This window comes from Allobosea sp. 05T439, from assembly GCF_056396005.1.
In genome coordinates this window covers 1-56,575 of sequence record NZ_JBFTKP010000017.1, presented here as the reverse complement: position 1 = coordinate 56,575, position 56,575 = coordinate 1, and the positions used below count along the sequence as shown (strand labels likewise).

Below are 56,575 nucleotides of genomic sequence, written 5' to 3'. Positions count from 1 at the left end.
CTCGACGCGCGTCACGCCGGCAGGCCGAAACGTGTCGCTATAGAAGGCGGCATGCTCCGGTGTCTTCGACAGCGCCGGCATCACATAGGCGAAGGGTCCTAGGACGAGCCCATCGACCGTGACCACGCCACTGGTGAAGCCCATTGCCGCAAAGCCGCGGCGCACCGCTTCCAGAAGCGGAAGCCCGGCCGCGAGAGACATCCTGAAGCGTCGGCCATGCGCTTCGATCCATTGAATGCGCTCAGGCGCAGCGGGACCGGGCTGGATGATCTGCCGCATCACCTTTCGCCCCGCATCCGGGCGAGTTCGCCGCGCGCTTCAAGCTCGTCCTTGACCAGCCGCTTCGGCACCTTGCCGTAACCCGACTTCGGCAGCGCCTCCCAGAACAGGAAGCGCTTCGGCATCTTGTAGCGGGCGATCTTGGTTGAGAGGAACTCGGCGAGTTCGGCCTCGCTGGCCTGCGCCCMCGAACATGCGACGCAGACGGCGATACCGATCTCGCCCCAGACCGGATCGGGCACGCCGACCACGGCCACCTCCGCGATTGCCGGATGGGTCAGGATCTTCTCCTCGATCTCGCGCGGGTAGATGTTCGAGCCGCCGGAAATGTACATATCGGACGCGCGCCCGGTAATGTAGATAAAGCCCTGTTCGTCCATGTGACCGAGGTCACCCGTACGGAACCAGCCGTCACGGAACGATTTCGCATTGGCCTCGGGGTTGTCGTAGTAGCCCGCGAACACGGCCGGGCCGACGACGCAGATTTCGCCCTGCTCCCCTGCCGCGACCTCACGCCCCTCATCATCCTGGATCTGGACCTGCATTCCCGTGCGCTCGAAGCCGCAGGTCCCGATACGCGCATTCGGGCCATCCTCGGGATCATGCAGGGCTGGCGGCAGCACCGTGATATTGCCGGTGACCTCACCGAGCCCGAAATACTGCACGATCACCTTGCCCAGCTTGGCAAGCGCCGCCTTCTGATCCTCGCGATACATAGGCGCGCCGGCATAGATGACATAGCGCAGCGAGGAGTGGTCATGCGTGTCGACGGCCGGATGCTCGACCAGCATCTTCAGGATCGTCGGCACGGTGAAGATATTGGTGATGCGGTGGCGCGCGATCAGGCGATAGGCCTCGTCGACGTCGAAACGCTCCGACGGCAGCAGGATCGTCGGCGCGCCGCGCGCCGAGATGACGAGCTGGTGCACGCCCGCGCCATGCGAGAGAGGCGCGACCACGAGCGATGCATCCGCCTCCGTCGTTCCCGGCAGCAGGTCGCAGAGATGGTTGGTGACGACGAAACCCATCTGGCCATGGGTGAGCACCGCGGCCTTCGAGCGCCCCGTGGTACCCGAGGTAAAGAAGAACCAGCAGGGATCGTCACGCTCGACCGCGGCATTCGCAACGCTTGCACCAGCATGGCGCGCGATCATCTCGCCGACCTCGGCCTCGCCAAAAGCTCCTGCCCCGATACGCCAGGTAAAGCCGAGCGCGGGTTCAGCAGTGGCGACCGCCGCAGCATGCTCCGGAAAATCGCCATGGCACAGGAAGGCCTTCGCACCGGACGCCGTCGCGAGATAGGCGACCTCGTCCGGCAGCAGCCTGAAATTGGTCGGCACCCAGACGGCACCAAGCCGAAAGGCCGCGAACATCGAGAAGAACATCGCCTCGCAGTTCTTCGAATGAACCAGGATGCGGTCCCCCTTGCCGATGCCTCGCGTCGCCAGCGCCGCGGCCAGCGCCGAAACCTGCGCATCGATCTCGGCCCATTTCCACTGCCTGTCCCCCCAGATGAAGCCAGGGCGCTGGCCGAAGCGGCGCGCATTCTGGGTGACGATATGGGCAAGGTTCATCACGCGGCGCGTCACGGGTGCGACGCCGCCGCGCGGGGCGGCCTGGCTGGCAAGGGCTTCGGTCACGTCAGACGCTCCTCGATTTTGTAATTGGGCGTGCCCCCTGCTGCGGGCTGCCGCCTTGGGATGTCTTTCGGACGAACATCTGCGCGAGCAGGCGCTCCATCCTCTCGGCCTCGGTCGAAAGGTGGCGCGCCAACTCGACCTGGCGCGCGGGAACCATGCGGCTGTCGATCGCCGCCAGGCTGAGTGCGCCGGCGACGCGGCCGTCCGGATAGCGGAAGGCGATGCCGACGCCCCAGGAACTGGCCACCAGCCGGCCGGGATTGAGCGAAAAACCACGCTCGCGGGCCAGCGCCAGATCGGCGCGGATCTCGTCAGGCGGAAAACCGGGATACTGCGTCAGCAGCGCTTTCTCGTTCGCCGCCATGACCCGCTCGACCTCGCCGTCCGGCAGCGCTGCCAACATGGCTAGCGAGCCGGCGCCGACCCCGAGCGGGTGCTGCTGGCCAGTCTGCAGCGCGTGGGTCCGGACCGGATAGGTTCCTTCCTCCCGATGCAGGCAGACCGAGTAATTCTCGCGCCGGATCGAAAGAAAGCTCGTATCCATGGTGATCTCCGACAGGCGCCTCAGGCTCTCCATGGCCAGTTCGAGCAGCCCGTGCCGGCGCGCGGCCAGCACGCCCAGCACGAAAGCCTCCTCGCCGAGGCAGTAATGCCGCGACACAGCCTCCTGCTCGACGAGTCCCGCGCGCATCAGGGCGAGCAGCAGCCGCCGCGCCGTCGGCTTGTTGAGCCCGCTTTCGATGACGATATCGCTCAGCGGCAACCCGCCCGCGGGCTCACGACCGATCAAAGCCAGGAGCCGCAAGGCCCGATCGACACTCTGCGAACCCGAGAGATCACCGGCTGATGCAACGAAATGTTCCATCCTGCGGCCTCAGAGACAGTCCATAATATGGACCCTTTGGTTGTTTTCAGTAGCCTAGTTCGGGCTCAGATAGATTGCAACGCAGGCCTGCTCGTGTATTCTTGGCCAAGTCCGCTGGATCATTCATCCACAGTATGGACCGCGCCGGGCCTCAAGAACGTTCACAAGATCGGCGCGCGGGAGGAAGGGCAGATGTTGTCACGGGATTCCGGCTGGCCGGAGGCCAACGCCATGACTGAAGCGGATATCCGCTGCGGTTCCGTTCCGACATGCGCACGCTCCGGCGTTGCCGTGCGGACGCAGGCTTGAGCCCGGGCATGGCACAGCTCAGCGAGAGCATTGTTCCTTCCGAGAACCCGCTGGATACGGATGCAATCCGCACTGGCTCGGCGATCATGCGGCCGATCGAGATGATCAGCGCCGCACTGCTGCTCCTGATCGTCGGGCTGCTGCTGCTCGGCGTCACCACGCGCTATGTCTTCTCCCTGCCGATTGTCTGGATCGACGAAGCCGCCTCGATCTCTTTCCTCTGGCTCGCCATGCTCGGCTCTGCGATCGCGATCGATCGCAACGAGCATCTCAAGCTGACGCTCTTCATCGGCATGATGCCTGAGCGCATGAGCCAGTTCGTGCAGACGCTGGCCCTGGTCGTGGTTGCCGCCTTCCTCGCGGCCATGATCCACCCGGCGATCGACTACACAATCGAGGAATCCTACGTCACCTCGGCCGCGCTMAACATTCCAAACAGCTGGCGCGTGTCGGCCATCGCATGCGGCATCACCATGATGTTCGTGCTGACGGTTCGCCATGCCATCCGCACCGCGAGGCTGCCGGACCTGATCGTCGCCGTCGCGCTCGTGGCCGGGCTCGCCGCCGCCTGCTGGGGGTTGATGCCGGTCTTCAAGGGTCTCGGCTACACCAACATCCTGATCTTCCTCGTCGTCACGGTGGCACTCTGCCTCGCTGCCGGCGTGCCGATCGCCTTCTGCTTCGGTATGGGTACGCTCGCCTTCCTCGCCTTCAGCACCAATGTCCCGATGATCGTGATGATCGGACGCATGGACGAGGGCATGTCGAGCATCATCCTGCTCTCCGTGCCGATCTTCGTGCTGCTCGGCTGCATTCTCGATGCGACCGGCATGGGCAAGGCGATTGTCGACTTCCTCGCCTCGATGCTCGGCCATGTCCGCGCCGGCATGTCCTATGTGCTGCTCGGCTCGCTCTTCCTGGTCTCGGGCATTTCGGGCTCGAAAGTCTCCGACATGGCAACGGTGGCGCCCGCGCTCTTTCCCGAGATGAAGCGCCGCGGCTACCAGCCCAAGGAGCTCATCGCCCTGCTCTCGACCGGCGCGGCCATGGCCGACACGGTGCCCCCGAGCATCGTCCTGATCGTGCTCGGCTCGGTCGCGGGCGTCTCGATCGCCGGATTGTTCAATGCCGGCTTCGGCATTGCCATGGTGCTCCTCGTCGCACTGGCGCTGCTGGCACGCTGGAAAGCCATCGGCGAAGACATGAAGGGCGTGCGGCGCGCGCCCATGGCCGTGATCGGGCGGACCGCTCTGGTCGCGGGTCCGGCTCTCGTCCTGCCCTTCCTGATCCGCGGCGTGGTCGGCGGCGGCATTGCCACCGCGACCGAGGTCTCGACCATTGCGGTGCTCTACGCCTTCGTCATCGGCATCATCCTCTATGGCGGCATCGGCCTGCGCAAATGCTACGCGATGCTGGTCGAGACGGCGGCGCTCTCGGGCGCGATCCTGATGATCCTCGGCACCGCGCTCGCCATGGCCTGGGCCCTGACCCAGACCGGCTTCGCGCKCKACCTCGCCACTTTCATGGCCGGCCTGCCGGGCGGCTGGCTGACCTTCATGGCAGTGACGATCGTCGTCTTCCTGGTTCTGGGCTGCGTGCTCGAAGGCCTGCCCGCGATCGTGCTGATGGCGCCGCTGATGTTCCCGATAGCCAAGAATCTCGGCATCAACGATGTGCACTATTCGATGGTGGTGGTCACGGCGATGAATATCGGCCTGATGACCCCCCCGATCGGAATCGGCTTCTACATCGCCTGCAAGATCGGCAATGTCTCGCCGGATGAGGCGATGGGCGCGATCTGGCCCTATCTCGTCGCGCTGCTGATCGGCCTTGTCGTCATTGCAGTCGTGCCCGGCCTGTCGACCTGGGTGCTCTGATGCTCCGGCATGGTCGCCACCATCGCAGTGAGGGTTGCAGGGCCGCGGTCCGGAACGCGAGAATTTAGGATAACCGAGATCCCGTCGTCGCGAAGCAAACCAGCGGCGGCGTGAAAGCAACATCGACAGGGAGAGAAACGCTCATGACCATCTCACGCCGCACTCTGCTGCAGGGCACCGCCGCTGCCGCCACCATCGGCTCCTTCCATATCGGCAGGGCCGAGGCACAGACCGCCGAATTCACCTACAAATACGCCAACAACCTGCCCGTCGCGCACCCGATGAATATCCGCGCCAACGAAGCGGCGGAGAAGATCAAGCAGGACACCAAGGGCCGKGTCGTCATCCAGATCTTCCCGAACAATCAGCTCGGTTCCGACACCGACATGCTGAGCCAGGTCCGTTCGGGCGGCGTCGAGTTCTTCACGCTCTCGCCGCTGATCCTCTCGACACTGGTGCCGAACGCCTCGCTCAGCGGCATCGGCTTCGCCTTCCCGAACTACGATGCGGTCTGGAAGGCCCTGGACGGTGAGCTCGGCGCCTATGTCCGCGGCCAGATCGGCAAGGCCAATCTCGTCGTCATGGACAAGATCTGGGACAACGGCTTCCGCCAGATGACGAGCTCGAAGGGCCCGATCAACACACCCGACGATCTCAAGGGCTTCAAGATCCGCGTGCCGGTCAGCCCGCTCTGGACCTCGATGTTCACCGCCTTCCAGTCGGCCCCGGCCAGCATCAACTTCGCCGAGGTCTACACCGCCCTGCAGACCAAGGTGGTCGACGGCCAGGAGAATCCGCTGGCGATCATCGCCACTGCCAAGCTGTTCGAGGTGCAGAAGTACCTCTCCATGACCAACCACATGTGGGACGGCTTCTGGTTCCTGGCGAACCGTCGCGCCTGGGAGAAGCTGCCGGAGGATCTGCGCAAGATCGTCGCCAAGAACCTCGACGACGCCGCGCTGCTCGAGCGCGCCGACGTCGCCAAGCTCAATGCCGGCCTCAAGGACGAACTCGTCTCGAAGGGCATGGTCATCAACGACACCCAGGCAGCTCCCTTCCGTGAGGCGCTTCGCAAGGCCGGCTTCTATGCCGACTGGAAGAAGAAGTATGGCGACGAGGCCTGGGCCATTCTCGAGAAGGCCGTCGGCAGCAGCCTGAGCTGAGCCGGCCCGCTCATCTTTCAAGCCCGGCGGTGCAACAGCGCTGCCGGGCTTTCATTTGAACCACTCGCCACCTGAAGGAAGCACGTCATGGCCGACCGGCTGAAGGGCAAGACCGCGATCGTTTTCGGTGCCGGCTCCTCAGGCCCGGGCTGGGGCAATGGCAAGGCCGCAGCGGTCGCCTATGCGCGGGAGGGCGCCAGGGTCACCTGCATCGACCTCGTCCAGGCTGCTGCCGACGAGACAGCAGCCCTCATCAGCGAGGAGGGCGGCGAAGCGCTCGCGATCGCAGCCGATGTGACTGAGCAGGGCTCGGTCGATGACGCCGTCGCGACCACCATGGCGCGCTTCGGCGGCATCCAGATTCTGCACAACAATGTCGGCGTGACCCATATGGGTGGACCGGTCGAACTCAGCGAGGAGAAGTTTCGGGCGGCGCTCGATCTCAATCTCGGCTCGGTCTATCGCACGGCCAAGGCGGTCATCCCGGCAATGCTTGCGAGCGGCGGCGGCGCGATCGTCAACATCTCCTCGCTCGCCGCGATCCGCTGGACCGGCTACCCCTACTTTGCCTATTACGCCACCAAGGCAGCGGTGAACCAGGCGACGATGGCGCTCGCCATGCAATATGCCCGGCAGAACATCCGGGCGAACTGCATCATGCCGGGCCTGATCGACACGCCGCTGATCTACAAGCAGATCTCGGGTCAGTATGCCTCGGTCGACGAGATGGTCGCTGCCCGCAACGCCGCCGTACCGATGGGCAAGATGGGCACGGCCTGGGATATTGCTGCGGCCGCCGTGTTCCTGGCCTCGGACGAAGCAGCCTTCATCACCGGAGTTTGCCTGCCCGTCGATGGCGGTCAGAGCTGCGCAGTCGCAGCCTTCCCGAGCTGACACCTGGATCATCGGACCGGATACCGTACCGGCTCCGATGATCTGACCTTCTGTGCCTGCATCCGCTTTCCCGAGGACCGCAGCCCACGTTTCGGGCCGATGCTTTAGACGAGCGCCGACTGCATCTCGATCTGATAGCCCTCCGGATCATCGAACACGAATGCCCGGATCCGGAGCGCTTCATGGCTGCGCGGCGGCTTCAGCGCGGAGACGCCGACGCTCTCGACATAGGCATGCCAGCCGTCGACATCAGCGACGCGGATGCAGATCTGCACCGGCTTGACCGGGTGGGCGCGATGACTGCCCCGGCTCTCGTCGACGAGGCCGACATAGCCCCCCTCGGTGATGAGGTAGATCTTCGACCAGCCCTGATCGATCGTAAGTTCGAGCCCGAGCACGTCCTCGTAGAAGCGCATCGCCTGCGGCAGATCGCGATAATAGAGGAAGGTGATCAGCTTCTGGGTCGCGTCATGCGACGGTCTTGCAATCGTCAAGGTTTGCCTCCGAACCACGCTGCCATTTGCCCATCACCAGGTTTGGCAGCGGGCTCGTCAAGCGGCGACCAGAGCGTGGTCGCGACCAGCAGCGCCGGACGCGGTACGAGCCAGGATATGATCGCGCGAGATGGCCACGACAGTGGAGCGGAGCTCACCGGCAGCGCAATCGGCTCGACATCCGCATCCGCTTGATCGGCCCGTAGGAATAGCGCGTCATGATCTCCAGCACATCGCAGAGCGAGTGACGGCCGCTCGGCGAAGAGCGGGACGCGGTCCGTTTTGGCCGCGCCGGCCAATACCGCGTTCTCCGATCGCGATCTTCAGTAGCCCATGCTTCAGTAGCTCATGTTTCAGTAGCTCATGGCCCGGTTGCGGGCGTTCCCGATATGCGCGCTCATCTCGGCTGCCGCCCGTTCGGGGTCGCGCGCCTCGATGGCCGCGATGATCTTCAGGTGGTCCTGCATCACCGGAACCAGGATGTGGTTCTGGATGCGCGTCTCGTACTGGCGGATCAGCCTGATCTTCAGCCAGGTGACCCGGAAGGCCTTTGAGACGATGTCGTTGTCGAGGTGATCGATGATCGCCTCGTGCATCAGCCGGTCGACATCCTCGGCGTCCTCGATCAGCGTCTCGTCGCCACCCGCCGCGGCCCTCCGGATGATCGCTTCGTGGCGTTCACGCTGTTCGGCRATCTCTTCGTCCGCCGCCGTTTTCGCGTAGAGCGCAGTCGCTTCCTTTTCGAGGAAGAGCCGGAACTGGAACGCATTGCGGATCAGGTTGAGATCGACATGGGCAACCTGCATGCCGCGCTGCGGCACGGTCTTGATCAGACCTTCCGCCTCGAGGCGCGGGATCAGTTCGCGAATGGCGCCGAGCGGCAGGCCAGTCATCGCCACGAGCTCGCGCTGGGTGACGAACTGACCTGGCTTGATCTCTCGCGCCAGCAGCCGCTCGGTGAAGCTGACATAGGCCTTGTCCCGCAGCTTCAGCGGTTCGCCGTCGCGCTCCTGATCGTTCTCGCCCATGCGCTCCTGTTCCTCTCGTGGCTCCTCAGGCGGCCTTGGCCCGCGTAATCGTGTCGAAGGCTGCGAACAAGCGCTGTCGCTGCGCCTCGCTCAAAGCCTCGAGCGGCGGGCGCATCGCGCTATAGCCCTTGTCGCCATGCAGATGGCCGACCAGGGCCTTGACTGCCGGCAGGACCGGATAGCTGCAGACCTCGTCGACCAGCGCATTCACCACCGGGCTCTCCGTCCCTTCATAAACCATCGGCCGAAGCAGCCCCGGCACCAGATTGGCGACGCCGCAGATCGAGCCCTGAGCCCCGGCCCTCACCGCGCGGGCGAGCAGCCGTTCGTCACCGACCAGGATGGCAAGCTCACCGTGAGCTTTGAGCAGGGCTTCGGTATTCGCATAGCTGCCCGAGGAATCCTTCACCCCGGTGACGATGCCCGGAAACGCCTTCTTCAGCCGCTCGACCAGCCCGACGCTGATGTCGACCGCCGTGACCGAGGGGATGTGGTAGAGGATGGTGTTGCGGGCGGACGGCCCCAGCTTCTCGAAGAACTGCGAGAACCAGACAAAGAGTCCCTCGTCGCTGACGCCCTTGAAATAGAAGGGCGGCGCGACCAGCAGGCCCTTGGCGCCGATATCGAGTGCGACCTTGGCCTGCTCGATCGATTCATGCAGCGAGGCAGCGGCGACGCCGGCATAGATTTGCGTGCCAGGATCGACGCCGGCACCGACCAGCGCGCCCAGCATCGCGGTACGCGCCGGCAGGCCAAGCGCCGCCCCCTCGCCCGTCGTGCCAAACAGCGTGACGGAGTCACAGCCCTCGGCCAGCACGTGGCGCGCATGCTTGACGAGGCGCGGCAGATCGACGGCTCCGCCCTCCCGCATCGGCGTCGTGATGGCGCAGGAAAGGCCGAAGCGGTTCGGGTCGATAGCCATTGGAGGGAGCTTTCCTGAGATATGAATGTCTGACATGTTAGTTTGCAGTCAAAACTGACGCAAGGTCGGGAAGACACGGAAATCGAGGTGCGGCTCAGCCATCCTTCAGCCCTCCGGCCGACAATCCGGCGACGATCTGACGCTGAGCCAGCACCGTCAGCAGCAGCACCGGCAGCGTCACCAGCAGCGCGGCAKCGGCGAGCGGCCCCCAGGAAATCTGCTCGAAGGTCAGGGAGTTGTAGACTGCAGACGGCAAGGTACGGCTGTTCTTGCCGCCGAGCACGACCGAGAAGATGAAGTTGTTCCAGGAGAAGATGAAGGCGAGGATGCCGCCGACCACGATGCCGGGCCGCGCCAGCGGCAGCGCGACATGACGAAAGGCCTGCCAGGTCGTCGCACCGTCGATGCGCGCCGCATCCTCCAGTTCCATCGGCACATTCTCGAAATAGCCGATCATGATCCAGACGATGATCGGAATGGTGATGACGAGATGCGTGATCACCAGCGCCGTGATGCTGCCGACGAGCCCGGTCATCTGGAACAGCAGGAAGAGCGGGATCAGGTAGGACAAGGCCGGTGTCATGCGGGCGACCAGGATCAGGATCGCGAACTTCGTCGCCTTGCCGCGGGCGATGCCGTAGCCCGCTGGCACGCCGACCCCGAGCCCGATCAGCACAGCCCCGCCCGTGACCAGGATCGAATTCCAGAGATAGAGCGCGAAGTTGTTCTTCTCGAAGACGTCGAGATAGTTCGCCAGCGTCGGCGGGTTCGGGATAAAGACCGGCGGGAAAGCGGTGTTGTCGAGTTCGTTCTTGAACGAGAGCGACAGCATCCAGAGGAAGACGAGGACGGCCGGCGAAACCAGTACGAAGACCGAAAGCGCAAAGCCGATCTTGGAGGCGAGCCGCTTCATTCCGCGTTCCACTTCGACTTCTGGCGCGCGTAGAGCAGCAGCAGCGAGAGCATGATGATGATGACGAAGAAGATCACCACCACGGCCGAGGCGTAGCCGATCTTGTAGAACTGGAAGGCCTGCAGATAGAGGAAGATGTTGAGCGTTTCGGACGCCGTACCCGGCCCGCCCTGGGTGATCACGAAGATCGTGTCGAAGGCCTTCAGCGCATCGATGGTGCGGATCACGATMGCCACCATGATGAAGGGCCAGACCAGCGGCAGCGTGATGTGGCGGAACATGTGCCAGGAATTGGCGCCGTCGATCAGCGCGGATTCATAGGGTTCCTTCGGCAAGCCGGCCAGACCGCCGAGCACGATCAGCATGACGAGCGGCGTCCAGTGCCAGACTTCGACCAGGATCAGCGTCGGGATCACGGTATGGGGGTCGTAGACCCAGGGCTGGGGTCCAACCCCGACGAGCGATAGCAGGTAGTTCAGCACGCCAAGCTGCGGGTGGAACATCATCGTCCAGACCAGTGCGACAGCGACGGGCGTCGCCATCATCGGCATCACGAAGATGGTGCGCAGCAGCCCCCGGAACGGGAACTCGCGGTGGAAGACCAGGGCCGCCGCCGTGCCGAAGACGATCGGCAGCACCACGGCGAGGACCGTGAAATAGGCGGTATGCCCCATCGATTCGAGGAAGCGCGTATCGCGCAACAGCTCCGAGAAGTTCTGCAGGCCGACGAATTCGGGGCCTCCGCCGATCTTCCAGTCATGGCCCGACATATAGAGCGTGAACAGCCACGGGAAGACGATCACCCCGAGGATGACCAGCACGGCGGGCAACGAGAACAGCCAGTAGCGCGGCGTAAAATCCGCTGAATGTCTCGCAGGCAGCACCTTGGGCGTCGCGAGATCCGCTGGCATGGCGGTTGAGTTGGTCATGCTCTGCGCTTTGCTGAAAACGGTTTGTCATGCCCGCCCTGTGGCGGGCATTCGCGTCGTGAACATCGCCCTCCCCGAACGGGGAAGGCCATCATGGCCAGGGCATGCCGGGCCATGATGGTGATGGTCGTCAGCCCTGTTCGCTCTTGACCAGGACCKGCGCGAAGGTTTCGGTCGCCTTCTTCAACTCCGCAGCGACATCGGCACCGCCGAGCGCATTGGTCAGCGCCACGCCGAAGACATCGCGGAATTCGGTCACCGGAACGATCTGCGGCAGCGCAGCGCGGGCGACCTTGGCCGAGCCAAGCAGACACTCGAAATATTGCTTGCCGAATTTCGACTGCGAGATGGTCTCGGTGTCGAGATAGGCCGAGGCACGCCCGGGCGCTCCGGCGCCGGCCTTGAGCATCGCGATCTGCTGCGCCTTGCTTGTCATGAACTGGAGATAGAGCCACGCGGCCTGCTTCTTCTGCGAGCCGCGCGAAATGCCCATGCCATCGGCGAACATCCCGGCATGATGCGCCTTCGGCCCGGGCGGCGTGATGCCATAGCCGACCTTGCCGACGATACGCGACTTCGTCGGGTCCTCGAGCGGCGTGGCAAAGCCGATGCCGTCGAGCCACATCGCGGCGCGACCCTGCATGAAGGTGGTCTGGCATTCATTCCAGTTGAAGCCGACCTGACCGGCCGGGCCGGTCTCCTTGTTCAGCTTCTTGTAGAGTTCGCCGGCCCAGGCCGCCTCGGGCGTATCGGTGAGCAGCTTGCCCTGGGGCGAGGTGGTCTCGATGCCCTGGCCCAGCAGCAGGCTGGCCCAGACCGGGACGTTGGCGTTCTTCAAGCCGCGCGAGACGAAGCCTGCGATGCCCTTGGCCGGATCATGCAGCTTGGCCGCGACCGTGGCGATCTCGTCCATCGTCTTGGGATAGGCCACGCCCTTCGCGTCGAAGAGCTCCTTGTTGTAGTAGATCATCCAGTAATCGACGAAGAACGGGATCGTATCGAGCGATCCGTCGGCCTGGCGCGCATAGGCGACCGGTCCCGCGCCAAAATCATCGAAGTTGAAGTCCGGCGAGGTCAGCGAGGCGTCCTTGATGAAGGGCGTCAGATCCTCGAACCACTTGCCCTTGGCGGCCATGCGCTTCTGTACATGCAGCGAGATGCCGCTGACGTCGAAGCTCGGCTTGCCCGAGGCAAACTCGATTACCGCCTTCTGGCGCTGCTGCTGCTCCGGCACCTGTTCGGCCGAGACCTTGATTCCGGTGAGCTCGGTGAACTCCTTCTCGGCCGCCTGCATCAGGTCGGAACGCGGGTTCTTCACCAACAGCACATCGATCGTCGTGCCGGCAAAGCGCTTCCAGTTGAAGGCGGCCTGCGCATGAGCTTCGCGCAGAACCATCGGCGAACCGACGGCGCCCGCCGCGCCCAACGCTGCAGCCCCGCGCAGAAGCGCGCGCCGGCTCGGCTTCAGAATGCTGTCTGTCATGATTGTCCTCCCTGTGGACGCGGATTGCGGCCCGTTCACGAGCCTGCCTGTTTATCCGGCTGTGCGCCGGTCCCGTCGAGACTTTGCCCTTCGGATCCGGCGCTGACGCTAATCGCGTTCGAGGTCGGTTGCAAGCTGACATGTTGGCGTGCACATAGTCGCTGCAGCACATTCCTGGACCCGCATCCATGCCCGCAATTGCGCCGCCCCTCCCCTCGCGAAACCTTGGCCGCACCGGACTGAAGGTCTCGACACTCGGCTTCGGCGGGGCACCCCTCGGCGATCTCTATGCACGGCTCGACGAGGCTCAGGCCGTCGCAACGGTAGAGGCTGCCGTCGCCGGCGGTGTCACCCTGATCGATACCTCGCCACTCTATGGTCACGGATTGTCCGAGCATCGCATCGGTGCGGCATTGCGCCGGGTCGACCGCGAGAATGTGCTGCTCTCCAGCAAGGTCGGCCGCGTCGCACAGCCCTTCATGGGGCGCGGCAACGGCTCGGGCTATCTGGGCGGCCTGCCGCATGGCATGCGTTTCGACTATTCCTATGACGGGACCATGCGCTCGCTCGAACAATCCGCCCTCAGGCTGGGCACGGACCATATCGATATCGTCCTGATCCATGACGTCGACATCTGGACCCATGGCGCGGACGGCATCGAGAACCGGTTCTTCGAGGCAATGGCCGGCGCCTACCGCGCGCTCGACAAATTGCGGGCGGCCGGTACGGTCAAGGCGATCGGAGTCGGGGTCAATGAAGCAGAGATGTGCGAGCGCTTTGCCCATGCCGGCGACTTCGACACGATGCTGCTGGCCGGCTGCTATTCGCTGCTGGAACAGCCGGCGCTCGTATCCTTCATGTCGCTCGCGCAGAAAAAGGGCATCGGCCTGATGCTCGGCGGCGTCTTCAATTCCGGCATCCTGGCCACCGGCCCCGTCGCTGGCGCCAAGTACAATTACAAGCCGGCTCCGCCCGAGATCCTCGCGCGGGTTGCCGCCATCGAGACAATCTGCCGGCGCCATGAGGTGCCACTGCGCCGTGCGGCCCTGCAGTTCCCGCTGGGCCATCCCGCCGTTTCCAGCGTCGTCATGGGGGCGGTCTCACCCGCGGAGGTCGCCGACCAGCTTGCCGAAATCGCCGCGCCGGTTCCGTCCGAGCTCTGGAGCGCGCTCAAGGCCGAAGGCCTGCTCGGCGCTGACGTTCCTGTGCCGGAATAGCCCGATGCGGATCGACGCCCATCAGCATTACTGGCGGCTMTCACGCGGCGACTATGGCTGGCTGACCCCGGCACTGGGCCCGATTCATCGCGACTTCGGTCCACCGGACCTGGCGCCGCTGCTGGCACGGCACGGCATCGCGCGCACCATCCTGGTCCAGGCCGCGCCGACCGAGGCAGAGACGGCATTCCTGCTCGGCATCGCAGAGCACGACCAAAGCGTCGCCGGCGTCGTCGGCTGGTGTGATTTCGATGCGCTCGATGCGTCCGAGCGGATTGCCCGCCTGAGCGGCAATCCGCTGCTGGTCGGGCTCAGGCCCATGGTCCACGACATTCCCGATGAGAACTGGCTGGCCCGCCCTTCCCTTGCGCCCGCCTTCGCAGCGGTGGCAGCCCATGACCTCGTCTTCGACGCGCTGCTGCGACCGCAGCACATTGCGCCACTATTGGCCGTTCTCGATCGACATCCGACGCTCGCCGTCGTTGTCGACCATGCCGCCAAGCCGGATCTCATCAGTGGGGAGATCGCGAATTGGCGCGAGGATATCGCCGCAGTCGCCGCGCGGCCCCAGACCTTCTGCAAGATCTCCGGCCTCGTCACCGAAGCCTCGGCCGGCTGGACGACCGAGACCCTGCGCCCGGCCGTTTCGCATCTGCTCGCCGTCTTCGGTCCCGATCGCCTGATCTGGGGCAGCGACTGGCCCGTCGTCACCTTGCGAGCCGACTATTCCCGCTGGTTCGAAACCGTCGCGGAATTGCTGGCGCCCCTGCCCGAAGCCGATCGCGCCGCGATCATGGGCGGCAATGCCCAGAGGCTCTATCTCTCCCACCGAGGACGCAACTGATATGCTGAAGGGCATCGACCCCGTCTTGAGCGCCGATCTGCTCTGGGTTCTGGCCGCGATGGGCCATGGCGACGATCTGGCCATTGTCGATGCCAATCATCCGGCCGATACCGTTGCCAGCGCGACCGCCAGCGGAAGGCTGATCCGACTGCCCGGCCTTTCGATGGCCCGCGCGACCCGCGCCATCCTCTCCGTCCTGCCAATCGACGATTTCGAGCCCGGCTCGCTGCGTCGCATGGAGGTTGTCGGCAAGCCTGACGAGATCCCGCCGGTCCAGGCCGAGGTTCAGGCCGAAATCGACCGCGCCATGGGAGAGCCCGTGCCATGCCTCGGCATCGAGCGTTTCGCCTTCTATGCCGCGGCGAAGACGAGCTTCGCTGTCGTCCAGGTCGGCGACCCGCGGCCCTATGGCTGCTTCCTGCTGCGCAAGGGCGTCATCGCGGGGCTTCCAGGCTGAGCCCGCACGAGGGTTGGCAAGCGCGCCTGCACCGCTCAGGATCGTGACGCCGTCGGCGCGGCTTCGACAGACTGCGCTGGCGTGCCTGGAGGATGGCTTCATGGCCCGCGCGAACGCCCATATCGGCACGACGAATTTTGCGACGACGATCAGAATGGGCGGCCGTACGCTGGTTGCCGACGAACCGGCCGCCTTGGGCGGAGCCGATGCCGGGCCAGCGCCCTATGACCTGCTGCTCGCCAGCCTCGGCGCCTGCACGGCCATCACCTTGCGGATGTATGCCGAGCGCAAGCAGTGGAGCCTTCAGGCTGTCGATATCGATCTGCACCACGTCAAGGTCGAGAACCGTTCAAAGATCGAACGTGTCATCACGCTGACGGGCGATCTGTCTGAGGATCAGCGGATGCGCCTCGCCGATGTCGCCGAGCGTACACCCGTGACCCTGACGCTGAAGGCCGGCGCCGATATTGCGACAAGACTGTCGGACGGTTGACACCCTCGTGAGTCCGTTTCCGTTCCGGCACCCACGCCGCTAGAAGAACCACGCTGAGCGATCGGTCACGCCCGTGCGCCCTTGGCACGATCCAGTTCAACCGAGCCCCCCTGCTGCGAGCCTGCCCATGCCTGACACTCTCCTCTATCTCGCCGAAGCCGACATCGCCGGGCTCGAACTCGATCCGGCGCTCGCCCGCGCGGCGGTGAGGACGATCTTCAAGGCTCATCACGACGGCCAGACGCTGAGCAAGCCCAAGCTTGCGCTCGAGATCGGCCCCGGCCACGCCTTCCAGTCGCTTTGCGCGGCCTCGCCCGAGATCGGCATGGCAGCGACGAAATGGCTCGGCATGGCGCCCGCCGCGAATGGAGCGGGCACGCCCGGCATCCACGCCATGATTGCACTCAACGACTATGCATCCGGCACGTTGTTGGCCATCCTCGATGGCAACCTCGTCACGGCGATCCGCACGGCGGCCATGTCCGCGGCAGCGGGCGCGTTCCTGGCACGGCCGGAAAGCCGCACCATCGGCTTCATCGGCTGCGGCCTGCAGGCTCGCTCGCATCTTGCCGCGTTCAAGTCCCTGCTGCCCGGCCTGACCGAGCTTCGCGCTTTCGGCCGAAGCCGTCGGATCACCGACGTCTTCATAGAGCACGCCCGCGAGCAGGGCCTTGCGGCGAAGGCCCATGATGACGCCGGCGACGTCGTTCACAGCAGCGACGTGATCATCACCTCCGTGCCCATGCAGCCCGGTTTCGCGCCCTTCCTCGATCCTGCCTGGTTGAAGCCGGGCGCCTTCGTTGCTGCCGTCGACGTCGCCCGCAGCTGGCTGCCGGATGGCTTGCGCAAGCTCGACCTCTTGGCCACCGACGATCACCAGCAACAGGCGGAGAGCCCACCGATCGCTCGGGATGTCGGCCCGCTCGGCAGCTTCGATGCCGACCTGACGGAACTTGCCGGCGGGGTCCGGCCCGGACGCCTCGACGCGGAGCAGCGCGCCATGTTCATTTTCCGCGGCTTCGCGCTCGCCGATCTCGCCGTGGCGGCTACCGTCTATCGCGCGGCCGTGGCCAGGGGAGCCGGCCTGCGCCTCCCGCGCTGAGACTGCGTCTGCAAACAGGAAGACAAGGCAACGGAGCTCTGCTAGCGTCACATATTCATCCATAGGAATATGTGAGATCTTCAATGCTTGACCGGCGCGCCTTTACTCTCGGAGCCAGTCTGACGGCGGCGGCCTCGTTCTGCGGCGGTGCGGCACGAGCCCAGGTCGTGGCGCGGGCCGGGCTCGGCAAGGCCGAGATCCTGGTGCTGAGCGATGGGGGCTTCCAGCTGCCGCTCTCGATGATCGCGCGCGATACGCCGCTGCCCCAGCTCGAGGCGATGACCGGCAGCAAGGGGCCAGCCGAGACCGTGCTGAACGTCACCTGCCTGAAGCGCGGCAGTGAGACGATCCTGTTCGATTGCGGCGCCGGCGCGCACTTTCTTGCCGGCAGCGGCAAGCTCGCGGCAAGCCTCGAGGCCGCCGGTATCGCGCCCGACAGTGTGAGCTATGTCGCCTTCACCCATTTGCACCCGGACCATCTCTGGGGGGCGCTCGACGAGTTCGACAGCCCGGCATTCCCGAATGCGACCTGGCTGGCGGCCCGCGACGAGGTGGCGTTCTGGACTGATGCCAAGGTCTATGAGCGTCTCTCCGAAGACCGGCACGCCTTTGCAGCCGGCGCACAGCGTGTCCTTAAGGGTCTCCAGGACGGGCTGAAGACCTTCGCCGCAGGCGAGGAAGTGCTGCCGGGAATCGCGGCTGTCGCGACGCCCGGCCATACGCCGGGACATGTCTCCTTCGAGATCAAGGACGGCAGCGACAGGCTGCTCGTGCTGGGCGACGCGGCGACGCATCCGGTCGCATCCTTCGCACATCCGGAATGGCGCCCAGCGTCCGATCATGACCCGGATCAGGCGGTCCAGACCCGCAAGACCGTGCTTGGCCGGGCCGCCGACGAGAAGCTGCGGGTGATTGGCTATCATCTGCCAAAGGGCGGGATCGGTACGGTCGAGCGCACCGGGCAGGCCTTCCGCTTCATCCCGTCCACGGCCTGATCGGCGGAAGAACGCTCAATCGCAGCGACGGCGGCGCCCGAAGCGTTCGGCCAGCATCTCGCTCACCGAGCCCTCGACGAGAATTGCGATACCGATGCGGGCGCCGAGCATCACGCCGGCGACCGCCAGCGGCCAGGACAGCGCCATCAGCGAGCCAGCCGTGACGCCCTGCCCGATGGTGCAGCCGCCGGCGAGAATGCCGCCGAATCCCATCAGCGCACCGCCCGCCAGATGGCGGCGCATCTCGTGGTGATCGTCGAAGGCCTCCCAGCGGAACTCGCGATCGTAGAGCGCCGAGGCAAAGGCTCCGAGCATCACCCCCAGAATGGTGCCGACCCCGAAATCGAGGAACCCGATGGGGTGGGTCAGGACCGCGTAGAGCGCCCGGCCGATTGGCGAGACGAAGGTCAGGCTCTGCGGGCGCGGAAACGCGGCGAATTCGTCGATCGCCACACCTGTCGCCCACCAGCCTGCAACGACGCCGAACCCCAGCGTCAGCCCGGCCAGCAGCAGCCGCGGCGAACGCCGCAACCGAGGGTCAGCGAGCACAGCCAGTATCAGCACCAGGGCGGCGACGAGAACGATGGCAAGCCGCCAGTCGCCGAGACCGAACCAGGCGAGCAGTGAAGGCAGATCACCCTGCACTCCACCAGGTATCGGCAGGGCGACCGTCTCGAGCACATCGATTCGAAAGGAAGCCAGCATGCCGCGGAGCGTGGCATAGGCGACGGCACCGAAGACCATCATCACGATCAGGCTGCGCAGGTCGCCGCTGCCGAGACGAACGAGAGAGCCAAAGCCGCAGGTGCCGACCAGCGCCATGCCGATCCCGAAGACCGTGCTGCCGAGCAGGATCGAGAGCCAGGGCAGGGCCGAAGGCACATAGGTCGAGAGCCGGGGCGAAAGCCAGCCGAAGCCGACCAGAAGCTGCGTGCCCACGAGCGCAACGGCGAGCGCAAGCCCGAAGATGCGCAGGCGGCGCGTATCGCCACCCATCCAGGCGTCCTCGATCGCCCCGAAGGAGCAGAGCCGGGCACGCCGGGCAGTGAAGCCGCAAGCCGCGCCGATGACGACGCCGATCAGCGTCACGGCCCAGGTCGGCAGAGGTTCCATGATCGTCAGACGCCCCTGCCGGCCCCCATTTCAATCACGCAAGCGGTCCGTGCTCTCGGGACGGTTGCAGAAGATGTCGTAGATCACCGAGATGACCTGACGCACATCGTCATTGGCGAGGCTGTAATAGATCGCCTTGCCGTCGCGGCGGGTGGTGACCAACTGGTCGAGCCGCAGCCGCGCCAACTGCTGCGAAACCATCGGCTGGCGCAGCGAGAGGATGTTCTCAAGTTCCGTTACGGTGCGCTCGCGCTCGGCCAGCAGACAGAGCAGCAGGAGCCGGTTTTCGTGGGACAGGGCCTTCAGGAAATCGCTGGCCTTGCGGGCCTTGCGCATCAATTGATCGAGCTCGGCCGAGAATTCGGCACCGTCGCGCAGCTCGGCTTCAAGGGCCTTGGAGACAATCGCGCTCATTTTCGTTCCATTGTCGCGGACTGGCCGCGGGTTCGATGGCTGGGACTGTCCATGCCAGCAAGCATCTTGCCAAGCAAACCCCAGAATGCGTCGTCGCCGATATAGCCGGTGATCCGGCCGACCTCGCGCCCTTCATCCATCAGGACGAAGGTCGGCGTGAAGCGGACCGGTGCAGCAAGTCCAGGCTCATCAGCGCGGGTGGAACCGAGATCGACCCGCCTCAGCGGTGCTGCCTTGCCCTCCGGCGTGTTGGCATAGACAGGCGCGACCTCCCGGTCCCAGCGGGCGCACCAGATGCAGCCGTCGCGTTCAAACATCACCAGCTCTGCCGCCCGCAACGGCAGGGTGACAAGCGCCAGCCCCACCAGTGCTGCGAGGCCGGCATGCCAGCTCAGCCATTTCGCGATTGCTTTCATCCGACAAACATAGTCGTATTCATATGTTTAAACAATTGGCGGGTTGAACCTTGTTCGACATCTCGATCGCAGGGGCTTTCGCAGCAGGTCTGCTCTCCTTCCTGAGCCCCTGCGTGCTGCCCCTGGTGCCGCCGTATCTCTGCTTCCTCGCGGGTGTCGGCATCGGCGAATTGTCCGGCTCGGACGGCGCGCTGACGGCCGCGCAGCGTCGCCGCATCATCGCCATGGCCGCCGTTTTCGTGCTCGGTTTCGCCACCGTCTTCGTCGCACTCGGCGCCACCGCCTCGACCATCGGGACCTGGATCACCGCGCATTTCGACACGCTGTCCATCGCCGCCGGTGCAATCATCCTGGTCATGGGCCTGCATTTTCTCGGATGGCTGCGGATTCCTCTGCTCTACCGGGAGGCCCGTTTCCAGACATCCGCACGTCCCGCCGGCCTGCTCGGCGCCTATCTCGTCGGGCTTGCCTTCGCGTTCGGCTGGACGCCCTGCGTCGGGCCTGTGCTGGCGACGGTGCTGATGGTCGCGGGCGCCGAGGGCAGCGCCTCGCGCGGCGCGCTTCTGCTCGCATCCTATGCGCTCGGCATCGGCCTGCCCTTTCTGCTGGCGGCGGTCTTTGCCGGTCCCTTCCTGACCTGGCTCTCCCGCTTCCGCCGGCACATGGCCGTCATCGAGAAGACGATGGGCGCCGCACTCGTCGTGACAGGCTTGCTGTTCATCACCGGAATGATGCCGGCGCTCGCCGGCTGGCTGCTACAGACCATCCCGATCCTCGGCACGATCGGCTGAAGGGAGAGTTTCCATGCTGACCCGACGCAGGCTTCTCGGCTCTGCCCTCGCCGTCTCCTTCGCGCCTCAGACCCTCGCCGCCGCCAGACTCGGCGAGGACGGGCTCTACCAGCAGGACTGGTATCTCGAGAGCTTCCTCGACCTTTCCGAAGACATCGAGAGCGCGACCCGCAACGGCAAGCTCCTCGCGATCATGTGGGGTCTCAAGGGCTGCCCGGCCTGCCGGCGAATGCATGAGGTACATCTCGCCGATCCCAAGATCGAAGGTTACATCAAGGCCAATTTCGAGGTGCTGCACCTCAACCATATCGGCGCCCGCGAGGTCACCGATTTCGACGGACGCAAACTGGGCGAGAAGGCGCTGGGCGAGGCCTATGGCGTGCGCTTCACTCCGACGATCCAGTTCATGCCCGAGAGCGCGGAAGGACTTGGCCAACGCAAGCCGCAAGCCCGCGAGGTCGCCCGCATGCCGGGACTGCTCGAACCACGCGATTTCCTCGCCATGTTCCGCTTTGTGCGGGAGAAGGGCTATGAGACAGCGCCCTTCCCGGAGTGGCTGAAGCGGCAAGGCGCCTGACGTTGGTCACCTCCAAACGCAATCATCCCGGCCACGGAAGAACCGAGGCCGGGATGACGTTTACTGCCGCTGGGCCTTGCCGCTACTTGTTCACCGGCGATTCCGGGTCGAACAGATAGGCCATCACGTCCTTGATCTGCTGTTCGCTCAGCACCTTGTTGGTGCCGAAGCGGGGCATGTTCGAACAGGGCACCACGGCCTGTGAATTATAGATCTTCGTGTAGGCGTCCTTGATCGCCTCGGCGTCGTATTTCCGGTCCTTGCCATAGGCGGCGAGGCTCGGGCCGAGCGTGCCGTAGCTCAGCTCCTTGGGATCGAGCTGGTGGCAGGCGAAGCAGTTGCCGCCGGCAATAGTGTCCGGTGGATCGGAGAACTGACCGCCGCGGCCGTTATTGGCGACCTTGTAGCCTTCCTTCCAGTTGCCGAGGAATTTGTCGTCGGCGGGATAGCTGACCCTGGCGAGTTCGCGCTTGGTGATGGCCTCCGCATCCGCGGACGAAACCTGATTGCGATGGACGTTGCACGCCGCCAGCGATTCATCCGGCGTGATGCGCGCCTGCCATTCCGCCGGCGCCTTGCCGAAAGTGGACTTCACATAGGCCTCGATCGTCGCCTGGCTGGGCTTGGCCGGCTTGTCCTGCGCAAGGGCTGGCGCACAGAGCACGAAGCTGCCCAGGGCGAGGGAGGCGAAAGCTGATCTGATCATCGGTTCAGTCCCCTCAGCGCTTGATCGAAGGCACATTGAGTTCACCGCCGGCCGCCTGCTTGTTCAGGAAGACGGTGAGCGCGGTCAGACTATCCGAGCCAAAATCCGGCACCGGCCAGCGCTGCTGCCGATAACAGTCCCAAAGGCGGTGCTGCATCGTGCGAAGCGCGCTCTGGGAGACCCGATAGGTCGGCCAGGTCGCCATCGTCGCCTGGGCAGCGGCCCCCGGCACGGACAGGTTGGGCAGGCCCTGAAGGCGGATGCGCTTGCCTTCCTCGGCGTGGCAGGTGGCGCAGGAGAAGTCCATCACGCCGCCGCGGCGATAGAACAGCTCCTCGCCGACAGCCGCCATTTCAAGTTCCTTGGCGTGCTTGAGCTGCGGCTCGAGCTTCATGCCGTTCGACTTGTTGGCGATGAAAGCCGTCAGGTCCTCGAGATCGGATGCCTTTCCCGGAGAGGAGAAGCGTCGCGACAGCACGTCCTTGGTGTCGAGCCCCTGGACCTTGTCCATGCACCAGAGCAGGCGCTGCTCCAGATCCATGACCTTGTCGGCATCCGCGAAATGGCGCGGCAGCCGCGCATAGGCTCCCTCCAGCTTGCCGGCGCCCTCGCCGAGATCGCAACCTTCCAGCGAGACATTCTTGGTGCCGCGCTTCGTCGTCCAGATCTCTTCGCCGCGATCGACTGCGAGATAACCCGGGTTGGAGAATGGGTCCGAGAGCATCTGGCGATAGCGCTCGATCTCCTTCTCGCTATCGTCCTGCGGCGGCGATTGTGCGGTCAGATGCCCGGCCGCGAGCGTCATGGCCGCGGCAAGAACTGCCGCGCCGATCACAGTGAGCTTCATGCCCTGCCCTTTCGTTTCCCCAGCCGGCCGCTTCATGCGACCTTCATTCCCGGCTTTCTTGATTTGAAAGCCTTTACATTCACAAAAAACAATATCACGATATGTCGAAATGATGTGCGACGGACGGTCGCGTCGTCAAGAGCTAACCAGAATAATTCCAGGGAGGATGTCCGAATGGATTTTCAGCAAGCGGGGCTGTCGCGCCGTCACGCTCTCAAGGCGGGTGCCTTCGCCGCCGTGGCCAGCCTTCTCGGCGCCAAGCTCGCCTTCGCGGATGAAAAGACGGTCGCGGACGAACTGAAGAAGCTCTATGGCGACAAGCCCTTCGCCACGGGCAAGATCAAGCTCGATGTTCCCGAAATCGCCGAGAACGGCCTGGTCGTCCCGATCAATATCGAGATCGAAAGCCCGATGACGGACGCCGACTACGTCAAGGCCGTGCATGTCTATGCCGACGGCAACCCGCTTCCCGGCATCGTCAGCTACAGCTTCACGCCAGCCTGCGGCAAGGCCTCGGCCGCGACCCGCATGCGCCTCGCCCAGACCCAGAACATCGTCTGCGTCGCCGAGATGTCGAACGGCGCGCTGCATATGGCCAAGGCCAATGTGAAGGTCACGATCGGCGGTTGCGGCGGCTGAGACCTGCGCGTTCCAGCCCCGACAACGACAAGATCACGGTGAGGATACCCCATGAGCACCAAGCCCACCCCGCGGGTCCGCGTTCCCGCCAAGGCCGCCGCAGGCGAGATGATCGAGATCAAGACGCTGATCTCGCACGAGATGGAATCCGGCCAGCGCAAGGACGCCAAGGGCGAGACGATTCCGCGTAAGATCATCAACAAGTTCAGCGCGAGCTTCAACGGCAAGCCGGTTTTCTCCGCCGATTGGCATCCCGCGATTTCGGCCAACCCGTACCAGTCCTTCTTCTTCAAGGCGACGGAATCGGGCGAATTCACCTTCACCTGGAAGGATGATGACGGTTCCGAATACACCGCCAAGAACAAGCTGACGGTCGGCTGATGTCTCGCCGGCCGCGACCCGGCCGGTTGCTCGCATCGAACGGACAAGCGGGGCGAAACGTCCCCGCATGAGGGCGGCTGCGCGCCGCCCAAGGGTGGATCATGATCTCACGGCGCGATTTTCTTCAGGCAACATCGGCTGCTGCGGCCATCACGCTGGCTTCCGGATTGGGCCCGCTCGGCCGCGCAGCCGCGCAGCAGCGCCTGTCCCAGGCCGACATCCTGCGCTTCGACCCGCTCGGCACCGTGACGCTTCTCTACGTCACCGATATCCACGCCCAGCTCGTCCCGCTGCATTTCCGCGAACCCTCGATCAATCTCGGCGTCGGCGAGGCCAAGGGTCAGCCGCCGCACCTGACCGACGCGGAGTTCCGGGAGCATTTCAAGATCGCCACGGGCTCGGCCGACGCCTTTGCCCTGACCTCCGACGACTTCACCTCGCTTGCCCGTCAGTACGGCCGGATGGGCGGGCTCGACCGCATCGCGACGCTGGTCAAGGCGATCCGCGCCGAACGCGGAGACGATAAGGTTCTGCTGCTCGATGGCGGCGACACCTGGCAGGGCAGCTGGAGTTCGCTCCAGACCAGGGGCCAGGACATGGTCGACGTCATGTCGGCCCTGAAGACCGATGCCATGGTCGGCCATTGGGAGTTCACGCTCGGCGCCGAGCGCGTCAAGGAGATCGCGGAGAGCGCATCCTTTGCATTCCTCGCCCAGAACATTCGCGACAAGGAGTGGAACGAACCCGTCTTCAAGCCGCGCAAGGTCTTCGAAAAGGGCGGCGTCAAGGTTGCGGTGATTGGCCAGGCGCTGCCGCGTACCGCCATCGCCAATCCGCGCTGGATGTTCCCTGACTGGGAGTTCGGCATCCGCGAGGAGGAGATCCAGAAACAGGTCGAGGAGGCCCGTGCCGAGGGCGCAGCCATCGTCGTGCTGCTCTCGCATGACGGTTTCGACGTCGATAGGAAACTGGCCGCGCGGGTCAAGGGCCTCGACATCATCCTGACCGCCCACACCCATGACGCGATGCCCGGTGTGGTGCGCGTCGGCAATACCGCCCTCGTCGCCAGCGGCTCGCATGGCAAGTTCCTGTCGCGGCTCGACATCGCGGTGAAGGACGGCAAGGTCGCCGATATCCGCTTCAAGCTGATGCCGGTCTTCTCCGAAGCGATCACCCCCGATACCGAAATGGCGGCGCTGGTCAGGAAGCTCCGCGAGCCCTTCGCCGCCGACCTCGCCCGCGAGATCGGACGGACCGAGTCGCTGCTCTACCGGCGCGGCAACTTCAACGGCACCTTCGACGACCTGATCTGCGACGCCATGATGAGCCAGCGCGACGCCGAGATCGCACTCTCCCCCGGCTTCCGCTGGGGCGGGACGCTGCTTCCCGGCGAGCCGATCACCTGGGAGGCGATCACCAACGCGACCGCGATCACCTATCCCAACTGCTACCGCATGGAGATGACCGGCGCCCAGCTCAAGGAGATCCTCGAGGACGTCGCCGACAATATCTTCCACCCCGATCCCTATTTCCAGGGCGGCGGCGACATGGTCCGCATCGGCGGCATGGGCTACGCCATCGATATCGGCAAGCCGATGGGCAGCCGCATCTCCGGGCTGACGCATCTGAAATCCGGCAAGCCGATCGATGCGTCCCGGAAATACGTCGTCGCCGGCTGGGCCAGCGTCAACGAGGGCACGCAAGGGCCGCCGATCTGGGACGTGGTCCGCGACCATGTCGCCCGCACCAAGACCGTTTCGATCACGCCAAACGACGCCGTCAAGGTGACCGGCGCCTGACCCGCGCCATCCTCCCTGAACCCTCCCAATCCAGAGGAATCTGCCGCCATGACCTCCCCCCGCAACCGCGAAAGCCTGAGCAGGCGCCGCTTCCTCGGCGCGGCCGGAATGGCTGGCGCGGGGCTGGCCGCCTCGGCTACCGGTGCCCGCGCCGGGGCTCCCGACCCGCTGATCACCGACGTCCAGGACTGGAACCGCTATCTCGGCGAAGGCGTCGACAAGCGGCCCTACGGAATGCCCTCGCGCCATGAGAAACATGTCATGCGCCGGGACGTCTCCTGGCTGACGGCATCCCCGGAATCCTCGGTCAACTTCACGCCACTCCATGAACTCGACGGCATCATCACGCCGTCCGGCCTGTGCTTCGAGCGCCATCACGGCGGCATCGCCGATATCGAGCCGGCCAATCACCGCCTGATGATCCACGGCCTGGTCGAAAAGCCGCTGGTCTTCACCATGGAGGACATCCGGCGTATGCCGCGGCAGAACCGCGTTTACTTCCTCGAATGCGCCGCCAATTCCGGCATGGAATGGCGCGGCGCGCAGCTCAATGGCTGCCAGTTCACCCACGGCATGGTCCATAACGTCATGTATACGGGCGTGCCGCTGAAGGCCCTGCTCGAAGAAGCGGGTGTGAAGTCGACCGCCAAATGGCTGATGCTGGAAGGTGCGGATTCCTCCGGCATGAACCGTTCGCTCCCGCTCGAGAAGGCGCTGGGTGACGTGCTCATCGCCTTCGCCATGAACGGCGAGGCGCTGCGGCCCGAGCAGGGCTATCCGCTGCGCGCCGTCATCCCCGGCTGGGAAGGCAATCTCTGGGTCAAGTGGCTGCGCCGCATCGAAGTCGGCGACAAACCCTGGATGGCGCGCGAGGAAACCTCGAAATATACCGACCTTCTTGCGGATGGCCGCTCGCGCCGCTTCACCTTCATCATGGACGCCAAATCCGTGGTGACCAATCCCTCGCCGCAGGCGCCGCTGAAGCACAAGGGGCGCAATGTGCTGTCCGGGCTGGCCTGGTCGGGACGCGGCACGATCAAGCGTGTCGACGTCACGCTCGACGGCGGCAAGAACTGGCAGAGTGCCCGCATCGACGGCCCCGTTCTCGATAAGTCGCTGACCCGCTTCTATGTCGATTTCGACTGGGCCGGCCAGGAACTGCTGATCCAGTMCCGCGCCATGGATTCCACCGGCTATGTCCAGCCGACCAAGGACGAGCTGCGCAAGGTGCGCGGCGTCAATTCCATCTACCACAATAACGGCATTCAGACCTGGCTCGTCCGGGCGAATGGGGAGACCGAGAATGTCGAGATCGCCTAAGCTCGCCCTGCTTGCGGGTTTCGCGGCGCTCGCCGTCGTCGCAGCCGGCCCGTTGATCGCGCAACCTCAGAAGCAGGCCCAGCCCAAGCCCGTGCCGCATGCCGCCGGCCAGCCCGCGCACGCGAAACTCAATCTCGGCCGCCTGGCGCTGCCGGAAGAGATCAAGGCCTGGGACATCGACGTGCGGCCCGACGGCATGGGCCTGCCGCCCGGCAAGGGCACGGTGAAGCAGGGCGACGAGATCTTCCAGACGCAATGCGCGAGCTGCCATGGCGAGTTCGGGCAGGGCAATGGCCGCTGGCCCGTGCTGGCAGGCGGCCAGGGCAGCCTGACCTCGGACCGTCCGGAGAAGACGATCGGCTCGTTCTGGCCCGATCTCTCCACCGTCTACGACTACATCCGCCGCGCCATGCCCTATGGCAATGCGCAGTCGCTCTCACCGGACGAGATCTACGCCCTGACAGCCTATCTGCTCTACCTCAACGACATCGTGAAGGACGAGGAGTTCGAGCTGTCCGATAAGAATTTCACCAGCGTCAAACTTCCGAACGCGTCGACCTTCTATGACGATGACCGCGAAACCACCGAGAAGGCGTTCTGGGGCAAGGAGCCTTGCATKAAGGACTGCAAGGCCGAGGTAAAGATCACCGGGCGGGCCGCCGTGCTGGATGTGACGCCCGATTCCAAGACCGCCCCCAAGGTGGATTGATGGGGACAGGCTGCGCCACCGCAAAGTGCGCATCCCGGGTGGCCCTGGCCGCCCTGGTCGGTTTTGCGGCGCTGATCCCCGTGATGTCCTGCGCACAGGCGGCCGGCGATCGCGCGCTCGGCGAGTATCTTTCGTCGGAATGCACCGCCTGCCACCAGACCAGCGGGCGCCATGATGGAGGAATTCCTGCCATCGTCGGCGTCCCCGTCGACCAGTTCATCGCACTGATGAACAGCTACAGGGACCGGCAGCGAGAGAACCAGGTGATGCGCACCATCGCCGGGCGCCTGAGCCAGGAAGAGGTCGAGGCGCTGGCAAGCTATTACGGCAGCCTCAAACCAGCTCCATAGACCGGAAGCCGGCGAAACCCGAGGGAGGGCCAAATGTCACATTCATTAGCGGACGCCACTCGTCGCAGCATGCTTCTCGCAGCGGCCTCCGGCCTTGCCGCAGCAGCAACACCAGCAGGGGCAGCGCCGCGTGACCTCAAGCTGACCGACCTTCAGAAGGAAGCCGATGTCGCCTGTGTCTATCATTGTGATTTCGGCGATCCGCAGCGCTTCGTTCAGATGCTGACCAACATCGCAAACCATTACTCTGCCTATGGTGCCGATCCGTTCGCCCTGCAGTTGGTCGTCGTCGCGCATGGACAGGGCGTGAAGTTCTTCCTGAACGACCTTACCGACACCAGCTGGCGCGACGAGGCCATGGTGCCCAAGATTTTCGAGCGGATCGAGGATGTCGCAAAGAACGGTCTCAAGGTTCATCTCTGCGAGATCACCTTCGATCGGCTGAAGCTCGACAAGGCCAAGGCGCGCGATGCCGCGTTTATCAGCTTCGTGCCGTCGGGCGTGGCAGCCGTGGCTGCGCTGCAGGCCAAGGGCTTTGGCTACATGAAGGTTGGATAGGCCCGCAGAAGGCCTGCCGGGATCAGGGATCACCGGGTTCACTGACGATAATGGGGAGAGAGAGATGCTGATCGATCGCCGTTCACTGGTTCTGTCCGGGCTGGCGCTCTCCGGAGCGACGACCCTTGGCGCCCCCGCAGTGCTTGGCCAGGCGAAGCCGCGCGTCGTCGTGGTCGGTGGCGGCGCGGGCGGTGCGACTGCAGCCCGCTACATCGCCAAGGACAGCAATGGCGCCATTGCGGTGACGCTGGTCGAGGAGAATGAGCGCTACCAGACCTGCTTTCACTCCAACCTCTTTATCGGCGGGTTCAAGAGCTATGACGAGCTCGTCCATGGCTATGACGCGCTGACGAAGAACAACGGCATCACGCTTGCGCGCGCCCGCGCCACCGCGATCGACCGCGACAAGAAAGAGGTCGTGCTCTCCACCGGCGAGCGCCTGCCCTATGATCGGCTCGTGCTCTCCCCTGGCATCGACCTCAAATATGATTCCGTCCCGGGCTGGTCGAAGGAGGCCGAGGAAGCGATGCCGCATGGCTGGAAGCCCGGCCGCCAGACCCGGCTGATCAAGGAGCGGCTCGATGCGGTGCCGGATGGCGGCCTGATCGTGATGATCACCCCGCCCAATCCCTATCGCTGCCCGCCAGGTCCCTATGAGCGTGCCTCGATGTTCGCCCATGTCCTGATGCAGACCGGGCGCAAGCAGGCGAAGATCGTCATCCTCGATCCGAAGGAGAGCTTCTCCAAGCAGGGCGTCTTCCAACCCGACTGGGAGAAACGCTACGGCACGATGATCGAGTGGCTCGGCCCCAAGGTGCATGACGGCATCAAGTCGGTCGATCCCAAGACCAACACCGTGGTGACCGGCTTCGAAACCTACAAGAACTGTGCCTTCGTCAATGTCATCCCGGCCCAGATGGCGGGCGTGATCGCGCGCGAGGCTGGACTTGCGCCCGCCGGCGGCTATTGCGCCATCGATCCCGCGACGATGAAGTCGGCAGCCGATCCCGCCATCTTCGTCCTCGGCGATGCCTGCATCGCTGGCGACATGCCGAAATCCGCCTTCTCGGCCAACAGCCAGGCCAAGGTCGCGGCCATGGTCATCCGCGGCGAATTGTCCGGGTCGCGCACCTTCCCGCCGCGCTACGTCAACACCTGCTGGAGCCTGGTCGACACCGACGACGCCATCAAGGTTGGCGGTCGATATGAGCCGAAAGACGGCAAAATCGCCGCTGTCGAGACCTTTGTCTCGCAGCCCGACGAGAGCGACGAGCTGCGCAAGCAGACCCAGGCCGAGAACATCGGCTGGTATGCCGGCATCACCGCCGACATGTTCACGTGATTGGCCCAGGCGCCGATTAGAAGCATTCTGAATTTCCCGCCGCGCGATTCCGTGCGGCCCGCTGCCGATGAAGGAACCATGATGAAAGCGATTGCCTGCGCCACGATCCTGATCGCTGCCGCGATCTTCGGGAATTCAGCCCAAGCCCAGGACGTCGCCGCCGGCGAGCGCTCCTGGAACAAGTGCCGCGCCTGCCACCAGCTTGGCGAAAGTGCCAAGAATACGGTGGGGCCCATCCTGAACGGTCTCTTCGGTCGGCATTCCGGCTCCGTCGAGGGCTACAGCTACTCCAACGCCAACAAGAACTCCGGCATCACCTGGGACGAGACCGTCTTCGCCGAGTACATCAAGGATCCGCGGGCCAAGATCCCCGGCACCAAGATGGTCTTCGCCGGCATCAAGAACGAACAGGAGATCAAGGATCTCACCGCCTTCCTCAAGCAGTACGACAAGGACGGCAAGAAGATGTGAGCTGAGGCCAGCCTCGATCAGGCCGGCCCACGCCTGCGCGACGACGGGATCAGCCCTGTCGTCGCGTTGCTTGTTCCGTCAGGCGTATTTTGGCATGAGCGCTCGCAAGCGTTCCGAGCCCGGAACGGATTCTCTGCTCGCAAGCCAAGGCTCCCGCCATGTCGGACACGAAGCGCCCCCGCATTGCCATCACCTACTGCACACAGTGCAACTGGCTGCTGCGATCGGCCTGGATGGCCCAGGAACTGCTCTCGACCTTCGGCCCCGATCTTGGCGAAGTCGCGCTCCTGCCGGGTACAGGCGGGACCTTCCAGATCCATTATGACGACGTGCTGATCTGGGACCGCAAGAATGATGGCGGCTTCCCCGACGTGAAGGCGCTGAAGCAGCGCGTGCGGGATCGCCTCGACCCCGGCCGCGACCTCGGCCATCTCGACCAGAGCCACGGCTGAGCGATCCTGCTCGAGCGAGCCTCACGATCCCGGCGCCCGGCCGGGTATCACCTGTCGGGCGCGCTCTTCCTCTGCCCCGCCCTACCGACCGGAGCCTGGCAAGTTGAAGCTCAGGACCGCGAGCTCTGTCCTGTTATGCGCACCGAGCTTGCGCATGACATTGCGGACATGAACCTTGACGGTGCTTTCCTTCAGGTCGAGCTCATAGGCGATCACCTTGTTCGCCTTTCCATGCTGCACGGCCTCGAGCACTGCCGCCTGCCTGGGTGTGAACATCTGCCGGGGCCCGACCGGGTCTCCCGGCTTGCCGGCGCGACGCGACAACAGACTCCCCGACGGAATGAACACTCCGCCCGAACGCACCAGGCTCATCGCGCCGCGTGCCACGTCGAGGCTAAGCGTTGTCGGGATATAGCCTTTCGCGCCGGTCGCGATGGCCTCCAGCATCTCGTCGACGTCCTCGGTATCCGAAAGCAGAACCAGCGAGACATCGCCATCCGCGGCAAGCTCCTCGATCTCCCGCTCGATCTCCTTGCGGCAGCGCGGACCGCTCACATAGCGCAAAACCACCGTTCCCGGTCTCGGCGGGCTCGACCGCTCGCGACGCCATTCCGCCAGCGACGAAAACGTCTCGACCTCGTAATCACGACTTTGAGAGAGCAGGGATGAAGCCAGGCAATCACGGATCAATTGCCTGGCTTCGATGATGACGATGGCGGCAGGCTGCTCTCGGAGACGCGAAATCTCTTCGGCTCCCGAGCGAGTCAAGGATGGCCGCCGATCGGCCATGAGCGGCAGATTCTCATGTATATTTTCGAATATCATAACAATATCCTCGAATTAAAAGCGCATCGCCCCATAATTTTGCCAGAAATAAGTCTAAAAGGAGAACTGCCGCCGCTTTCTCCATGTATTAAATTTTACATCAATTCTAAGCCGGCCAAAGAAAATTATTCGGCGAACCAAACAAATGTTACCTTTTCAGCTCACCCTCTAGGACAAAAAATCGTGAAGACCTCATCAGAGGACTGTCTCTGCCTCTGCACCATTGACGGAGAGACCAGCCATACGGCGTAGCCGCTCCATGTCGTAAATGCTGAACTGGCCGGTCGCGAAGGACATCACCCGCTCAGCCTGCAGGAATTGCATGACGCGATGCAGGTGAACCCCGGTGACTCCGCAAGCCTCCGCCAGGTGGCGTTTCCCGAGCGGCGTCTTGAAGCCCCCGTCATGCATCAGCCCCCGGATCTGCAGGCGATCGTGCAACGTCACGACGAAATGGGCGAGCGCACGAGACGTCCGCCCCGCACCGAGCGCGGTCAGCGAATCCACGAGGCGGCGGCGCCCGGCAACCGCAGCACGCGTGATACTCCGCATGAAGCTCTCGTGCCGGAACATCTCGTCGACTCTCGCAGCAGCGAAACTGCACAGCATGACGGGGGTCAGGGCAATGATGGTGCTCTCTGAGGGGCCCGCCATCACCGTATCGAGACCGATCAGATCCCCGGGGAGGAGGATGGCGACGAGCTGACGCTCGCCGGACCCCAGAGCCCGGTACTCTGCAGCCCAACCGGAGAACAGCGTGAACAGGCCCGGCCGCGCGCCTCGTTCCAGGATCACGCTACCGGCTTCCGCAAACCTTTGCCCCTGCTTGAACTCTTCCAGGGTCGTAGCATCCGCATCCGACACGCCATGGAGCGCGGGGATCTGCCGCAACGGGCATGTCAGGCACCACACGCGTTCCCGCGCGACGCCCGCATGGCTCGATGCCACGGCCGACTGGATGCGATGCATAACCCCCCTCCGCCAAGGCCGCGCGATGGCCCGAAGGGTTAACTTATGTTAACCGCCAATCCCCGATAAGCTGCATTTGTCGGACCCAGTTTCAAACGTTTCATTGTACTTTGGCGCCCCAAAGGACTCCCCCACCGGGAAACTGCGCGTGGTGACGATCAATGGCTTCACGCATCGGCCGCGTGGACGTGCCGCTCCTCGCAGCACCGGATAAGAGCGGAAGCGACCCGCGCCAGCTGGGGTGCGACAAGTTCCGGGAAGATCGGCAGCGAGAGAAAACGCCGCGCCAGCCGCTCCGAGACTGGAAAGTCGCCGGGCACGTAACCCAACCCGGCATAGGCCGGCTGCAGATGAACCGGGCGGGGATAGTGGATGCCGGTCGAAACCCCCGCCTTGGCGAGTCCCGTCCGCAGCCTGTCCCGCTCTTCGCTCTGGATCGCGTAGACATGAAAGACGTGTTCCGCACGCCGGGCCGGAGCCGGAAGCTGCAGCTCAGTGTCGCCCAGCAGCCGCTCATAGGCCGAAGCGATCCGTCTGCGCTTCTGTGTCCAGCCATCGAGATAGGGCAGCTTGACCTGCAGCGCCACGGCCTGGATCGCGTCGAGGCGCAGATTGAAGCCGGGCCTGACGTGATTGGATCGTCCCTCCTGCCCCCAGTCGCGCAAGCTGCGCAGCAGCTGAGCGGCCTTGGAATCGTGAGTGACCACCGCGCCCCCCTCGCCGCAGGCCCCGAGATTCTTGCCGGGATAGAAGCTGAAGCAGCCATATGAGCCGAAGGCGCCTGCCCGCATGCCATCGCGCTCCGCGCCATGGGCCTGGGAAGCATCCTCGATCACGGTGATGCCGTAGCGATTGGCGATGGCGCCGATCGCCGCCATATCGGCAAGCCTGCCATGGAGATGGACGGGCACGACGGCACGGGTCGCCGGCGTGATGGCAGCCTCGAAGGCTTCCGGCGACATCGTGAAGCTGGTGGGATCGACATCGACCAGAACCGCCTTCGCTCCCGCATAGTGGATCGCGGCCACCGTTGCGACGAAGGTCATTGGTACCGTGATCACCTCGTCCCCGGGCTCGACACCGGCCGCGAGCAGGGCCAGGTGCAGGGCTGCTGTGCCGCTGCTCACGGCCACGGCTTCCCCGACACCGCAATATTCAGCGAACGCGCGCTCGAAGGCCGCGACCGGTTCGCCCAGGACATAGTTGCCGCTGCGCAGGACGGAGAGGACGGCCGCCTCAAGCGGCTCCTGCACCGTCTTGAACTGAGCCTTGAGATCGAGAAATGGGATCATGAGGTTTCCCCCAGTACGGTTTCAAACAACCTGGGCGCAGTGGCGTTGGCTCCGGCATGGCCGATGACGCTGGCCGGGACCCCGGCGACCACCGCGCGGGCCGGCACATCACGCATCACGACTGCGCCGCAGCTGACCACGGCGTAGCTTCCAATCTCGACCCCACAGCCAATGGTGGCATTCGAGCCGATCGACGCCCCTCGGCGCACGACCGTGGCGTCCTGGGCCCATGCCTGCGCCTCTCGCGATCCCCCCGGCCTGACCGCGCGCGGCATGCGGTCATTGGTGAACATCACGCCATGGGCGATCATGACCTCATCCTCGAGCACCACCCCCTCACAGATGAAGGAATGCGAGGATATCTTGCAGCGCCGGCCGATGCGGCTGCCGCGCTGGATCTCGACGAAGGGGCCGATCCGTGTGCCCGAGCCGATCGCACAGCCATAGAGATTGACGAGATCGGGGTGGCTGACGACGACATCATCACCGAAGTCCACATCGATGATGGGCATGGCGCTCCCCTTCCCTGCTCCGGCAGAACGCTAGCGTGCAAAAGCGGAACCGGAACGATGGGAATAGGGCGCGCCTCGTTCGGATGAAGCCTATAGGCGGATCGCCCGGAGCAGTAGGCTCCCTACACCTTCCGACGAATTGCTTCTCCTCCCGTGGCAGCAGGACCTTGCAGGCCGCGCCACCAAGGTCTGCCGCACCCCCGCCCGACGCAGCGCCTGACAATCGCCGGGGAAGACCGGAGGCGCGGCCTTGCGCACTGCCGCGGGCAGGATCCTCTCGATTTTTATTCGTGAATGAGCGGCCCGGCTGGCCGTCGCAGGGCAGATGCGCGCTCTCGCTCAGTGGACCGTTATCGCCAGCGCTCGACCCTGTTGGACAGAGGGGCCTCCGCTTCGGCAGATCGGCCCTTCCGGTTCAGTGAACGTATAGGTGACGGCGACGCATGATCCGGTCGAAGGCAGCGGCGCTCCGACGCGACCGGGTCGCCGCTCTCATGGTCGCCCGGCATCCAGGAAGCTGCGGACCAGAGCGACGGTCGCCGCAGGATTCTCCTCCATGATCCAATGTCCGCTACCGGGCACAACCGCGCCCTGGACGTTCTCGCCTGCGAACTTAATGACCGCAGCCATGCCCAGTCCGAAGGATTTCTCCCCCCCGATCGCCAGCACAGGGATCGTCAGCTTGCCCTTTGCCAGGAAGGCCTTGTTGTCGACAGCATCCTGATCGAAGGCGGCGAACTGGGCAAAGCCCGCGCGCATCGCCCCCGGCCTGGCGTAGAGCGCCGCATAATGCTCTCGCGCAGCTTCGCTGAACCGGCTGGGGGTCGCCGAGAATTCATTCCAGAAGCGATCGAGATAGATGCGCTCGCGGCCGGCGACGAGCCGCTCCATGTCGGGGCCGCCGAAGCGAAAGTGCCAGAGCAGCGGATTCTTCAGGATCTCCTCCCAGGGGCCGACGCCCGGCAAGGGGGCATCGATCAGCACGAACTTCGTCACGCGATCGCGATACCCGGCGGCAAGCGCAAATCCGACCATGTTGCCGATGTCATGGGTCACCAGCTCCGCCCGGTCCACCTTCAGGGCATCGAGGACGCCGGCAATGTCGGCGGCCTGGTTCTTCTTGTCGAAGCCCTTTTCGGGGATGGCCGAAAGGCCCATGCCACGCAGGTCGGGAACGATCACGGTCCGGTCCCGCGCGAGATCGGCCGCCATCTCGCCCCACATGTCGCCGGTTTCACCATAGCCGTGCAGCAGGACGACCGCCGGCCCCTGTCCGCCGACCCGTACGTGCAACGTCGTACCGTTGGTCGGGATCTCCTGCGTGCGGAAACCCGCCGGAAACGGAACAATCTGAGCCAACGCGGGGGCAGCGAAAAGAAGGGCGCCGGTAGCGGCGGCCAGGAAGCGAAGCATCGCGATCTCTCCTCATGTCCGGCCGGGCACTCCAGGGCACGGCCTTGCTCTCGACGAGATGATGGCGCTGCGCCATTGTCTGGAGTAGCCGCCAGAAAGCGAAACTGGTTTCCGGAAATAGCGAACAATGATGAAGCTCGACGGAGTCGCGGCATTCGTGATGGTCGCGGAAGCCGGATCGATCACCGCTGCGGCCCAGCGCATGGGACTGGCCAAATCCGTGGTCAGCGAACGGCTGGCGGAGCTGGAACGGCTGGTGGGCACGCGACTTGTGCAGCGAACCACCCGCAAGCTGTCGCTGACCGAAGGCGGCACCGCCTTCCTGGAGCGCGGCAGGCGCTTGTTGCGCGAGGCCGAGGAGGCCGTGGCAGAACTCGCCGAACGGCGAAGCGAGCTGGTCGGACCACTGCGGATCTCCGGACCCGTCAGCTTCGGGGTCCTGCATCTCGGCCCGGCGATCTTTTCCTTCCTGGCGACCAACCCCAAGATCGAGCTGGCACTGGAGCTGGAGGATCGCTTCGTCGATGCGGCGGCGGATGGCTACGATGCCGTCATCCGCCATGGCCCAATCCATGACACGCGACTTGTCGCGCGGCACATTGCGAGCAGCCGCCGCGTCCTCGTCGCCTCGCCTGCCTATCTGGATGCCTGTGGCAGACCGGGGACGCTGATCGAACTCAGGCAGCATCGCGCGATCCTCTACATAAACCGGGACTCGGACTGGCGGTTTCACAGCGAGAGCGGCGCAGTCGTGGTGCGAGCGCAGCCGGCCGTGCGCGTCAATAACGGGCTGATGATGCGCGACGCCGCCCTGGCAGGGCTTGGCATCACCTTGCTGCCGACCTTTGTCGTCCATGAGCAGGTCGCCCGCGGCGACCTGCAGATCGTCGATGTCGGGATCGAGGCCGAAGGCGCTGAAGTCCACGTCGCCCATCCCCGCGACCGCGCAGCCTCCGTCAAGGTACGCGCCTTGACGGAACATCTGCGCCAGAGTTTCGGGAATCCGCCCTATTGGGAGACAGCGGTCGCCCAGGCCTCGCCGATGTCGTGAACACGACACATTCTCGGCACCGCACTGCGCCGCCGAGGCATTGGATGCATCTGCGCTCAGACCGAGCGGCTGTAGCTGCGCCCCGGCTGAGCGAGATAGGCATCGAAGACCGAGGCCACCTTGCGGACAAGCAGGCGCGAATCCTCCGGCATCAGCACGCGACTGCCGTCGAAGTGAATGACCCCGTCCTGCGCCAGCGCCTTCAGTCGCGGGAAGGATGGCGCCAGATCCTCCGGGTTCGCCTTGTGCTTGGCGCAGACGGCGCCGATATCGACCGTGAGATCGCACATCAGGCGTTCGATCAGCTCGGCACGCAGCCGGTCGTCAGTACTGAGCCGGAAGCCTTTCGCCGTGGCCAACGCCCCGCTCAGCACACGCTCGGCATAGCGGCCGATGACGACCTCGTTCTGGACATATCCGCCGGGAAGGCGGCCGATCGCCGAGGCGCCGAAGCCGATCAGCGCCTCGGCGCCGTCAGTGGTGTAGCCTTGGAAATTGCGACGCAGCACGCCCTCTGCCCCTGCCTGCCCCATGCTATCGTCCGGCAGGGCAAAATGATCGAGGCCGATGCGGACATAGCCGGCGGCGACCAGCGCCTCGGCCATTGCCTCAGCCTGTTCGTGACGTTCCAACCCGTCAGGCAAATCCGCCTCGTCGATCCTGCGCTGATGTTTCTTGAAGCCGGGCACATGAGCATAGCCGAAGACCGAGAGGCGGTCCGGCCGCAACGCGACGCAGCGCTCGACGGTCTCGATGCAAGATCGGACCGTCTGCTTCGGCAGGCCGTAGATCAGGTCGAAATTCAAGCCGCTGATGCCGGCAGCTCTGAGCCCGGCGACGACGCTTGCCGTCTGCTCGACGCTCTGGATGCGGTTGATCGCCTCCTGCACCACCGGATCGAAGCTCTGGACTCCGAGGCTCGCCCGATTGACGCCGGATGCAGCCAAGGCCTCTGTCACCGCCCTTGTCAGCCTGCGGGGGTCGATCTCGACGGCGATCTCGGCCGAGGGGGCGATGACAAAGCGCTCCCGCAACAGCGCAACCAGACGAAGGAAATCGTCCGGCGCGATGATCGTCGGCGTACCACCGCCAAAATGGACATGCTGGACCTGGAGCGGCGCAGCGAGCCGATCGGCAACGAGCGCGATCTCGCGGCGCAGGACTGCGAGATAATCGACGATCGGCTGGTCGCGCAGGGCAACACTGGTGTGGCAGCCGCAATACCAGCACATCGAGCGGCAGAACGGGATGTGGAGATAGAGCGAGGCCTTCGTTCCGGGCCTCAGCGCCCGCAGCCAATCGCCATAACTTTCCGCACCGATCTCGCCCGTGAAATGTGGCGCAGTCGGGTAGCTGGTATAGCGCGGCAGGCGCTCGTCGAAATACCGCGCCCGGACATTGGTCATGACACGTATCCCTGTCTTGCCAGAGTCGATTTCAATGGCATGTGTCTAGCGCGCCCCGGCGAACGATCCTTGATCCAGGACAAATGCCGCCCCGATCGATGGGGCGTGCTACCGACTTGAGAGGATTGGGCTCTGGCGCGACCGCCATGGCTCCCAACGCAGTTCCGCCCATCGCTCAGAGCTCTTGCCAAGCACGGGCTCCTCTTCTGGAATACGCCACGCGCCGCCTGCGCTGTCGTCGCAGGTTGCTGCCGAGGCAAGCCCTCCGGGGTGCCGCGGCAGTTGCGTGCACGAAAATGGGGAACAGACCACACATGACGAAAACGCGGTTCGATATCTGGCTCGACCAGCATCACGCTGAGTTCACGGCGATCCGGCGCGACATCCATGCCCATCCGGAGCTCGGCCTGGAAGAACACCGCACGGCCGCGCTGGTCGCGGGCAAACTCCGGGAATGGGGCGTCGAGGTGACCGAAGGCGTCGGCGGAACCGGCGTAGTCGGTGTCATCCGTGGCCGCCGGCCGGGCCAGGGCGCGATCGGACTGCGCGCCGACATGGACGCGCTTGCGCTCATCGAGGAGACAGGGCTGCCCTATGCCTCGCAGAATCCGGGCCGCATGCATGCCTGCGGCCATGACGGGCACACGACCATGCTGCTCGGCGCGGMGCGCTACCTCGCCGAGAACCCCGATTTCGCCGGCAGCGTGAATCTGATCTTCCAGCCGGCGGAGGAAGGGCGCGGCGGAGCGCTCGCCATGCTGAAGGACGGGCTATTCGCGCGCTTCCCCTGCGATGCGATCTACGGGCTGCATAACTCACCAGGCATGCTGGCCTCGTCCTTCGGCACGTGCAACGGCCCGATGCTGGCTGCGGCCGATAGCTGGCAGGTGATCTTCCGCGGAGTCGGTGGGCATGGCGGCTCGCAGCCTCACCTCTCGACCGACATCACCTATGCCCAGGCCCATTTCGTGCTCGGATTGCAGGGCATCATCGGGCGCAATGTCGCGCCGCTCGACACCGCCGTGATCAGCGTCGGCTATGTCCATGCCGGCTCGGCGGAAGCCAGCAATGTCATCCCGGCAGAGCTCGTCATCGGCGGTACGGCGCGCACCTACGCGCCGGAAATCCGCGATCTGGTCGAGCGACGGATTGCTGAACTTGCCGCGGCAACCGCGCAAGCCTGGGGCTGCACCGCGGAGGCCTCCTATCGGCGCGGACCGAGCGCCTTGCGGAACCAGCCGGATCAGGTCGCAGTCGCAGTGGCCGCCGCGTCCGCTTCGGTCGGCGCCGCCAATGTCAATGGGGCGATCCGGCCGGGAACCGGGGCCGAGGATTTCGCCGAAATGATGCAGATCAAGCCGGGCGCCTTCATGCGCATCGGCAATGGCGTCGAGGCGGACGGCTCCTTCAAGGGACTTCACACGCCGCTCTTCGACTTCAACGACGAGATCATTCCCGACGGCATTCGCTACTGGGTGAACATCGTCAGCGAAGAGCTTGGCGAGGATCTGCGGGCAGCCGCGGCCTGAGGCTACCTGCACCACTATCCCGCGCCGCCGGAAGCGGCGCGGGACCATACTCTGCTGTCGAAGGGGCGCAGGTCCGCCCTCTTGCCGTTACGGTTACAGGCAACAGTTCCAGGCGCGCAAAACTGCGCCACGCTGGCAGTATGCCCTGCAGATGCGGGCCCTCAGTGCTTCGGCCGGAGGCTGCCATGGAGCAGGCGAAAAAGCGTGGATTAACGAGGCTCTTGCTGCGCTGGCCAGAACGGCGCGCGCAGCTGCGGGAAAAATTCGCCCGCGACCCCGGCTTTGCAGAGCTGTGCGAGGCTTATGAGGCAGCCTGCGAGGCCGAGTCCTATTGGACGAAATCGACACTGCCTGTGGGCCCGGCGCGAGCCAGGGAATACGACGCCCTCGTCTCCGCGACAGAACAAGATATCTTGATCCGGCTAGGTCTTTCTTAAGGGAGCCGACCCGGATTCTGGCGGAATTCATCGAATACTGCCTTGATCCATGCTGGCTCGCAGGGCATCATTGGGCTTTCAAGAGCTAATTACGGGCTTTCTTCAGTCCTAGCTGTCGAGGCGAGTGATGGGCGGGCGCATTGCAAGGCTGCATGACGGGAATCCTCCTCCCCAACTCGTCCTTGCAGCGTTGGACACTCTGCTGGCGCACGAGGCCTTGCGCCTTTCCGAGCGCAACCGGCGCTTCCTCTCTTTTGTCGTCACGCAAACCGTTGCGGGCCATTCCGACCGTATCAAGGCCTACTCGATCGGCGTCGATGTCTTCGGCCGCGACGACAGTTTCGACCCTGGCACCGACCCGATCGTGCGGATCGAGGCGACACGCCTGCGCTCGGCGCTGGCAACCTATTACGAGACGGCGGGAGCAAGCGCTCCCGTCAGAATCGCGATGCCACCCGGCAGCTACGTTCCATCCTTTACGTGGCGGCCGTCAGGGAATGGATCCACGAGACCGGCTTTCGCTACCGAGCCAGCGAGGATCGCGTCCGCCGGCGCCAGCCTGCCGACAATCATCATCAAGAACCTGACGGACCGCGCGGCCCGGCTTGCGGCAGTTCATGGCGACCTGCTTATCGAAACCATCATGAAGCGGCTCGTCACAGCCGGCTTCAGACTGTTCGCGATGCCGTCTGCCGAGCGCAGAGCTGCCGCGATCGCGATCAGCAAACTCCTCCTGCACCCCGACGAGACTTACGCGCTCGACATCGCGGTCCATCCGATGTCGACCTGCCAGCGCTTTTCCTGGTGCGCCACCGATCTGCGCAGCGGAGAGATCATCTGCTCCGACTTCGTCGATGAGACCGAACGCGACGTGCCTTGTGCGAGCACCATCGACATGATCGCTGCGCAGGCAGTCCAATCGGTGTCAAAGGCTCTCGCCGGCTGAACTGGTCGCCCGCCGCTCTCTTAGCTTACCGTAACTGTTACAGGCTTAAGCCCTTGCCGCCCCCATGCGACCGTCGCCCGGCGCGCATGGGCCGCGTCCGGCGGCTGTCGGGCTGGCCCGGAGCGTCGATCCGGCACCGGGACTGATTCATGGAACGCCACAAGTTCATGGCCGCCGCAGCCCTGGCACTGACGCTAGGGTTATCCGGCGGAGCAGCGAAGGCCCAGACTGCGCCTCCCGCCAAACCCAATATCCTTGTCATTTTCGGGGATGACGTCGGCCAGGCCAACATCAGCGCCTATACGCATGGGGTGGTCGGTTACAAGACGCCGAACATCGACCGCCTCGCCCGGGAAGGCATGATGTTCACGGACTACTACGCCGAGAACAGCTGCACGGCGGGGAGATCCTCCTTCATCACCGGGCAGACGCCGCTGCGCACCGGGCTTTCGAAGGTTGGTATCCCCGGCGCCCCGGTAGGTCTGCAGAAAGGCGATGTTACCATCGCCCAGGCCCTCAAGCCGCTCGGCTACGCCACGGGTCAATTTGGCAAGAACCACCTTGGCGACAAGGACGAGTACCTGCCGACCAATCATGGCTTCGATGAATTCTTCGGCAACCTCTATCATTTGAACGCTGAGGAAGAGCCGGAACGGCCCAACTGGCCGAAGGATGATCCGACATTCGTCAAACTGATGTCGCCGCGGGGCGTTCTGAGGACCTCCGCCGATGGCAAGATCGAAGATACGGGCCCACTGACGCGCAAGCGCATGGAAACTGTCGACGACGAGACTACGGGTTCCGCGATCGACTTCATGCAGAGGCAGGTACGCGCCAACAAGCCGTTCTTCACCTGGATGAATTTCACTCGCATGCATGTTTTCACGCATGTGCGGCCGGAGTTTCGCGGCAAGAGCGGCATGGCGGGTAACGAATACGCCGACGGCATGTGGGAGATGGACCAGAATGTCGGCAAGCTGCTGAAGACGCTGGACGATCTMGGCATTGCCAACAACACCATCGTCGTCTTCACGACCGATAATGGCCCCAACGCCTTCACCTGGCCGGATGCAGCGACGACACCGTTCCGCTCGGAAAAGGATACGAACTGGGAAGGCGCGTTCCGCGTGCCGGCCATGATCCGCTGGCCGGGCCAGGTCAAGCCGGGCGAAATCGCCACTGGCATCGTCTCGGGCCTCGACTGGTTCCCGACGCTGCTCGCTGCGGCTGGTGACACAGCCGTGAAGGATCGCCTCCTCAAGGGCTGGCAGCCGCAGGGCAACCCGACGACCTTCCGCAACCATCTCGATGGTTTCAACCAGATCGACTACCTCACGGGCAAATCCGACAAGAGCGCACGCAACGAGTTCTACTATTTCAACGACGATGGCGCCCTCGTCGCGATGCGCTTCGACAACTGGAAACTCGTCTTCGAAAAGCAGGAGCAGCCTGGCCAGATGGATGTCTGGGCGAATCCCTTCACTCCTTTGCGCCTGCCCAAGATGTTCAATCTGCGCATGGACCCCTACGAGCATGCAGAGATCTCCGGCAGCGGGTACGATCAGTGGCGGACCGAGAACGCCTATCTCGCCGCCCAGGGGGTGATGAAAGCCACGCAATTCCTCGAGAGCTTCGTGGAATATCCCCCGAGCCAGCGGCCCGCGAGCTTCGGCGTCGATCAGGTCCGCAAACAGGTGGACAGGAAGATCGACGAGTCGTTCAGGAAGCGTGGTCTGGAGTGAGCCTGTAACTCAGGTATGGTGCCAGCCGGCGTCGCGAGGCGCCGGCTGGTCTCCTTCAAATGGGCCTTAAGCTGAAAGCCGGCATGAGCGTGGGGACAGAAGCGTCGAGGCGACGTCGCGGCGCTGGGGCGATCCGGGATCGCGCCACGCCGGTTGTCCGTGCTGCGCTCACCCTGCCAGCCGGCTTGCTGTTCCTCTCAGGTACGGCCGCGCTGATCCTCCAGGTGATCTGGATCAGGCAGCTCTCGACCGTGGTCGGGGTCGAGGTCTATGCCGTGACGACCGGCGTCAGCGCCTTCTTCGCCGGCCTCGCGATCGGCGGCCTGATCTTTGGACCGATTGCCGACCGCAACCTTCAGCCCTTGCGTCTCTACGCCGCTCTCGAAGGTGGCGTCGCCATCCTCGCCATGGCTGCGACCATCGGCCTGTCGCAGGCAGCTCCGCTCTTTGCCCGCCTCGAATTGACGACACCGCCGCTCGCCTGGGCGATGGTGTTTGCGCTCGTCGGCTTGCCCGCCGTGCTGATGGGCGGCACGCTKCCGGCACTGACGCGTTTCGCCGCCACCCGGCGCGACGATGTCAGTCAGGTCGGCGGCCGGCTCTATGCGGCCAATACAGCGGGCGCCATCACCGGTGCACTGCTCGCCTCGTTCCTTGTCATTCCCGCGGTCGGCATGCGCGGCTCGGCGCTCGTGGCCGCCGCAATCTGCCTGGTTGCGGCCCTCGCGGCGCTTGCAACGAACGCTAAGGCAGGTGTCGCAAGCGTCGACGCGGTCAAGCCGACCGATAGCGGCTTCTCGCCTTCGGCCGCGCTGGCCATCGCCCTCTACTCGGTCGCAGGCGGCATCGCGCTGGGTTACGAGGTGGTGTGGTCGCAGACGATCGTGCCCTTCATGAGCACGCGCAGCTTCGCCTTCTCCGTCCTGCTCGCAACCTATCTCACCGGGCTCGCGCTGGGGGCTGCCATTTTCGCGCGCTGGGCCGATCGCGTCACGAAGCCATGGAGTGTCTTCGGCCTGCTCATCGCAGGGGCCGGCCTGTCGGCCGCTCTGGCCATCGCCGTGCTCGGCCCCTGGCTGAGCCAGCTCCAGGGCCTGGTCGAGGCAGCAGTGCTGAATCTGACGGGCAGCGCCTTTGCCGGCATGTCCGCCCGATTTGCCGTCGCCGCGATCTGCGTCGTCCTTCCCAGTACCCTGTTCCTAGGCGCGGCCTTTCCAGCGGCGTTGCGCCTGATCGTCGCCCCCCGGCATATCGGCCGCGGTGTCGGCATGATCGTCGCGTTGAATACCCTCGGCGGCATTCTTGGCACGGCCATCACCGGCTTCGTCCTCATTCCGGCGCTCGGGCTCGTCCAGACCCTCGCAGTGCTCGCCGTTGCCGCCGCGCTGGTGGGAGCCGTCGCTGCCTTGCGCGAACGGCGCGCCGGCTCAAAGGCTTGGATCGCGGCGCTCGCCATCAGCGCCGCCACATGCGCGACCGCCATCCTCCTGCCATCCGATCGCCTCGCCACGCTGATGCCCGGCGCCCGCGGCGCGAGCCTTACCTTCTATGACGAGGGCCTGGGCGGCACGGTCGCCGTCGTCGAGCGGAGCTCGGGCCGAAACCGCTTCCGCCGTCTCTACATCCAGGGCGTCTCCAATTCCGGCGATGCGATGCCATCCCTGCGCTACATGCGGATGCAGGCATTGCTGCCGCTGATCATTCACAACCGCGAGCCGAAATCGGCTTTGGTGATCGGCTTCGGTACCGGCATCACGGCGGGAGCCTTGCTGACCTATCCCGGCCTCGACCGGCGCGTCGTTGCCGAATTGCTGCCGAGCGTCATCCGCGCGGCGCCGAATTTCGAGGGTAGCTTCCGGGCCGCAACCGACCCGCGTCTCGAGATCCGCCTGCGCGATGGACGCCGCGAGCTCCTGCGCAACCCGGATCGCTACGACCTGATCACGCTCGAACCGCCGCCACCCTCTGCTGCGGGCGTCGCCAACCTGTATTCGAGCGATTTCTATGCTCTGGCTCAATCGCGCCTTGCCGAGGGGGGCCTCGTCGCGCAGTGGCTGCCCCTGCCGACCCAGAACGACGAAGACACGCGGTCTCTGGTGCGCAGCTTCCTCGACGTCTTCCCGCACGCCACCCTCTGGACCACTGAGCTGCACGAGATGCTGCTGATCGGCTCGCAAGAACCGGTTTCGCTGGATCTGCAGAGGATCGCCGGCCGCTTCGCACAGCCGGAGGTGGCAAAGGCTCTGAGTGATGTCGGCATCGATTCCCCTGCGGCTCTCCTCGCGACCTTCGTCACCGATCGGCAGGGGCTGGAGCGCTATGCAAGCGCTGCTCGCCCCGTGACGGATGACGATCCGCGCATCGAATATGCAGGCTGGGTGCGGCGGCTCGAACTGGCGCGGACCTTGCCCATTCTCCTGGAGATGCAGGGAGAACCGCCGGTCATCGGCGCCGACGATGCATTCCGGGCCGATCTTGCAAATGAGCGCAGCAGACTCGTGACATTCTACGATGCCGGCCTTGCCGCTTATGTCGGCGACCGGGCGCGCTGGGCGCGGCAGATGCGGCGCGTGATCCAGGCCGATCCCACCAACCCCTATTATAACTGGTTCACAGGGGGCCCTCGCGAATGAGCGAGCGCGGAAGCGTTCTGCGGGATGCCCGCCCCCGGAAGCCCGACATTGAGAAGGAGAACCCGGTGCTGAACGTTCGAGCTGCCCTGGCCGCGTTGTTCCTGGTCTCATCCTGGGCGTGGAATGGCGCCGTCCTCGCCCAATCCGACCCTCTGCCATCCTGGAACGACGGCAAGGCAAAGACCGCCATCGTCGAATTCGTCAGAAGGGTAACGCAGGAGGGCGGCCCCAATTACGTCAAGCCGGCGGAGCGCATCGCCACCTTCGACAATGACGGCACGCTCTGGGCCGAGCAGCCGGTCTATTTCCAGCTTCAGTTCGCCTTCGACGAGGTGAAGCGGCTCGCTCCCCTGTATCCGGAGTGGAAGAGCAAGGAACCCTACAGGTCGGTCCTGGCCGGCGACATGAAGGGGCTGGCGGCCTCCGGAGAAAAGGGCCTCCTGCAGATCATGGCGGCTGCCCATTCCGGGATAACGACACGGGAATTCGAGCGATTGGTCGTCAGCTGGCTCAACACCGCGCGGCACCCGACGAAGAAGCGCCCCTATACCGAGATGGTCTACCAGCCGCAGCTGGAGCTGCTGACCTATCTGCGCGCCAACGGCTTCAAGACCTTCATCGTCTCGGGCGGTGGCGTCGAATTCATGCGCGTCTTCGCCGACAAGGTTTATGGCATCCCGCCCGAACAGGTGGTCGGCTCCGCCGGTGCAGTGACATTCAGGCTGAGCCCGAGCGGCAAGCCCGAACTGTTCAAGGACGCCAAGGTCGAGTTCATCGATGACGGTCCCGGAAAGCCTGTCGGGATCAACCGCTTCATCGGCCGGCGACCGATCCTGGCCTTCGGCAATTCCGACGGCGACCTGCAGATGCTGCAATATACGACGGCCGGCGATGGGCCACGCCTGGCCCTCATCATCCATCACACCGATGCCGAGCGCGAATGGGCCTATGACCGCAAGTCGCCTATCGGTAAGCTCGACAAGGCTCTCGATGAGGGCCAAGCCAACGGCTGGACCATTGTCGACATGAAGTCGGACTGGAAGGCTGTCTTTCCGCCGGAGCCGTAGCGATGAACAAGGAAGACGTGGTCAAGCGCTTCAGGATCACGGACGGCGACAAGTTTCGGCTTTCCGACGTCGACCCCGCCGATGTTTGCGGTTTCGACAGTGAGAAGGACGACGCCAAGGAGTTGCTGGCAGCCGGGGTCAAGCGTCTGCACGCGCTGCAGGAGCGGCTCTACGCCGAAGGGCGCTGGTCGCTCCTCGTCATCTTCCAGGCGATGGATGCGGCCGGCAAGGACGGCACGATCGAGCACGTCATGTCGGGCATCAACCCGCAAGGCTGCGAGGTGACGTCCTTCAAGGCTCCAAGCACCATTGAGCTGCGGCACGATTTCCTGTGGCGCACCACCTGCGCACTGCCGGAACGCGGTCATATCGGGATCTTCAACCGTTCCTATTATGAAGAGGTCCTGGTCGCGCGGGTCCATCGCTCGGTCCTCGAAGCGCAGAACCTCCCGCCCAAGCTGATCACAGACGATATCTGGCGCGAGCGTTTCGAGAGCATGCGCGATTTCGAGCAGCACCTTTCGCGCAACGGCGTCGCGATCCTGAAATTCTTCCTCCATGTCTCGAAGGACGAACAGCGGCGCCGTCTCCTCGCCCGGATCGACGAACCGGACAAGAACTGGAAATTCGACTCAAGGGATCTGGCCGAGCGCGGTCATTGGGACGAGTATATGGGTGCCTATGAGGATGCGATCCGGGGCACCGCGACGAAGAGCGCGCCCTGGTACGTCATTCCCGCAGATCACAAATGGTTCACGCGGCTCGCCGTGGCGGCAGCCATTGGCGAAAAGCTCGAACAGCTCGACCCACAGTTTCCGACGGTCGACGACGACATGCGCAAGGCCATGGCACAGGCGCGCAAGGTATTGGCGAGCGAGGAGCGGTCCGAGCGCGCCAAGGCGGATTGAACAGCAGCGGAGGCCCGACGACCATGACGGATGGCGCGGTACTGGACAGGATCGACACGTTGAGCGGCATGATCCGCATTCCCGGCGGAACCTTCCGCATGGGCTCGGACAAGCACTATCCGGAGGAGGCGCCGAGCCATCGCGTCACGGTCGATGGTTTCTGGATCGACGCGACTCCGGTCACCAATGCGCAGTTTCGCGCCTTCGTCGAAGCAACCGGCTACGTCACCTTCGCCGAGATCCCGCCGGACCCAAAGGACTATCCCGGCGCCCTGCCCCATATGCTGCGAGCAGGCTCGCTGATGTTCAACCCGCCGACCCATGCGGTCGACCTGCGCGACTGGTCGCAATGGTGGAAATTCCAGTTCGGCGCGACCTGGCGCAAACCCTATGGGTCGGGGTCGTCGATCAAGKGGCTCGACGACCACCCGGTCGTGCATGTCGCCTATCGCGATGCCGAAGCCTATGCAGCCTGGGCCGGAAAGGCCGTGCCGACCGAGGCCGAATGGGAATTCGCCGCACGTGGCGGGCTTGAGGATGTCGAGTTCGCCTGGGGCGACGAGTTGACGCCTGGCGGACGTCATATGGCCAACACCTGGCAGGGCAATTTCCCCCACGAGAATACGCGGGAAGACGGGTTTGCGCGCACCTCTCCTGTCAGCGCCTTTCCCGCCAACGGCTATGGCGTCCACGACATGATCGGCAATGTCTGGGAGTGGACAACGGATTTCTGGTCGACACGCCATCAAGGCGATGCACCCAAGGCCTGCTGCGTGCCGCAAAATCCCCGCGGCGGCCCCGAGGCCAACAGTTATGATCCGCGTCAGCCTGCGATCCGCATTCCGCGCAGGGTCCTGAAGGGCGGCTCGCATCTCTGCGCACCAAGCTATTGCCGGCGCTATCGCCCGGCCGCCCGCCATGCCGAACCGGTGGATACCTCGACGAGCCATGTCGGCTTCCGTTGCGTGGTCCGGACCGAGCCCATCCCCCCGACCTGAATGCAGCTGTAACGGTTACGTTGCTGACTAGAGCGCCGCTTCGTTCAGAATTCCGGCGAAAGCCCCATTCGCATTCCGGAGGGAACAGGCTGATGAGCGACGGCAGGGGATCGGCGGCTCGGGATGCGGTCGTCGATCTGCAGAAGCGGATCAACCAGGACATCATCGGCCAGGAACGCGTCGTCGAACGGCTCGTCGTCGCACTGCTTGCCAATGGCAATGTCCTGCTCGAGGGCCTGCCGGGCCTCGCCAAGACCCGCGCCATCAAGAGCCTTTCGAATAATCTCGAATCCGACTTCAGCCGCATTCAGTTCACGCCGGACCTTCTCCCCTCGGACGTCACCGGCGGCGAGATCCTGCGCGGCGACGGTCAGTTCGAGTTCCGCAAGGGCCCGATCTTCGGCAATCTTGTCCTGGCTGACGAGATCAATCGCGCCCCGCCCAAGGTCCAGTCGGCGCTCCTCGAAGCGATGGAGGAACGGCATGTGACGGTCGCCGGCAAGCGCTACGACCTGCCCGACCTCTTCATGGTACTCGCGACCCAGAACCCGATCGAGCAGGAGGGAACCTATCCTCTCCCGGAAGCGCAGATGGACCGCTTCCTCATGCATATCCGGATCGACTACCCCACCGATGCCGATGAGGTGAAGGTGATGCGGCTCGTTCGCGGGGAAGCTGCTGAGCCGACGGGTGCTGCCGCGCAGCCTCCGCCGAAGATCCCGCAGAAGCTGATCTTCGAGGCGCGCTCCGAGATCGACCGGGTGACGACGAAAGCGGTCGTCGAGACCTATATGGTCGCCCTTGTCGCCGCGACGCGCAGGCCCGCCGAATTCGGCGACAAGCTGAAGAACTGGATCGCAGTCGGGGCAAGCCCGCGCGGCTCGCTCGCACTCGATCGCTGCTCGCGCGTCTATGCCTGGCTCAACGGACGCGATTATGTCACGCCCGAAGATGTCCAGGCGATTGTCCATGACTGCCTGCGCCATCGCCTGTCGCTCAGCTACGAGGCCGGCGCCGACGGCGTGAATGCGGACGGTGTGCTGGACGAGATCATGAAACTGGTTGCGGTCGCGGCCTAGGGCGGAGCGGCTCATGGCGTTGATGCGGGAAAGACAGGGAGCAGGCAGCGCCGTTCCGGAAACTGGCGCGCGCGTCTTTGTCTCGCTCGATGACCTGCTGCGGCTGAAGCACCGTGCAAAGGGTTTCAGCTTTCTGCCTCGCCAGCCGGTTCACAGCCTGCTTGCCGGCCGGCATGCCTCACGCCTGCGGGKACGCGGCCTGAACTTTGAGGAGTTGCGCCACTATTTCGAGGGGGACGATACCCGTTCGATCGACTGGCTGGCGACGGCTCGTCTCGGCTCTCCTCATGTCCGCGTCTATTCGGAAGAGCGCGATCGGCCGGTCCTTTTGATCATCGACCAGCGCAGCACGATGTTCTTCGGCAGCCAGCGGGMGATGAAGTCAGTCGCAGCCGCCGAAGCCGCGGCACTCAGTGCCTGGCGCGTCACCTCCCTCGGCGATCGCATCGGCGCGGTCGTCTTTGGCGATCGGCAGATCGTCGACATCAAGCCGCAGGGGCGTGATATCGGCGTGATCCGCGTGCTTTCGGAAGTGGTGAAGCAAAATCACGCCCTGGGCCAGCCAGAACCGACGTCGGCGGCGGCCCAGCTCAATGAAGCCCTTCGCCATGCGGTCCGCATGGCGACGCATGACTGGCTGGTCTGCCTGATCTCCGATGCGGCCGGCGAGGATGAGGAAACGGCGCAGCTGATCACCCGCCTTTGTGCTCACAACGATGTTCTGGCCGTCTACGTTCACGATCCGCTCGAGCGTGACCTGCCGGATGTCGGCCCCGCCGTTTTCAGCTCCAGTCTTGGCCAGATCGAAATCGATTCTTCCTCTCAGGATCTGCGTAGCCGGTTCGCGCGCGAGCATGCAGACTGGCGCGCACGACTGGCGGATCTCTCCCGCCATCGGGCGATCCCGATTCTTCCGATCTCGACAAGCCTCGATGTTGCGGCACAGTTCCGCGAACTCATTGGCAGACGCAGCGAACGCCGGGCCGCGGCAGCGCAAGGGCGGCCGCTGCGATGAGCGACGATCCCGGGAGCCTGGCCAATCTTCGCGACCTGGTGCTGCCTCCGGACATTCCGTTCTGGCCGCCCGCGCCGGGTCTCTGGATCGTCGCGGCAACGTGCCTCGCGATGCTCGCGGTTCCGGCCTGGCGCGCGGTCCAACGCTACCGCGCCGCCGCCTATCGTCGCGCGGCGATCGCCGAACTGGAGACCATATCGGCTGGGATAGAGCAGAACGATCCCGACGCCGTCGCCCGCATCTCCGCGGTGATGAAGCGCGTCGCCATGGTCGAATACGGCCGCGACAAAATTGCCTCGCTCAGCGGCCCCGCTTGGGCCGATTTCGTTGCACACGAGGCAGGCACGGGCTTCGATCCGGCCACGATACATCGGCTGCTCACCGAGGCCTTCGATGGAAGGACCAAGCCGGATCCGTCTGAACTACGGCTTCTCATCGGGCATGCCGAGCTATGGGTCCGCGCCCACCGCACGCCTACCGTCGCGGAGGCCTGACCATGCTGACCTTCGCCTATCCCTGGCTGGCCCTGATCACCCCCCTGCCGATAGCGGTCTGGCTGCTTCTGCCCGCCCATGCGAGCAATCGGACAGGCTTGCGCGTTCCGTTCTTCGGTCGTCTTGCGGCGCTCAGCGGTCAAACCCCGCATCTCGGAGGAGTGATTGCGCCACGTCGCACTCTTCCCTTGTTCGTCCTGATTCTCTGCTGGCTGCTGGCTGTGGCGGCGCTCGCGCGCCCGCAATGGATCGAACCTCCGTTGCATCAGGACCGTCCTACCAGGGACCTGCTGCTTCTGGTCGACCTGTCCGGGTCGATGGACACGAAGGACTTCGTCGACGCATCGGGCAAGACCGTCGACCGACTGACGGCGGTCAAGCAGGTGCTCGACGAATTCCTGTCGCGACGCAAAGGCGACCGGGTCGGCGTCGTCGTCTTTGGCGATGCGCCATTCGTCCTCGTGCCGTTTACGACCGATCTCGAACTGAGCCGCGCGTTGCTGCGCGACACCGTCGTCGGAATGGCCGGTCCGCGCACGGCCTTCGGTGACGCGATCGGCCTCGGCATCGGGCTCTTCGACCGCAGTACCGTCAAGGCGAAGACGATCATTGCGCTGACCGACGGCAACGACACCGCCAGCAAGGTCCCCCCCGTAGAGGCCGCAGGTGTCGCGAGGGACCGGGGCATCGTCATCCATACAGTCGCCGTCGGCGATCCCACGGCGGCCGGTGAAGACAAGCTTGACGAGGGCGCTCTCAAGGAGGTCGCCAGTACGACGAAGGGAGGCTTCTTCCGCGCGCTCGACCGATCCCAACTCGCCGAGATCTACCAGCGGCTCGACGAGATCGAGACCCGCAAGATCGATACGGTGAGTTTTCGCCCGAAGCGCGATATTTATTGGATGCCCTTGGCCGCGGGCCTGAGCCTGTCGCTGCTGCTGCAGGCGCTGCGAATGCTGCGGCGCCGATACCTGCGTGCTGCGCTTCGGATCAACGATCTCGCGATCTCGAAGGGGGCGCCATGATCGAAACCCTTTCCGCATTCCACTTCCAGCGCCCACTTTGGCTGTTCGCCTTCCTTCCGGCGCTTGTCCTGGTGCTGCTTGAATACCGGGCCGCTGATACAGCCGGCCGGTGGCGCCGCATCATCGATCCCGAGTTGCTGAAATATCTTCTGGTCGACAATGGCCCCGTGTCACGCATCACCCCCAATGCCGTGCTCTTGGCGGCCTGGACGCTCGCAACCATCGCCGTCGCCGGTCCGGCCTGGCAGCGCGAACCCTCGCCCTTCGCCGATGCGAAGCCGCCGGTCATCATTGTCCTCAAGGTCACTCCGTCGATGATGACGGAAGATCTCGCCCCGACCAGGCTGGACCGGGCTCGCCAAAAGCTCTCCGACCTGCTGAGCCTCCGCGAGGGGGCAGCAACCGGTCTCATCGCCTATTCCGGCTCGAGCCATCTTGTCCTGCCACCAACCCAGGACAGCACGGTGGTGCTGGATCTCGCCAAGGCCCTGTCGCCCGCGATCATGCCCAAGGAGGGCGACGACCTTGCCAATGCACTCGCCTTGGCGCAGCGGGTACTGGCCGGCAACGGGCATGGCGGCTCGATCCTGGTGATGGCCGACACGGTCGCGAGTGATCAGCTTGCCCGACTGGGCGAGACCGCCGCAGTAGCCGCGACCACCATCCTGTCTCTACTACCGGCCAATCTGGATGCAGCCAGCACCGGAGAGGCAGCCCGCGCGCTTCGCGCGACCGTCGTCGCGACCACGCCGGATCAGGTGGACATCACCGCGATTGAGCGCAGGCTCGATCGCGTCGGGCGCACCGCCGACGTCGCTGGCGAAGGACAGCATTGGCAGGAGGCAGGATACTGGCTGACGCCCCTCTTTGCCCTGCTCGCGCTGCTCTGGTTCCGCCGTGGATGGGTGCTGACATGACCCGGCCGATCGTCAAAATGTGTGCCCCCTATGCGCTCATCGCGGCCGTCGCCGTCCTCCTGCTAGCGCTCCTCGCCCAACGCATCGGCTGGCCCAACCTGTTCCTGACTCCGGACCAGCGCGGCCGCATCCTGCTCGATAATGGCCGACCTGCCGACGCAGCCAATGCCTTTCGCAATCCGATCTGGCGGGGCGTTGCCCTCTTCCGCGCGGGAGATTTCAAGAGTGCAGCGCAGGCCTTTGCCGCGGTCGACAGCGCCGAGAGCGCCTATGACCAGGGCAATGCCCTCATCATGCTCGGCCAGTACGATGACGCCATGCAGCGCTACGACCGGGCGCTGACCTTTCGGCCCGGCTGGCCGGAGGCCGTTACCAACCGCGAGATCGCCCGCATCCGCGGCGAGCGCAAGAAGGCGGAAGGCGGGGTCAATGACAACACCGAGTCCAAGCCCGATGAAATCGTCTTCGACAAGACGAAGAAGGGCGGCGAGGACACGACAATCGAGGACCCCGCCCAGGCGATGTCCGATGAGGCCGTGCGCTCGCTCTGGCTCAAAAGGGTTCAGACCCGGCCCGCGGATTTCCTGCGCGTGAAGTTCTCCTACCAGCTTCAATCGCCCGCCTCAGGGACGCAGCCATGATGCGCCATGTGGCGGCTGTCGTCGTTGCGCTCGCGATGGCTATGGCCCCGGCACTGGCGCAAGCCCCCGCTGCGACGCCGCTGGTTCGGACGACGATCGCACCCTCGGAAGGTATCGTGATCGGCCAGCCGGTGCAGCTGCATGTCGAGGTGCTGTTTCCCAGCGAGATGCCACGGCCGCCGCTGGTCAAACTCGCGGAGGCTCCAGGAGCCCAGACCCTGCGTTTCGAAACTCAGGCGATCACGATTCGGGATCGCATCGGCGATCAGGATTATGTCGGTCAGAGATTCGAGTTCGTGATTTTCCCAAGGCGCGGCGGCGATATCCAGGTGCCGGCAGCCGATGTCACCCTTCTCGACCGAGCCGGCGATCCCGTCGGATCGGCCAAGGGACAACAGATACATTTCTCGGTCACCGTTCCACCGGGTATCGACCCTTCCGGTCCGGTTCTTGCCGCATCCGACGTCCGCGTCAGCGAGACCTGGTCTCCCGATCCGGTGTCGTCTTCCTTCAGGGCCGGGAGTGCGATCACTCGCGCAATCCAGCGCAAGGCCACGGGCGTGCCGGCGCTCGGCATGGTCGATTTTCGCTTTACCGCGCCCGAGGGCGTGCGTGTCTATGTCGATCCGCCGGTCGTCGACGACAAGGTCGATCGCGGCTCCGTCGAGGGCTCTCGAACCGACAAGGCCACCTATGTCTTCGAGAAGCCTGGCAGCTATGTTCTGCCGGGTCTCTCGCAGCCCTGGTGGGATACCGACGGCAGGCAAGCCCGGACGGAGACGGTGGCCGGGGTCACGTTGAAAGTCGCCGCGACGGCGGCCGCCCCGGCACAGCAGCCGCCCTGGCGCAACGCCATTGCGAACTGGCGCAAATTCGTCATTCCGGTGCTCGGCGCCGCGCTAGTCCTGCTCGCATGCGCCATGCTCTGGCCCTGGCTGAGCTCCCGATGGCGCAGGCGCGAGCAGAGACATCTCGCCTCGGAGACCTTTGCCCGAAAAACTCTGCGCCGGATTGCCAGCACCGGGGATGCTCCGGCGAGCTATCGTGCGCTCGCGACATGGCTGGAGCGATTGCCCCCAGACGGCAAGGACGCCGCGCGACGGGACAGCCGCTTGCAATCGTTGATCACGCAGCTCGAGCACGCCCTGTTCGGAACGGGCGGCAGTTGGTCAAAACAGAACGGAGCGGAGTTGGCAGAACTGGTCGCACACTTCCCTACGCTCAAGAAGGGCGGCCTCGTCCACGTCTCGCCACCCCTCCCTCCGCTCAATCCGCCCCCTCCGTCGCGGCGCCCTGCGTCTCAGGAGAGTGCATGACTGCGCAATGTAGTGCCGATCATGCCAGCGCCCAGCGTCTCATCGGAAATATCTCGCGGCGGCTGGGCTCCACGCAACCGCACGACAATTCGCCCCGACGGTTCGGAGCCATCGCTCCCATGTGAAATTTCCATGCGATTTCAAAGCGAAGACTGACATGCAGCATCCCCTCAAGGCCCGGTTCCAGCACACGGTCGCCCTCATTGCGACGGTGACCCTCCTTCTCCCGCCGCCCACCATCGCCCTGGCCCAAACCCGCGAACGGCAGCCGCCTCGACAACCGCGCCGCAGGCAAGCCCGACCCAGTCCTGGCCGCGCACCGTCGCGGATGCCGCGGAGGACATCACCATCTATCAACCGCAGATCGAGAGCTGGCGGGGAGATATCCTCGAAGCCCGCTCGGCCGTGTCGATCCAGCGTCCCGGCAGCCAGGCGCCGACGCTGGGCGTGATCTGGATGAAGGCGAGAACCTCGGTCGACAAGGAAAGCGATCTCGTCTCGCTGGATGGCATCGAGCTCACCAGGGCGAATTTTCCCTCGGACACCGCCAATTCCAACGCCTATCTGACGACGTTGCGCGAGCATGTCCCCGGTGGCCTGCGCACGATCTCGCTATCTCGCCTGCAGGCCAGTCTTGCCGTCTCCGAGGCCGAGACCGACCAGACGCAGGCTGTGCGCAACGAGCCCCCCAAAATCGTCTACAGCGAAACACCGGCCCTGCTCGTCCTGATCGACGGCAAGCCCCAGCTACGCCAGGTTGCCGGCAGCAAGCTGCTGCGCGTGATCAACACACCCGCCCTGATCCTGTTCGACGAGGCTGCCGGCGTCTACTACCTGCGCGCGCTGAAGACGTGGTGGAATGGCAAGGCGCCTGAAGGTCCCTGGGCCGTGGCGCCACAGCCTCCGGCCAGTCTGGCCGGCGCGTTGAAGGCAGCCGGGACCCAGGTCAATCTGATGGACACGCCGCCAGTGGACATCGAGGCAGCAGTTGCAGGCCGGGCGATCCCGACCCTGCATGTCAGCCTCGGACCGGCGGAGCTGATCCAGACGGCGGGTCATCCGGAATATCTGCCGATTCCGGATACGCAGCTGCTCTATATCAAGAACACCAGCAGCCATGTCGTCATCGACGTCGCCAGCCAGGAGAACTATGTCCTGATCTCCGGGCGCTGGTTCAGCTCCAAATCGCTTTCCAACGGCCCTTGGAGCTTCGTTGCGGGCGACAAGCTGCCAGCGGATTTCGTCAAGATCCACGACAGCCACCCGAAGGGCGCCGTGCTGGCCTCGGTGAGCGGCACGGTCCAGGCCCAGGACTTCGGTAACGGGGCCGTCTCAGTCAACTGGATTTTGGCGCAGATCATCGTTCGGCCGCTCTGATCGCGCGGTCGCGTGGCGATCCACATTGRCCGACACCGTCCAGCYTGGCTGGCTACGCGGCCTCGCCCTGAGATCTCCCCGGGTTCATGCTTCGGTCCGTGGTCAGCGCGACGGCTGCCAACATGATGCTGGTCCAATACGGCGTCCGATSTGCCTATCTCATAGGCGCGCTCGACCGAGGTCGGCGACAGTCC

At 64.7% G+C, this 56,575-nt stretch carries 58 protein-coding genes (1 of these 58 cut by a window edge); 38 read left to right on the top strand and 20 right to left on the bottom strand.

Translation table 11 applies throughout. The annotated features are described in order from the left end of the window. The 3 genes in view from AC1DIO_RS20110 to AC1DIO_RS20100 are tightly spaced (at most 1 nt apart) and all read right to left on the bottom strand, a layout consistent with a single transcriptional unit that may run on beyond the window. A protein-coding gene (locus AC1DIO_RS20110; protein WP_441488175.1) for a PCC domain-containing protein crosses the window boundary here: on the bottom strand, positions 1 to 279 show its 5' end (the start). Its footprint begins 576 nt before the window's first position; only the first 279 of its 855 coding nucleotides appear in the window; its start codon is at positions 277 to 279; its stop codon lies off the left edge, out of view. Then, positions 279 to 1,919, bottom strand: a complete 1,641-nt coding sequence (locus AC1DIO_RS20105; RefSeq protein ID WP_476853988.1) for an acyl-CoA synthetase — start codon at positions 1,917 to 1,919, stop codon at positions 279 to 281. Before AC1DIO_RS20105 ends, AC1DIO_RS20110 begins: the two co-directional genes overlap by 1 nt. 1 nt (position 1,920) lies before the next feature. Next, entirely contained in the window at positions 1,921 to 2,784 is an 864-nt protein-coding gene (locus tag AC1DIO_RS20100) for an IclR family transcriptional regulator (protein ID WP_441506974.1), read from the bottom strand. A gap of 317 nt (positions 2,785 to 3,101) precedes the next feature. On the opposite strand from AC1DIO_RS20100, the gene AC1DIO_RS20095 reads away from it, so the two are divergent. The 3 genes from AC1DIO_RS20095 to AC1DIO_RS20085 all read left to right on the top strand — a co-directional run bounded on the left by AC1DIO_RS20095 (position 3,102) and on the right by AC1DIO_RS20085 (position 7,027). Further along, a complete protein-coding gene (locus AC1DIO_RS20095; RefSeq protein ID WP_476853987.1) occupies positions 3,102 to 4,970 on the top strand; it encodes a TRAP transporter large permease in 1,869 nt (622 codons plus the stop codon). Between the two features lie 143 nt (positions 4,971 to 5,113). Further along, on the top strand, positions 5,114 to 6,133 hold the full coding sequence (locus tag AC1DIO_RS20090; protein ID WP_441488171.1) for a TRAP transporter substrate-binding protein: 1,020 nt from the start codon (positions 5,114 to 5,116) through the stop codon (positions 6,131 to 6,133). Between the two features lie 87 nt (positions 6,134 to 6,220). Then, entirely contained in the window at positions 6,221 to 7,027 is an 807-nt protein-coding gene (locus tag AC1DIO_RS20085) for an SDR family NAD(P)-dependent oxidoreductase (protein ID WP_441506973.1), read from the top strand. Positions 7,028 to 7,131: 104 nt separating this feature from the next. On the opposite strand, the gene AC1DIO_RS20080 is transcribed toward AC1DIO_RS20085, so the two are convergent. The 6 genes from AC1DIO_RS20080 to AC1DIO_RS20055 all read right to left on the bottom strand — a co-directional run bounded on the left by AC1DIO_RS20080 (position 7,132) and on the right by AC1DIO_RS20055 (position 12,796). Then, positions 7,132 to 7,521: a VOC family protein gene (locus AC1DIO_RS20080; protein WP_441506972.1), complete on the bottom strand. Its 390-nt coding sequence runs from the start codon at positions 7,519 to 7,521 to the stop codon at positions 7,132 to 7,134. 353 nt (positions 7,522 to 7,874) lie between these two features. Next, positions 7,875 to 8,549, bottom strand: a complete 675-nt coding sequence (locus AC1DIO_RS20075) for a GntR family transcriptional regulator (RefSeq protein ID WP_441506971.1) — start codon at positions 8,547 to 8,549, stop codon at positions 7,875 to 7,877. A 25-nt stretch (positions 8,550 to 8,574) separates the two neighbouring features. Then, positions 8,575 to 9,471: a dihydrodipicolinate synthase family protein gene (locus AC1DIO_RS20070; RefSeq protein ID WP_441506970.1), complete on the bottom strand. Its 897-nt coding sequence runs from the start codon at positions 9,469 to 9,471 to the stop codon at positions 8,575 to 8,577. A gap of 94 nt (positions 9,472 to 9,565) precedes the next feature. Beyond that, positions 9,566 to 10,384 (bottom strand): carbohydrate ABC transporter permease, encoded by an 819-nt coding sequence (locus AC1DIO_RS20065; protein ID WP_476853986.1) that lies wholly within the window; start codon positions 10,382 to 10,384, stop codon positions 9,566 to 9,568. Then, complete coding sequence (locus AC1DIO_RS20060; protein WP_441488347.1) at positions 10,381 to 11,295, bottom strand: carbohydrate ABC transporter permease; 915 nt, start codon at positions 11,293 to 11,295, stop codon at positions 10,381 to 10,383. Before AC1DIO_RS20060 ends, AC1DIO_RS20065 begins: the two co-directional genes overlap by 4 nt. A 148-nt stretch (positions 11,296 to 11,443) precedes the next feature. Further along, positions 11,444 to 12,796, bottom strand: coding sequence for an ABC transporter substrate-binding protein (locus tag AC1DIO_RS20055; RefSeq protein WP_476853985.1), 1,353 nt, complete (start codon positions 12,794 to 12,796; stop codon positions 11,444 to 11,446). 188 nt (positions 12,797 to 12,984) lie between these two features. On the opposite strand from AC1DIO_RS20055, the gene AC1DIO_RS20050 reads away from it, so the two are divergent. From AC1DIO_RS20050 to AC1DIO_RS20025, 6 genes are all read left to right on the top strand, one after another. Beyond that, a complete protein-coding gene (locus AC1DIO_RS20050) occupies positions 12,985 to 14,013 on the top strand; it encodes an aldo/keto reductase (protein ID WP_476853984.1) in 1,029 nt (342 codons plus the stop codon). A 4-nt stretch (positions 14,014 to 14,017) separates the two neighbouring features. Next, the gene (locus AC1DIO_RS20045) at positions 14,018 to 14,857 is read left to right on the top strand and encodes an amidohydrolase family protein (protein ID WP_441506967.1); all 840 of its coding nucleotides are present in this window, start codon (positions 14,018 to 14,020) and stop codon (positions 14,855 to 14,857) included. 1 nt (position 14,858) lies between these two features. Beyond that, complete coding sequence (locus tag AC1DIO_RS20040; protein WP_441506966.1) at positions 14,859 to 15,314, top strand: RbsD/FucU family protein; 456 nt, start codon at positions 14,859 to 14,861, stop codon at positions 15,312 to 15,314. A gap of 100 nt (positions 15,315 to 15,414) precedes the next feature. After that, positions 15,415 to 15,807 carry an OsmC family protein gene (locus tag AC1DIO_RS20035; protein ID WP_441488162.1) on the top strand — a complete coding sequence of 131 codons (393 nt, stop codon included), beginning with the start codon at positions 15,415 to 15,417 and terminating at the stop codon, positions 15,805 to 15,807. Positions 15,808 to 15,934: 127 nt separating this feature from the next. Beyond that, a complete protein-coding gene (locus AC1DIO_RS20030) occupies positions 15,935 to 16,909 on the top strand; it encodes an ornithine cyclodeaminase family protein (RefSeq protein WP_441506965.1) in 975 nt (324 codons plus the stop codon). An 83-nt stretch (positions 16,910 to 16,992) separates the two neighbouring features. Then, positions 16,993 to 17,904, top strand: a complete 912-nt coding sequence (locus AC1DIO_RS20025) for an MBL fold metallo-hydrolase (protein WP_476853983.1) — start codon at positions 16,993 to 16,995, stop codon at positions 17,902 to 17,904. A 15-nt stretch (positions 17,905 to 17,919) separates the two neighbouring features. Here AC1DIO_RS20025 and AC1DIO_RS20020 read toward each other — a convergent pair whose 3' ends face one another. The 3 genes from AC1DIO_RS20020 to AC1DIO_RS20010 are packed head-to-tail and all read right to left on the bottom strand — an operon-like array spanning position 17,920 to position 19,847. Further along, the gene (locus AC1DIO_RS20020) at positions 17,920 to 19,017 is read right to left on the bottom strand and encodes a YeeE/YedE family protein (protein ID WP_441506963.1); all 1,098 of its coding nucleotides are present in this window, start codon (positions 19,015 to 19,017) and stop codon (positions 17,920 to 17,922) included. 30 nt (positions 19,018 to 19,047) lie between these two features. After that, positions 19,048 to 19,431, bottom strand: a complete 384-nt coding sequence (locus AC1DIO_RS20015) for an ArsR/SmtB family transcription factor (protein ID WP_043238549.1) — start codon at positions 19,429 to 19,431, stop codon at positions 19,048 to 19,050. Beyond that, entirely contained in the window at positions 19,428 to 19,847 is a 420-nt protein-coding gene (locus tag AC1DIO_RS20010) for a thioredoxin fold domain-containing protein (protein ID WP_441506962.1), read from the bottom strand. Before AC1DIO_RS20010 ends, AC1DIO_RS20015 begins: the two co-directional genes overlap by 4 nt. Before the next feature lie 50 nt (positions 19,848 to 19,897). Here AC1DIO_RS20010 and AC1DIO_RS20005 point away from each other — a divergent pair, with 50 nt between their 5' ends. Next, positions 19,898 to 20,638 carry a cytochrome c biogenesis CcdA family protein gene (locus tag AC1DIO_RS20005; protein WP_441488157.1) on the top strand — a complete coding sequence of 247 codons (741 nt, stop codon included), beginning with the start codon at positions 19,898 to 19,900 and terminating at the stop codon, positions 20,636 to 20,638. A 13-nt stretch (positions 20,639 to 20,651) separates the two neighbouring features. Continuing rightward, positions 20,652 to 21,215, top strand: coding sequence for a thioredoxin family protein (locus tag AC1DIO_RS20000; RefSeq protein WP_441506961.1), 564 nt, complete (start codon positions 20,652 to 20,654; stop codon positions 21,213 to 21,215). An 82-nt stretch (positions 21,216 to 21,297) separates the two neighbouring features. On the opposite strand, the gene soxX is transcribed toward AC1DIO_RS20000, so the two are convergent. Then, positions 21,298 to 21,921: a sulfur oxidation c-type cytochrome SoxX gene (soxX, locus tag AC1DIO_RS19995; protein WP_441506960.1), complete on the bottom strand. Its 624-nt coding sequence runs from the start codon at positions 21,919 to 21,921 to the stop codon at positions 21,298 to 21,300. A gap of 13 nt (positions 21,922 to 21,934) precedes the next feature. After that, entirely contained in the window at positions 21,935 to 22,726 is a 792-nt protein-coding gene (soxA, locus tag AC1DIO_RS19990) for a sulfur oxidation c-type cytochrome SoxA (RefSeq protein WP_441507037.1), read from the bottom strand. A gap of 216 nt (positions 22,727 to 22,942) precedes the next feature. On the opposite strand from soxA, the gene soxY reads away from it, so the two are divergent. From soxY to AC1DIO_RS19940, 10 genes are all read left to right on the top strand, one after another. Beyond that, the gene (soxY, locus tag AC1DIO_RS19985) at positions 22,943 to 23,407 is read left to right on the top strand and encodes a thiosulfate oxidation carrier protein SoxY (RefSeq protein WP_441506959.1); all 465 of its coding nucleotides are present in this window, start codon (positions 22,943 to 22,945) and stop codon (positions 23,405 to 23,407) included. Positions 23,408 to 23,458: 51 nt separating this feature from the next. Next, positions 23,459 to 23,788: a thiosulfate oxidation carrier complex protein SoxZ gene (soxZ, locus tag AC1DIO_RS19980; RefSeq protein WP_043238560.1), complete on the top strand. Its 330-nt coding sequence runs from the start codon at positions 23,459 to 23,461 to the stop codon at positions 23,786 to 23,788. 101 nt (positions 23,789 to 23,889) lie between these two features. Then, entirely contained in the window at positions 23,890 to 25,587 is a 1,698-nt protein-coding gene (gene soxB, locus AC1DIO_RS19975) for a thiosulfohydrolase SoxB (protein WP_441488153.1), read from the top strand. Positions 25,588 to 25,635: 48 nt separating this feature from the next. Next, the gene (gene soxC / locus AC1DIO_RS19970; RefSeq protein WP_476853982.1) at positions 25,636 to 26,907 is read left to right on the top strand and encodes a sulfite dehydrogenase; all 1,272 of its coding nucleotides are present in this window, start codon (positions 25,636 to 25,638) and stop codon (positions 26,905 to 26,907) included. Next, positions 26,891 to 27,616 carry a c-type cytochrome gene (locus tag AC1DIO_RS19965; protein WP_476853981.1) on the top strand — a complete coding sequence of 242 codons (726 nt, stop codon included), beginning with the start codon at positions 26,891 to 26,893 and terminating at the stop codon, positions 27,614 to 27,616. The genes soxC and AC1DIO_RS19965 overlap by 17 nt, the downstream gene beginning before the upstream one ends. A 38-nt stretch (positions 27,617 to 27,654) precedes the next feature. Further along, entirely contained in the window at positions 27,655 to 27,966 is a 312-nt protein-coding gene (locus tag AC1DIO_RS19960; RefSeq protein WP_441488150.1) for a c-type cytochrome, read from the top strand. 33 nt (positions 27,967 to 27,999) lie between these two features. Then, positions 28,000 to 28,524: a DsrE family protein gene (locus AC1DIO_RS19955; RefSeq protein ID WP_441506956.1), complete on the top strand. Its 525-nt coding sequence runs from the start codon at positions 28,000 to 28,002 to the stop codon at positions 28,522 to 28,524. 64 nt (positions 28,525 to 28,588) lie between these two features. After that, positions 28,589 to 29,866: an FCSD flavin-binding domain-containing protein gene (locus AC1DIO_RS19950; protein WP_476853980.1), complete on the top strand. Its 1,278-nt coding sequence runs from the start codon at positions 28,589 to 28,591 to the stop codon at positions 29,864 to 29,866. A 78-nt stretch (positions 29,867 to 29,944) separates the two neighbouring features. After that, positions 29,945 to 30,337, top strand: a complete 393-nt coding sequence (locus AC1DIO_RS19945) for a c-type cytochrome (RefSeq protein WP_441506955.1) — start codon at positions 29,945 to 29,947, stop codon at positions 30,335 to 30,337. Positions 30,338 to 30,495: 158 nt separating this feature from the next. After that, on the top strand, positions 30,496 to 30,789 hold the full coding sequence (locus AC1DIO_RS19940; protein WP_043238576.1) for an Rdx family protein: 294 nt from the start codon (positions 30,496 to 30,498) through the stop codon (positions 30,787 to 30,789). Between the two features lie 81 nt (positions 30,790 to 30,870). Here AC1DIO_RS19940 and AC1DIO_RS19935 read toward each other — a convergent pair whose 3' ends face one another. The 5 genes from AC1DIO_RS19935 to AC1DIO_RS19915 all read right to left on the bottom strand — a co-directional run bounded on the left by AC1DIO_RS19935 (position 30,871) and on the right by AC1DIO_RS19915 (position 35,800). Further along, the gene (locus tag AC1DIO_RS19935; RefSeq protein ID WP_441506954.1) at positions 30,871 to 31,557 is read right to left on the bottom strand and encodes a helix-turn-helix transcriptional regulator; all 687 of its coding nucleotides are present in this window, start codon (positions 31,555 to 31,557) and stop codon (positions 30,871 to 30,873) included. A 252-nt stretch (positions 31,558 to 31,809) separates the two neighbouring features. Continuing rightward, positions 31,810 to 32,583, bottom strand: coding sequence for a Crp/Fnr family transcriptional regulator (locus AC1DIO_RS19930; protein ID WP_476853979.1), 774 nt, complete (start codon positions 32,581 to 32,583; stop codon positions 31,810 to 31,812). A 167-nt stretch (positions 32,584 to 32,750) separates the two neighbouring features. Next, entirely contained in the window at positions 32,751 to 33,875 is a 1,125-nt protein-coding gene (locus AC1DIO_RS19925; protein WP_441506953.1) for a DegT/DnrJ/EryC1/StrS family aminotransferase, read from the bottom strand. After that, positions 33,872 to 34,387, bottom strand: coding sequence for an acyltransferase (locus AC1DIO_RS19920; protein WP_441506952.1), 516 nt, complete (start codon positions 34,385 to 34,387; stop codon positions 33,872 to 33,874). Before AC1DIO_RS19920 ends, AC1DIO_RS19925 begins: the two co-directional genes overlap by 4 nt. 492 nt (positions 34,388 to 34,879) lie before the next feature. Continuing rightward, on the bottom strand, positions 34,880 to 35,800 hold the full coding sequence (locus AC1DIO_RS19915) for an alpha/beta fold hydrolase (RefSeq protein ID WP_476853978.1): 921 nt from the start codon (positions 35,798 to 35,800) through the stop codon (positions 34,880 to 34,882). A gap of 127 nt (positions 35,801 to 35,927) precedes the next feature. Here AC1DIO_RS19915 and AC1DIO_RS19910 point away from each other — a divergent pair, with 127 nt between their 5' ends. Continuing rightward, positions 35,928 to 36,851, top strand: coding sequence for a LysR family transcriptional regulator (locus AC1DIO_RS19910; protein ID WP_441506951.1), 924 nt, complete (start codon positions 35,928 to 35,930; stop codon positions 36,849 to 36,851). 56 nt (positions 36,852 to 36,907) lie between these two features. Here AC1DIO_RS19910 and hemN read toward each other — a convergent pair whose 3' ends face one another. Further along, complete coding sequence (gene hemN, locus AC1DIO_RS19905) at positions 36,908 to 38,257, bottom strand: oxygen-independent coproporphyrinogen III oxidase (RefSeq protein ID WP_441506950.1); 1,350 nt, start codon at positions 38,255 to 38,257, stop codon at positions 36,908 to 36,910. Between the two features lie 314 nt (positions 38,258 to 38,571). Between hemN and AC1DIO_RS19900 the strand changes: the two genes are divergently transcribed. The 16 genes from AC1DIO_RS19900 to AC1DIO_RS19825 all read left to right on the top strand — a co-directional run bounded on the left by AC1DIO_RS19900 (position 38,572) and on the right by AC1DIO_RS19825 (position 56,381). Then, positions 38,572 to 39,786 carry an amidohydrolase gene (locus tag AC1DIO_RS19900; protein WP_476853977.1) on the top strand — a complete coding sequence of 405 codons (1,215 nt, stop codon included), beginning with the start codon at positions 38,572 to 38,574 and terminating at the stop codon, positions 39,784 to 39,786. Between the two features lie 185 nt (positions 39,787 to 39,971). After that, a complete protein-coding gene (locus AC1DIO_RS19895; RefSeq protein WP_441506948.1) occupies positions 39,972 to 40,223 on the top strand; it encodes a hypothetical protein in 252 nt (83 codons plus the stop codon). A gap of 127 nt (positions 40,224 to 40,350) precedes the next feature. Beyond that, a complete protein-coding gene (locus tag AC1DIO_RS19890) occupies positions 40,351 to 41,169 on the top strand; it encodes a hypothetical protein (protein ID WP_441506947.1) in 819 nt (272 codons plus the stop codon). Positions 41,170 to 41,318: 149 nt separating this feature from the next. Then, positions 41,319 to 42,911: an arylsulfatase gene (locus AC1DIO_RS19885; RefSeq protein WP_476853976.1), complete on the top strand. Its 1,593-nt coding sequence runs from the start codon at positions 41,319 to 41,321 to the stop codon at positions 42,909 to 42,911. Between the two features lie 83 nt (positions 42,912 to 42,994). Further along, positions 42,995 to 45,544: a fused MFS/spermidine synthase gene (locus AC1DIO_RS19880; RefSeq protein WP_441506946.1), complete on the top strand. Its 2,550-nt coding sequence runs from the start codon at positions 42,995 to 42,997 to the stop codon at positions 45,542 to 45,544. Positions 45,545 to 45,612: 68 nt separating this feature from the next. After that, positions 45,613 to 46,611, top strand: a complete 999-nt coding sequence (locus tag AC1DIO_RS19875) for an HAD family hydrolase (RefSeq protein WP_441507036.1) — start codon at positions 45,613 to 45,615, stop codon at positions 46,609 to 46,611. 2 nt (positions 46,612 to 46,613) lie between these two features. Beyond that, complete coding sequence (locus tag AC1DIO_RS19870) at positions 46,614 to 47,519, top strand: polyphosphate kinase 2 family protein (protein WP_441488134.1); 906 nt, start codon at positions 46,614 to 46,616, stop codon at positions 47,517 to 47,519. Positions 47,520 to 47,542: 23 nt separating this feature from the next. Beyond that, positions 47,543 to 48,517 carry a formylglycine-generating enzyme family protein gene (locus AC1DIO_RS19865; protein ID WP_476853975.1) on the top strand — a complete coding sequence of 325 codons (975 nt, stop codon included), beginning with the start codon at positions 47,543 to 47,545 and terminating at the stop codon, positions 48,515 to 48,517. Between the two features lie 92 nt (positions 48,518 to 48,609). Beyond that, the gene (locus tag AC1DIO_RS19860) at positions 48,610 to 49,596 is read left to right on the top strand and encodes an AAA family ATPase (RefSeq protein ID WP_441506945.1); all 987 of its coding nucleotides are present in this window, start codon (positions 48,610 to 48,612) and stop codon (positions 49,594 to 49,596) included. A gap of 13 nt (positions 49,597 to 49,609) precedes the next feature. Continuing rightward, positions 49,610 to 50,611, top strand: a complete 1,002-nt coding sequence (locus AC1DIO_RS19855; RefSeq protein ID WP_476853974.1) for a DUF58 domain-containing protein — start codon at positions 49,610 to 49,612, stop codon at positions 50,609 to 50,611. Next, entirely contained in the window at positions 50,608 to 51,105 is a 498-nt protein-coding gene (locus AC1DIO_RS19850; RefSeq protein ID WP_476776110.1) for a DUF4381 domain-containing protein, read from the top strand. Before AC1DIO_RS19855 ends, AC1DIO_RS19850 begins: the two co-directional genes overlap by 4 nt. A gap of 2 nt (positions 51,106 to 51,107) precedes the next feature. Beyond that, positions 51,108 to 52,130 carry a VWA domain-containing protein gene (locus tag AC1DIO_RS19845; protein ID WP_441506942.1) on the top strand — a complete coding sequence of 341 codons (1,023 nt, stop codon included), beginning with the start codon at positions 51,108 to 51,110 and terminating at the stop codon, positions 52,128 to 52,130. Beyond that, on the top strand, positions 52,127 to 53,047 hold the full coding sequence (locus AC1DIO_RS19840) for a VWA domain-containing protein (RefSeq protein WP_441506941.1): 921 nt from the start codon (positions 52,127 to 52,129) through the stop codon (positions 53,045 to 53,047). Before AC1DIO_RS19845 ends, AC1DIO_RS19840 begins: the two co-directional genes overlap by 4 nt. After that, positions 53,044 to 53,688 carry a tetratricopeptide repeat protein gene (locus AC1DIO_RS19835; RefSeq protein ID WP_441488127.1) on the top strand — a complete coding sequence of 215 codons (645 nt, stop codon included), beginning with the start codon at positions 53,044 to 53,046 and terminating at the stop codon, positions 53,686 to 53,688. Before AC1DIO_RS19840 ends, AC1DIO_RS19835 begins: the two co-directional genes overlap by 4 nt. Then, the gene (locus AC1DIO_RS19830; RefSeq protein ID WP_476832069.1) at positions 53,685 to 55,004 is read left to right on the top strand and encodes a BatD family protein; all 1,320 of its coding nucleotides are present in this window, start codon (positions 53,685 to 53,687) and stop codon (positions 55,002 to 55,004) included. Before AC1DIO_RS19835 ends, AC1DIO_RS19830 begins: the two co-directional genes overlap by 4 nt. Before the next feature lie 405 nt (positions 55,005 to 55,409). Beyond that, on the top strand, positions 55,410 to 56,381 hold the full coding sequence (locus tag AC1DIO_RS19825; RefSeq protein WP_441506939.1) for a hypothetical protein: 972 nt from the start codon (positions 55,410 to 55,412) through the stop codon (positions 56,379 to 56,381). Positions 56,382 to 56,575: the final 194 nt, after the last annotated feature.

Bases quoted from the DNA above. Each gene is read 5' to 3' on its own strand.
- AC1DIO_RS20100 (WP_441506974.1), bottom strand. From the start codon at position 2,784: ATGGAACATTTCGTTGCATCAGCCGGTGATCTCTCGGGTTCGCAGAGT.
- AC1DIO_RS20085 (WP_441506973.1), top strand. From the start codon at position 6,221: ATGGCCGACCGGCTGAAGGGCAAGACCGCGATCGTTTTCGGTGCCGGC.
- AC1DIO_RS20070 (WP_441506970.1), bottom strand. From the start codon at position 9,471: ATGGCTATCGACCCGAACCGCTTCGGCCTTTCCTGCGCCATCACGACG.
- AC1DIO_RS20050 (WP_476853984.1), top strand. From the start codon at position 12,985: ATGCCCGCAATTGCGCCGCCCCTCCCCTCGCGAAACCTTGGCCGCACC.
- AC1DIO_RS20040 (WP_441506966.1), top strand. From the start codon at position 14,859: ATGCTGAAGGGCATCGACCCCGTCTTGAGCGCCGATCTGCTCTGGGTT.
- AC1DIO_RS20035 (WP_441488162.1), top strand. From the start codon at position 15,415: ATGGCCCGCGCGAACGCCCATATCGGCACGACGAATTTTGCGACGACG.
- AC1DIO_RS20030 (WP_441506965.1), top strand. From the start codon at position 15,935: ATGCCTGACACTCTCCTCTATCTCGCCGAAGCCGACATCGCCGGGCTC.
- AC1DIO_RS20025 (WP_476853983.1), top strand. From the start codon at position 16,993: ATGCTTGACCGGCGCGCCTTTACTCTCGGAGCCAGTCTGACGGCGGCG.
- AC1DIO_RS20020 (WP_441506963.1), bottom strand. From the start codon at position 19,017: ATGGAACCTCTGCCGACCTGGGCCGTGACGCTGATCGGCGTCGTCATC.
- AC1DIO_RS20015 (WP_043238549.1), bottom strand. From the start codon at position 19,431: ATGAGCGCGATTGTCTCCAAGGCCCTTGAAGCCGAGCTGCGCGACGGT.
- AC1DIO_RS20010 (WP_441506962.1), bottom strand. From the start codon at position 19,847: ATGAAAGCAATCGCGAAATGGCTGAGCTGGCATGCCGGCCTCGCAGCA.
- AC1DIO_RS20000 (WP_441506961.1), top strand. From the start codon at position 20,652: ATGCTGACCCGACGCAGGCTTCTCGGCTCTGCCCTCGCCGTCTCCTTC.
- soxX (WP_441506960.1), bottom strand. From the start codon at position 21,921: ATGATCAGATCAGCTTTCGCCTCCCTCGCCCTGGGCAGCTTCGTGCTC.
- soxA (WP_441507037.1), bottom strand. From the start codon at position 22,726: ATGACGCTCGCGGCCGGGCATCTGACCGCACAATCGCCGCCGCAGGAC.
- soxY (WP_441506959.1), top strand. From the start codon at position 22,943: ATGGATTTTCAGCAAGCGGGGCTGTCGCGCCGTCACGCTCTCAAGGCG.
- soxZ (WP_043238560.1), top strand. From the start codon at position 23,459: ATGAGCACCAAGCCCACCCCGCGGGTCCGCGTTCCCGCCAAGGCCGCC.
- soxB (WP_441488153.1), top strand. From the start codon at position 23,890: ATGATCTCACGGCGCGATTTTCTTCAGGCAACATCGGCTGCTGCGGCC.
- AC1DIO_RS19955 (WP_441506956.1), top strand. From the start codon at position 28,000: ATGTCACATTCATTAGCGGACGCCACTCGTCGCAGCATGCTTCTCGCA.
- AC1DIO_RS19950 (WP_476853980.1), top strand. From the start codon at position 28,589: ATGCTGATCGATCGCCGTTCACTGGTTCTGTCCGGGCTGGCGCTCTCC.
- AC1DIO_RS19945 (WP_441506955.1), top strand. From the start codon at position 29,945: ATGATGAAAGCGATTGCCTGCGCCACGATCCTGATCGCTGCCGCGATC.
- AC1DIO_RS19940 (WP_043238576.1), top strand. From the start codon at position 30,496: ATGTCGGACACGAAGCGCCCCCGCATTGCCATCACCTACTGCACACAG.
- AC1DIO_RS19930 (WP_476853979.1), bottom strand. From the start codon at position 32,583: ATGCATCGCATCCAGTCGGCCGTGGCATCGAGCCATGCGGGCGTCGCG.
- AC1DIO_RS19925 (WP_441506953.1), bottom strand. From the start codon at position 33,875: ATGATCCCATTTCTCGATCTCAAGGCTCAGTTCAAGACGGTGCAGGAG.
- AC1DIO_RS19920 (WP_441506952.1), bottom strand. From the start codon at position 34,387: ATGCCCATCATCGATGTGGACTTCGGTGATGATGTCGTCGTCAGCCAC.
- AC1DIO_RS19915 (WP_476853978.1), bottom strand. From the start codon at position 35,800: ATGCTTCGCTTCCTGGCCGCCGCTACCGGCGCCCTTCTTTTCGCTGCC.
- AC1DIO_RS19910 (WP_441506951.1), top strand. From the start codon at position 35,928: ATGATGAAGCTCGACGGAGTCGCGGCATTCGTGATGGTCGCGGAAGCC.
- hemN (WP_441506950.1), bottom strand. From the start codon at position 38,257: ATGACCAATGTCCGGGCGCGGTATTTCGACGAGCGCCTGCCGCGCTAT.
- AC1DIO_RS19895 (WP_441506948.1), top strand. From the start codon at position 39,972: ATGGAGCAGGCGAAAAAGCGTGGATTAACGAGGCTCTTGCTGCGCTGG.
- AC1DIO_RS19890 (WP_441506947.1), top strand. From the start codon at position 40,351: ATGGGCGGGCGCATTGCAAGGCTGCATGACGGGAATCCTCCTCCCCAA.
- AC1DIO_RS19870 (WP_441488134.1), top strand. From the start codon at position 46,614: ATGAACAAGGAAGACGTGGTCAAGCGCTTCAGGATCACGGACGGCGAC.
- AC1DIO_RS19860 (WP_441506945.1), top strand. From the start codon at position 48,610: ATGAGCGACGGCAGGGGATCGGCGGCTCGGGATGCGGTCGTCGATCTG.
- AC1DIO_RS19850 (WP_476776110.1), top strand. From the start codon at position 50,608: ATGAGCGACGATCCCGGGAGCCTGGCCAATCTTCGCGACCTGGTGCTG.
- AC1DIO_RS19845 (WP_441506942.1), top strand. From the start codon at position 51,108: ATGCTGACCTTCGCCTATCCCTGGCTGGCCCTGATCACCCCCCTGCCG.
- AC1DIO_RS19840 (WP_441506941.1), top strand. From the start codon at position 52,127: ATGATCGAAACCCTTTCCGCATTCCACTTCCAGCGCCCACTTTGGCTG.
- AC1DIO_RS19835 (WP_441488127.1), top strand. From the start codon at position 53,044: ATGACCCGGCCGATCGTCAAAATGTGTGCCCCCTATGCGCTCATCGCG.
- AC1DIO_RS19830 (WP_476832069.1), top strand. From the start codon at position 53,685: ATGATGCGCCATGTGGCGGCTGTCGTCGTTGCGCTCGCGATGGCTATG.